This window comes from Flavobacterium anhuiense (assembly GCF_050990855.1).
In the GTDB taxonomy this organism is placed as follows: domain Bacteria; phylum Bacteroidota; class Bacteroidia; order Flavobacteriales; family Flavobacteriaceae; genus Flavobacterium; species Flavobacterium anhuiense_C.
On sequence record NZ_CP158861.1, the window covers coordinates 2,327,986 to 2,385,656 of the forward strand.

Consider the following 57,671-nt stretch of genomic DNA (forward strand, 5'->3'; position numbering starts at 1 on the left):
TAGGAGTAGGAATAAGGCTTACCGTTTCGTATACTTTAATTTTTGCATTTAGTTTAAGCATTGTCTCTAATTATTAGTTCTACAGTTTCGTCTGAGGTGGCACTTGCCGTAAACTTTTGAATGTTTTTTGTTCCAGAAATGGAAGGGATTGAATACGAATCGATAACTAGCTCATAAATGCCAAAGCGGTTTAGAATGGCATGTGTAACTCTTAAAGAATACGGTGCATTTAAGAATTGTTTCAATAAAAAAAGTTTTTCTTTCGGATATTCATCTCCAGATTCATTAGCAATCAGTCCTTCTATGGAAATGCTAAAATCACCATTTGTAATATGTTCTTTGATGGTTGAATCTCTTCCTTCCACTCCTTCTTTTTTGATGACTTTTGAACGATTTAAATTAACAGTTACGGCGTCTATTCGTAAACTTGGCAAATTAAGATCGTTTTTTACCAGAGCTTCAAAAACTAAAGGAGCAAATACTCTTAGATTAAATTCGCCTCCAGTTTTGTCAATGATAAAATCTTTAGACTCCGATTCGTTGTAATTAAGACCACTATATTCAATGTCTTTGGTTTCTAGAATTTCGTTTACATTAAAATTGAATTTCATAAGTATTTATTTTTTGTTTTTAATTTGAAAATGTTTGTGCAAAAGCGGTCATAAGTGTGTTTTCCATTCTTTTCTCATTGTGTTTTTGCAACCAAAGAGCTTCTTCCAAAAGCTTGTAAAACTCCTCCATAGATAATTGGTACGGATCTACTTGAAAAGCATATCTGATAAGCGCGGCCGATTTTTTAAATTCGTCTTTCTGGGGTGTCGCGTCAATGGCAAATTCGCTATCTTTTTTAATCATAGAAACAATTGAGTTTCCTGCTGAAAGCATAAATTCGTCATCATAATTTCCTGTTTCAAGAACACATTCTTTAAATAAGAATAAAATCGCCTCATGGGGATTGTCTTTGTATATGCTCTGATAATTTAAAAATGTAGCAAATGATGGTTTTTTGCAATAAACAGCCGTTAACTGATCTGCTGAGGTAAGTTTTAATACTGTACCATGTTTTTCTTTTAGTTTATGTAATGATGTTTCTTTCGGCATTTTTTATGATTTTAAAGATTGTTTTTCGGATGGATTTTTATTTTAAAAACTCAAATTTTACAGCTGAAGTCATTTTGCTTTGTGAGAGATATTAGATAGAACTATCTCTACTTTCTTTTTTGATCACTTCATATAAATCTTCACTTTTTTCAGAAGTACTTAAAGATGTAATATTGAATTTGTCGATAAAAATGTTTCCTTCTGATCGCTGTGTTAGAGGATTTTTAAAATTGCTCATGTCAGGTGTTTTAGGTGTTTCTCCTAAATCTTTTGGTGTATAATCCATGATTAGTTATTGTTTTAATTATTAATATGAATGTTTGAGTTAAAGGAATAGTTGAGCCGTCTGCTTTCTAAAATATTTTGAAAGCAGAAACTTTTTTTTGGTGCTTTTTTAGCAAACTAATTGTGGGATTAGAGTATGTAAAAGTAAGGCATAGGGAACTGAAAAACGAAAAATAAACGTTTCGTTTTCAGTAGTTTCAGTAGAATTGTTTTGGCTTTATGCCTTGAATTATATTGGTTTAACTCAGGTTTTTAATATAAAAAATACATCAAAGTCTAATAGAGGATTTGAGGTCTTCAATAGACTTTGATGTATCGGTATATTTGAAATGTTTATTCTTTTTTCTGAAGAATGACCTTTAACCTTTTAAGCCAAAGGAGTTGCATAAGTAGTGATTGTTGCAACATCTGAAGCATTTCGCTCTTCATAGAATAATTTATGATTGTATTTATTCATCTGAATTTTAATTTCAGTTAAATCTGTTGAATTGACATAAACATCTCTTTTGGATGCAGATGATGGTGTATAAAAAACATTACTTACTACATCATTAAAGGCAACATTTCCAATTTTGGATCTGTTGAAGATTGACATGGAAAGCATTAAACAATTATTGAATGACAATTTAGTATTTTTGGTATACCATAATGAATCTTCATTACGTTGGTTATAGTAGAAAAATAAAGTAGAATTGCTAATTTCAGAATTGTTAAAATTATAATTTGGCGTAGATCCGCCTAAAAGAACTTTATCTAAAATTGAACTTTGTATACTCTCGATTCTTATCCATCTAACTGGAGGCACAGGATTGCCGCCGTAGTTGTTACTATTTATACCAATAACACAATTAGAAATTTCAGCTGAACTTGTATCGCCTATTATCAAAAATGGTAATGATTTTGTTTTAGAAATGGATAGGCCAGCTTTAGAATCTGGAGACATAAACAAACTGTCCATAAACAAACTGTCAGAAATTTTTACAAAAGCACCATTGCATACCGCAGAACAGACAAATGTTGTATTGCTTAATTCTTGCATATCTAAATTGGTATCAAAATTAAGGTCTCCTAAATTATTTTGAATGACACTATTTTCAAAGGATCCTGAAACTTTCATCATTTTAATATCGACTGGCTGGTGATTTTGATCCAATTTAAAAATAGTGAAATCTTTGGCATGCAGATATGAACTAACCTCTAAGGTAAAATCAATAATTTTTGTGTTAGCATCTATAGCTAAAGATTTGCAATCTAAATCATAAGCAATATAAAATCTTTCTGGTGTTAGTTTAGTGGAGTTAGTAGCTGTAAATTGATAGGTATTTGCAAATCCTGTTAAAGTCGTAACAGCCTGATCTTGATTGAGCACTTTTAAAATAGAATCAGCCGAGATTTTCCATCTGCGGTAACGTTGTACTCTCCAATCAATTCTTAAATCAATATTAAGGGCATTGTTATAGCGTCTTAGTATCGTTCCTTTTGTAGCGACATTTCCTTCAACCGGTAATCTGTATTCGATAATATCGTCAGGATAAGTTACGGATTTCCCTTCTAATTCAAATTCGTTTGTCGATTTTGCTTTTAAAATAATAGACTCTAAAGGAACTCCTAAATTTTCACTTCCTGACATGTTCATGTACGGAGTGTTATTGTGAACCTCAATATTTAGTACTCCTCCTGGACGAATAATAGGTTTTCCATTAACGTCATTAACCACGATATTATCGGCAATGCCATTAGAATATCTTGGCATTGTATACTGAAATTCTAATCCAAGAATACTTTCCATTCCATTAGCAAAACAGAAATAATATCCTTGATCGACTACAGATACAGTTGTGGTTGAGCCAACCGTTATTGGACCCGAATAACCCTCCGGAAGTTTTGTGATCACTACACTTTTTCCAAGAGTTAAATTCAAATCGTACCCACCATTTAAAGCTGCAGAATTTGAAATAAAAGAATCTATTCGTTTTGTAGTTATTGCAGGAGAAGAGTCTGAACCATTAATCGTGTAAATGGTTTGAAAATCATTAATTAAATAATAATTGCCAGGAATTAAAGAATTAGTTTGTACCAAATCTACTATTTCTCCAGTATTTAAATTGTTTTCACTCTTTACAAATTCATTTACAAAATCATAAACGGCTTTTGAAGAAGGATAATCGTCGTTTGTTGATGAGGAGGAAAGTGTTAAACTTTTATTATTCTTGTTTTCTTTATTGTCCAAAGAATTAATTAAATTGGCAATGCTGCTTTGTGGTATTTCTTCATTTTTGTGCCAAAAACTTTGCCAAGTATCCCAAAATTGAGCTTGTGTAGGTTTTAAACCAGTTCTAAACCAGTTTTTTATTGTGTCTAATGTTTGTATTGCCATAGCTTATGGGAATTTAGTTATAGATTTTCATCTATATTTGTTTAGTTATTTAGGATAGGATTAATATTTTATCATCAACAATCCAGTTGGTGTACGATATACATCACCCGTCGCAAGACCTCCTGCTGTAGCAGCAGCATTATCAGCATAAACAGGTGCATTCATTATATTTAGTTTATTTTGCAATACAGTTTTACCTGTCGAATCAATTACAATTCTTTTATTTTGCTGTCCATCAGCTATAATGACCGTATTGTTTATTACCCCCTGATTAGGATTAAAATTTCCAATAACTACATTGTAGCTACTAGTTGTTCGAAATGGACTTGCAGACGTACCCACAAAAATATTGCCTACTCCTGTTGTTAATCCTCTGCCAGAGTTAGCTCCTAAAATTAAATTGTCAGTGCCAGTTGTTAGCTCATTTCCAGCACTTGAACCAAATGCAGTATTATTTCCAGTTAAAGAAGAGGCTAATGCTCCATATCCAAAAACAGTATTGTCTCCAGTGCCATCCCATGAAGCCAAAGCATTTGCACCGTAGACAGTATTATAAAAAGCATTTTTAGCTGTAGAGAATGCTTTCCAGCCATATATTGTATTGTGTTTAGCAGAATCTTGGTCTGAACCAAGTTTAAAAGCATCCTTGCCAAAAATGGTATTTGTAAAAGCAAACGTACCTCCATGTGCAGTAACATAATTATCATTAATAATTAAATTAGATAAATATGGTCTTACACCATTGGCTTTTGTTATTTGTTTATAAGAAGAGCCATCCCATAAAAAGAATTTACTCCCGAAGGCGGAAGTAATATACATTACAGAAGGATCTCCTACAGCAGGTAAATCTTCGGGATAAGTTACAGTTATAATATCTTTAAAATAAGCTGGTTTGTTTAAAATTTGCCCAGCTCCGCTAGTCGCGTTCCAGTCAGCATTTGCTTGAACATTTTCGCTATCAATAACTAAATCACCTGATCCCAGTATTGATGAGCCGTTTATTGTTTTAATATTAATACCAGCATCAAGAATTTCCTGTTTATTGTCTATCTGGTTTTGCAAATCAGGAAATGGATTATTTATGTATTTGACTTCATTATCAAAATCATGAACTAAGATTTTATCTGTTGGTTCGCCTTCGTCAATGTTATTTATTTTTAATGATTTATTAATTATTTGATTTCCTATTGATGATGATTTTTTATCTGCTTTTAGTGGTGCATTACTTTTCATTTTTTGTGCTTTTTGAATTAATAATTTACTTTTGATAGTATTGCTTTAAAGAAAGCACTCAGATTATTAGAAATTTTGATCTTCAATAATTCTGAGTGCTTAATTAAGAGAATTGAAAGTTTTTTTAAATGCTTAAAGTTTTTTATGATTTTCTGCGATAGCGATTATTCTTCTTTCTAAGAAATTATAAATTCTTCTGAATCTTCAAAGTCGCCAAGAGTATCTGTTAATTTTAGAACTGTACCTGGAGTAAAATCAAGCCATGTTACATTTAATTCAGGATAATATCCCATTGGCCATGAAGTTGAAAATCCTAGTTCTCCTGGCCTTTTATACAGAATAGCAATTCCATTATAAGCGCCACAACTAGTGGATCTTAGCAATATTTCATCATTAAGTTCGTAAGTAATCGAATCATATAAATATTGGGTGTTGGTGGTAAAGGATAAAATTTTTCCAACTAAATTATTTGGTTTGGTAAAACTGCTCATCAAACTTGTATCGCCACCGTAATAGGTAGCTTCAGCAAGGAAATTTCCTTCGCAATAGCCAATTACACTATCACCGATTTCTAATTCATCTGCTGTATTGGGGGCAACTTTAAAAATTAAAAATTCTCCAGATGGAATAATTTTTTGTCCCGTTATTTGATCAATATTTTCAATATCTTCTAAGGGGATCTTATCATTTTTATGTCGAAAAGAATCCCATGTATCCCAAAATTGGATTTGTGTTGGTTTTAAACCAGTTCTAAACCAGTTTTTGATTGTCTTTAATGTTTGAATTGCCATATTTTTGATTTTAAAATTATTTGATAATGGATAGATTAAATTCTGCTTTTTTGAATTCGAGCAAGAATCTAAAAGTATGGATGTCTCTTTTTTTCTGTCTTTAGAAATTATTTATCATCCTTTGAAAACAAAGGAGTAATGCTTGGCAATACAGCCGATAAAAGCAAACCAATCAATTTGATTCGGTTAATGGTGATCAATGAAAGTCCCGCTTCCTGTAAAAGATCAAATTTTGTATCAATAATTCCAGTTAATACGATTAAAATGCTTACCAGCACGGCAATAGTTTTCTGATTCATATTTGTAAGTTTTAGTTTTTTATAGTGAAGAATATGTTTTCGTTTTCCTAATTGAAGATTAAATTTTGAGATAGTTTGGTTTAGAAAAGGAGAAATTTTTGTCTGGTATTTTAGGCATTTTACTTATGCCAATCGCGAATTCATAATCCATAATGGTTATCGTTTTAAATTGATTAATAAATAAAGGTGTACTTGTTTTTTGAAGAAATAAATATGGAGTACAGACAGATAAATACCATCCAGAAATGACAACTCCATTGGATAATTTGAGGGTGTAAAAGTAAGTCAGAAGATTAGAAAATGAGCAAAAAAAAGACGTGTGTTTTCAGTAGTTTCAGTAGAAAGAAAACTTGCTGAAACTACTGAATACAAGCGGTTTGAAATTTTATTTTTACAGATGTCGATGTTACTTTTACACCCAGAAAAAACACCAAAGCGATGAGTAAAAATACAATTCACAATTTCAATCTTACCATAAAAAACAGTGCTGAAATTCAAAGCTCAGAACACTTAACTGAAACTATTATTAAAGAGTTGGCCAAAGTTTCGACCGAAATGGGCCAGCATAAAGATATAACCCAATTATGGCACGAACAGCAAGCTAAAAATGCCAGTGTAAACGATTCTAATTTCTCAGCCGAAGGCGGCGCTACTGATACATTGGCTAAAAATAAAGAAATAGCACAATCAGTTAGCAATACTCCTTCGGTTTTTGAGAAAATTATAGAAAACACAACTCATAATGAATCAACATTATCGGGGAATGCTTCTTTAGCAACAGCATCAACTTTTATCGCTCCAATCGGAGAAGGCGTTACTGATACTACAGGAGGAACAAATTTCGGTTTTTCTGCGTCAGCTAGCACTACTTCTCCGATCTTGGGAGTTGAAAATGATTTGAATAGTGAATTATCGTCTCAAGTTTATTCCAACATGGCATCACAAGAGATGCTAACAGTTCCGCAAGCATTTCATGCAAATAGTAATGAACCAACAATAGAAGCGGTAAAAGCCGAAATCAAAAAGAAATTGGAAGAGGCGATGAAGGTAAATGATACAGAGATGATTGCATATTGGACTCGTATCGATAAAGCTTTTGATAAAGAAGTAAATATAGCTGATTTTGAAAAAGAATTGCCGTTTGCAGAAATGTACAAAGCGTTGAAACATTCAGAATTATCATCAGTTGAAATCAAAAACTTCAATTGGGAAAGCGTTCGTGAAAAAATGATTATAGCAATTGATGCTAATATATTAAACGGAGCAATTTCTAAAGAGAATAAAACTCGTTGGGGAATAATCAAAAATAAATTGGCAGATGAAAAAACGAATGTTGCCAATCTTTTTGAGAAATACGACGAATTGTTTTTATTGCTAAAAGAAGTTGAAGGACTTGATACTTTACCTAATACAATTACAATATCGACCAAAACCAAAATATATCCTAATTTAAGTAATCCTTATGCAAACATTGGAAAAGAAGATGTTTATGTATTTCTACAAAGAAGTAATAACGTCGATGTTCCTGGAAGTTCGGTAAAATCGGGTGCAGTAAAAATTAAAAATAGTGATGAAACTTCATTTATTGTAGGAGAAAGTTTGGAATTTTTCCTTGATGAAACCTTATTAAAAGAAGGAAATGATAAAAAAGAAAATATCAATTGGATTATTTACAAAGATTCAAAAAAATTAGGAACAGAATTTATAGATAAGGGGACATCGTTTACTTACAACTTTGATACCCCAGGAGCTTATATTATAGAAGCATATGGATCAAGACCTGGTGCAAATAAAAAGACAACAGCAAGCAAATCAGCATTTATAAAACTTAGTATAATTGCTCAAGAGATTGTAATTACACCACCTGTAAGCATCAAAAACAAATTGGGAAGAACTTCTGTAGAAGAGAAATTGTTCCGAGTCTCTTTAAAAAATCCTGAAATAAAAACTCTAAATCCAGTAAAACTTTATTATCAAGTAGGATACACAAATGAAGATAAAACAACTTTAGTTTCGAAGGAACAAGAACTCGATTCGACTGGAATTGTTAAGATAATGATGCAAAATTTTGGAGAATATGCTATTAAAATTGCCAGTAAAGATCAATATGGCCTAATTCAAAATCAAACATTTAGAACAATTAAAAACTTTGTAGAGAGTATCGATATTCTCACGCAAGCCGATATCAGCAATGATGTTTATTTTTGGAATGAGACAAACCGCGATGCCATATTTGCTGCCAAAAGCTTTAAAATTGAAGCTACTCCGCAAGAAAGAGAAAATGTAAAATGGTTGGTTTATGAGGAAAATGGCAAAACATATATACCAGATGGATTTAAACTGCAAATAGAAAATAATGAAGCGGGAAAACAATATCTCGCTAAAGGAGAAACGTTTGTTTTTCCAATTCCTAAAAAGGAAGGTGTATTTATTGTTGAGGCATACAGTAATATTATGGAAGGTTTAAAATCAAAATCAATCAAAAAAATATATGTCAAATATCCAAAAGTAACTGAAGCTTCTTGGACTTACACCGATGGAAGTAAAAAGAAAACCTCTGGTTTTATGGGAGAAAGTAATACTATAAAAGCTAGTATTCCAGGCTATGGAAATCAGTCGGTAAGAATTAAATTCTTTTTAAATGATAGTAGAGAAGTTAATTATTACAATGACACCAAAACAGACGGAAATGGAGAAATAAATAAAAAATTAAAATTTGATAACGTTTTACAAAAGCATTTTGGAATTCAAAAAGGCAAAACAGCTAAAATTAGATTTGAGCTGGAAGGAATAAAAAATGGAAAATCCTATCCTTTTAAGAAAAACAGCAATGTGTATGATGATGCAATATTAAATGTCGTTACTGTTGCTAAAATAACAGATGCTTATTTTGTTTATGAAGGAAACCGAGTGTCTCCTTTTACACAAGTGCCATATGGTTCAAAAATAACAGGAGTGGTTAAGACCTTAAATATGGTAGGGAAAGAAGCAGTATTGAAAGTTTATAAAGATTATCGTTATCCAAAACATAGTGTAAAAGTTATTGTAGATAACGAAGGAACTGCGACTATTGATTTTACTTTGAATGAAAAATGGAAAGAAATGAATTTTATTTCAGGATTTATGGATACGTTTTATATCGCTATGGTCGGAGTAGAATCTAAACTTTATTCTGAGAATGGATTGAATGCTGTCGTTAGCAATAATGTAAGTGCGAGAAAAAATGATACAGTAATAACTGATACTGATTTAGGGATGATATGGGGAGCAAAAGTTAGTCCAGAGTTTCGTAAAAAGGTTGTTCAAATATGTAAAGAGCTTTGGGGGGAAGAAAATAAATTGAGAATGGCAAACCACTTAATGATTTGTATGAATGTGGAAACCAAAGGTAAATTTACATCAAGTGTAGGTTATCCAGAAGCGACAGGCTTGATACAATTTACTGGAACTGCTATAAGTGAAATGAACAGAGTGCAAAATGGAATAAAGTATACTGGCTCTGATTACAAAGATAAACTGTTAACTAGATCTGATTTAAGAGATATGACAGAGATTAGACAGTTAGATTTTGTTAAACTATATTTTAAGATGCATATAGAGCGTTATAAAAAAGTTATTGATAATGCTGAAGATATGTACATGGCAATTTTTGCACCAACTGGCGTAGGAAAAGATGGAAATGAAGTTCTTTATGACAAGGCATTAAGTCCTAAAAATTATCATGATAACAGGAGTGCGGACGGAGAATATTGGGATGAAAAACAATATCAGATAATAAAAGGGAAAAAAGATGAAAAAATAACAAAAAATGAATTGACGCCTAGAATTAAGCAATCTATTCACCTTGGAAAAATGTATGCAATAGAAATTGATGAAACTAGAAACTTAGATGTGGTTTTAGCAGACAAAATAATAAAAGAAAAGAAAATTACATTTAGTTCAATTCATCCATATTTATCTACAAATGACAGAGCTAATGCAGATGATAATATCAAAGATGCTTCTGAAGGTAATAAAGTATATACAAGTGAATATGGGCATGCAAGGGGTAGACAAGTTAAACTTTCCGTTGGAGTGTTATATGTTCTTCATGAATTAAGCAAAAAATATAAATTTAATGTTCAAGAGCTTGCGGGTGCGTCGCACTCTTCAGGTAGCCAACATTATAAAGGAACAGCTATAGATATTAACATAATTGACGGGAAGCATGTAGACTCTAAAAATTATGATGAAGAATTTTATGTGCAATTAACAAAAGCTATTAAAGAGATGGGAGCTATAAATGTTTATCATCCATATTATTCAGCCACTCGTGCAGATAGAGCAACTACAGAAGAAAGAAGAAAAAGACTCAGAAAAGGAGAAAAATTAATCCCCCAATCGGATCACTACAATCATATTCATATTCAATTTTAGTATATTCGTTAAAAAAATGTAATTAATGAAAAAAATAATTTTACTAATAATCGTACTGTTTCTTTCTTGTAAAAAGAAAGAAACAATAACTGAAAACAAAATAAGTAATAAATTAGAAAAAGGTGAATATCTTAGTTCTTACAATAAAAAAGAAAGTTCAGTTCTGCAACAAAGGACAGATACTTTAAATTTATTTTATTTTGATAATCAATTAAACAGAGTTGAGGTTAAAGTTTTTAATGAAAGTTTTGGAGGTGATACTCCTTCAGGTTATTTAAGATATGGATATCATATTGATAAAAATAATTTTTTGGATGCCACAGTTATGATTAATGACACTTTAGAAGTTAACAATGCTTCAGACTATCCAAGAAAATATGAGGAATATTATAATTTTTATAGAAACACGTACATCTTTAGTTATTTATCTCCAGATGGGAAAAAAATTGAAAATTACTTCACGAGCACTGAAGATCCATCCAAAGGATATTTTTCTAGTCTTTTATCACTTGATATAGTATTAAGTAAAATAAATTTCTCTTTAGAAAAAATGCCTAAATCTTTATATCAAATTAAAAGTAATAAGGAAGATTTGTATGCAGGTCAAGATTCTCTAAAAGTATATGAAATAAATAGTACAGATAATTTTAAAGTAATTTCTTCAAGTATTCCTTTTAATTATTTACGAGATATTATGGTTAAAAAAGAAGGGAATTCTTTTAAATATTTTGCAAAAGTTACGTTTAAGAAAGAAGGTTTGAAATATATAGACTTAAAAGAAATTGAAAGAATACAGGTTATAGATCCTCATTTGGACGAAGAAAGATTTGTCACAGCATCAAATGGATTAGAGTTGTATGATAACTCACAAGAAAGTGATTCTTTTGGAAAGAAAGAATTTCTTATTGTAAAAATACCTAAGGGAGATCGAGTTGAAATGAAAGGTGAGTCCGAAGACTATTTTTATATAGACGGTAAAAAAGGTAGTTTAGTTAATATAATATATTATGATAAGGATGGGGAAACTAAGGAGGGCATTGCCTTTAGTGGATATCTTTCAATTAATAAACCTTCGGAAAAGTAATTTCTTTAATAGCTGAGAGGACTAACATTTAATTTTTTCAAACGAAATATACATCATAATACAAATAATTGAATTTAAAAGCGCAAAAGTCTCTTTGACTTTTGCGCTTTTAAATTTTTATGATGTTATTTAATTAACCTTAAATCATATCGCTCCTCAAAAAAGGTCTTCCCCCATTCCTCAACTTCTTCAGATTTAGTCAATTCAAATCCCATCATTTTATACATTTGAAGCGCTTTGTCTTGCAAGTTTGTAGTAAGCAGAAAAATATTTTTAAACTTTTTCTCTTTACAGAAATCTACCGCTTCAGTTAAGAGTTTTTTGCCAATTCCTAATCCTCTAAATGCAGGATCGAGGAGAAACCATCTTAGTTGTGCTTCTTCGTTGGGTTGATGTATAATCGCAACACAGCCCACAATTTTATTGTTGTATTCTGCCATCCAGATTCGGTCGTTTTCTGGAGAATATTTTTCTAAAAAATCGTAAAAAGTCTTGATTACATATTTCTCAAAATCGGTTGAGAAATTGTATTCTTTTCCGTAAATCGCACCGTGTAAATGAATAATGTATCCAATATCTCCAGGCGTAATTTCGTGTCGATACGTAATATCTTCTCGCGCTATTTTATTTTCTGTAAGCAGATTTCTAACCGTGTTCATCGAATCGACTAAAATCTCTTTTTCAGTAGAATTCAGTTTTTCAATTTTACCTTCAATCTTGTTTTCAGATTTATCATTTAAAACGCTTAATAATTCATTTCCAGAATTTGTCAGTTTAATGTTGAAGGCGCGTTTGTCTTCAGAAGAAGTAACTTTTTCGATTAGATTTTCTTTTAAAAAACGCTTTAAAATTCGGCTTAAATATCCTTTATCCAGATTTAAAATTTCGGTGATTTTCTGAGCTGTTATTATTTTGTTTTCGCTAATCTCATATAAAATTCGTATTTCAGTTAAAGAATATTCACTATCCAAATAATGCTGACTTAAAATATCTAAATGCGCGGTATAAAATCTGTTGAAACTTCTAATTTTTGAAGTTGTGGTATTCATAATTTGAAAGATTGTAGTGTTGAGGTACAAATATATAAAATTAGTTGCTTTTGTCAACTATTTTAATTTTTTTATTTCTTTAGAAAAGAATTTTGAAGAGATTAAATCCCATTTTAAAGAATTCTCATTAAGTATTTGTTAAGCGATTTTTCGGCTTAATTCTGTTTTTTATAAGATAAAGATGGTTATATGAAATTGCGTTTTTCATTTCTTACTCCAAATACTACAAAGTCTTATTTCACAGCTTTTTTTCGACTTCAAATGTTAATAATATGTTTCGTTTTAGAGGTGGTTTATTAATATAAACGTAACCTAATCGACCTACCCTCAGTTTTAATTTTGGAGACATATTAGAAGAACCCAATACTTTGTATATGCCAATTTTTAAACAGCAAGATCATTATCAAGACACAATCAGAAAAAGTGTTTCGGCTCGCACTTTCCATTTGATTAATCATAAAATAATGAATCATGTATAAGAAGTTTACAGACGAAGAACTTGTCGAATTATTAAAATCGGGCAAGGATAAAGCTTTTGATGAACTTTATTTTAGATATCGTGATCTGCTAGTTCGATTCGTATATCTGCGAATGAAATCGATCGCTATTTCAGAAGAAATTGTGCAGGAAGTTTTTACCTCTATTTGGGAAAGACGAAAGACAATTGTAATCCAGAAAAGTTTTGCAGCGTACATCTATACTTCTGTTCGTTATATGACTTTAGATTATATCAAATCGCACGAAGTTACCGATCAATACATTCAAGAAGTTTTAGAAAAAAATACGGTTTCGCAAACCAGCTATAATGCAATTGAAGATTCTATTTATTACGATGAATTGCAAAAAGCGGTTGATGAAGCTGCAGATTTACTTCCAAAAAAATCGAAAGAGGTTTTTATTCTCAGCCGCGTAAAACATTACACCAATAAAGAAATCGCCGAAGAATTGAATGTTTCAATCGAAACGGTAAAATACCATATTACGTATGCGTTGAAATTCATGCGCACGTATTTGGGCGAATTCAACTAAAAGTAAACTTCAGATTAAGAATTCAGCTTTTTTCTTAACAGAAGCGTAACCTTTTGCGCCTACCTAAAATTACAATTCCCAAGACATACTAGTATAGACATAAAGAAATTATAATGCCTGAAAATTCAAATAACGAAATCAAAAATTTTTTAGAAGGAAAGTATTCTCCGAAAGGACAAGAAATGTGGAATAAATGGTACGATCGTACAGATGATTTTTTTGATAATATGGAAACGGTTCAATCAGACCGATCAAAACTAAAAAATGAATTAAGACAAATAAAGAATACCAATAACGTTATTCCTCTTCAATATAAAAACTGGGCTGTTGCAGCTTCTTTGGTTTTCTTGATTGGATTATCAGTGTTTTTTTATCAAACATCAAATACGGTTGAAAGCAAACAATTTACAGTAAAATTTGGAGAACATGCTCAAATAAAATTAAGTGATGGAACACAAATCTGGTTAAATGCAGGAAGTGTTCTTAAATATCCAAAAGAGTTTAAAGGAGATACGAGAGAAGTGTATTTAAGCGGAGAAGCTTTTTTTGATGTAGCCAAAGACAAAAAGCATCCATTTATTATTCATACCAATAAAATGGACACCAAAGTTCTCGGAACGAGTTTTAATGTTCAAGCTTATCCAGATCAAAAAACACAAGAAGTTTCGGTTGCAACAGGAAGGGTAAACGTGAAATCGACTGTTACAGAGGAGAATGTGTATGTAACTCCAGGACAGAAAGCGGTTTTTAAATCGCAAGACAACAAGCTTCAAGCTTTTAAGGATGTTCCAGTCAATACCATTTCGCTTTGGCGAAAAAATATTATGGTTTTTGAAGAAACGCCTCTTTCGGAAGTTGTAGCCACAATCAACCGTAATTACAATGTTGCGATTGAAGTCAAAAACAAGAATTTAAACGATTTAAAGATTAGCGCTTATTTTAAAGAACTGCCTGCCGATCAGGTAATTGGATTGGTGTGCAATATCATCAATGCCCAATACAAAATGGATTCTGGGGTTTACAAAATCGAGTAATTCTTTAAACAATAAAAATAAAACTACGTAGCAAACTAATAAACAAAACAATTACACTAAATCTAAAAACTATGAATGAAAAACAAATGCGGTATGCCGCAAAATGTCAGAGCATAAGGACAATGGGAACCAAATTATTCCTGTTTATGGCTTTGTTTTTTGCTGCACTAACAGTACAAGCCGGTAATGTTGACATTAGCAAAAGAGTGACTTTAAAAGTTGACAATGAAAGTATAAAAAATATATTTCAAAAAATTGAAAATCAGGTTGATGTGCATTTTATGTACGAAAGCAGCCAAGTAAACGCTAATCAGAAATTAAGTTTAAAACTGAATAATGTAACGCTAGAACAAGCGTTGGATAAAATTTGCGGAAACATTCTTAGATACGAGATTGTGAGCAACAATATCGTAATCAAGAAAAATCAAAAATTGGCTTCAGCAGACCAAAACAAAATTACTATTTCGGGAACTGTTTTTGGTGGAGACGATAATATGCCTTTGCCAGGTGTCGGAATTAAAGACAAAGGTTCTGATGCAGCAACAGCAACAGATTTTGATGGAACTTTTAAATTGGAAGTAAATGCTTCAGAAGCAACACTTATTTTTTCTTATGTGGGTTATATAACGCAAGAAGTAAAAGTAACAAGTTCGCAAAACATCACTGTAAAATTAGCAGCCGATGTAAAACAGCTTCAAGAAGTTGTAGTAATGGGTTACGGTAGCGTAAAAAAGAATGAAGTTTTAGGAGCTGTTGGTTCTGTTTCTATGAAAGAAACTTCAAGCAGAACGTACAACAATGCTGCCGAATTATTACAAGGAACGGTTGCCGGAGTTACGGTAATTAATGATGGTGGAGATCCAACTGCATCGCCAACAATCAATATTCGTGGTATTGGATCTTTGAATGCAGAAACGCCTTTGATCGTTCTGGACGGAATTATTTACAGCGGTTCTTTAAATACAATTAACCCAAATGATATTGCATCAATAAACGTTTTAAAAGATGCGGCTTCTGCAGCAATTTATGGTGCTAGAGCTTCTGGAGGGGTAATTTTAATTACTTCTAAAAAAGGAGTTTCAGAGAAAATTAATGTAAATGTAAACTATCAAGGTGGTTTCCAAAATGTAGCCAAAAAATTAGAGGTTTTAAACGCTGCAGAATATGCTGATGCGATGAATATTGCAAGAGATAATGCTGGTTTGCCAAGAATTCCTGCTTTCGATCCTGCATTTGAGCCAACTGCAAGAACAACAAAAACAAACTGGATGGATGAAATTTTCCGTACAGGAGAAATTCAAGATTTATCACTTTCGGTAAACGGAAAAACAGAAAAATCTAATTTCTTTCTTTCTGGAAGTTATAGAAAAAACGAAGGTATTTTATTGAATACTTACGGAGAACGTTACACAGTAAGAGCAAATTCTTCTTTCAAATTGGCTGATAATTTTACCATTGGAGAAAATATTTCATACTCGTTAACTGATGGTCAGACGGCTAATACTTCTAGTTCTTATACAGGAGCAATTCAAGCAGCAATTTTGTATCCGCCAAACGCGACGATTTATAGAGAAGATGGTTCAGGTCAATTTGGTGGTGTTCCAGAAAAATACATTGGTTCTTACGGAGACGTTATCAATCCGGTGGCGTATTTGAAAAGATTAGACAATAAAAATCCTATTTCTACTATTTTGATCAATCCATATGCAGAATGGGAAATTATTCCGGGATTAAAAGTAAAATCGAACTGGGGTTACACGAGAATTCAAGATAATGCGACAGATTTTACGGTAAAAGTTACAGAGCCAGGAAAGATTTTCGACTTCAACAGATTGACGCTGAAAAACATCACCACTACAGATTTATTAAGCGAGCAGACAATTTCTTATGAGAAATCATTCGGAAAACACAATTTAAAAGCTTTAGCTGGATATACGTACCAAGAAACCAAAAGAGATTTCTACACCATTGAAGGAACTGGTTTTGACAACGAAGACCCATCGCAACGTTATTTATTGAATGCAAAATTGATTCAGCAAACAGCAGCAGGAAGATCAGATGAAATTATTTCTTCTTATGTGGGAAGAATCAATTACGATTTCAATCAGAAATATTTATTCTCAGGAATTGTTCGTCGTGACGGAACTTCAAAATTATTAGAAAATAACCGTTGGAAAGTGTATCCTTCAGTTTCTGCAGGTTGGTTAATTTCTGAAGAAAATTTCATGAAAGGTATTGAGCCAATCATCAGCAATTTAAAACTTCGCGCAAGCTGGGGACAAATTGGAAACTTAGGAAATCTTGGTCCATACCAATTTAGTGTGCCTTTAGTGCAAACTCAAGCTTTAATTGGGGCAGTTCCGTCAATCAATTATGGATATGCTGAAAGCGAATTATCAAACCCAAATTTGAAATGGGAAAGTTCTGAGCAGACCAATATTGGTTTAGATTTTACGATGCTAAATAATACTTTGGTAGTATCTGTTGATGCTTATGTAAAGAAAAACAAAGACATGTTGGTTCGTGACCAATTGCCTGGAGTTTCTGGAACGCCACAAGGAAGAATCGTGAACTCTGGAGATGTTGAAAACAAAGGAATTGAGGTGAGTTTAACCTACCAAAAAACTCGTGGAGAATTTAAATTTGATGTTACGGCAAACGCTGGATTCTTAAGTAATAGAATTGTTTCTATTAAAGACGATTTGAATTCATTAGAACCTCTTGGTTTAAGCCGAGTTCGTAGTTTGCCATTAGCCAATATTTACCAAGTTGGAAGTCCAGTTGGCGCTTTCTACGGATACCAGACAAACGGATTATTCCAAAGCAATGATGAGGTAAAAGCGTATGTAAACAAAGATGGGGTAATGTATCAGCCAAATGCGGTTGCGGGAGATATTAAATTTAAAGATGAAAATGGAGATGGTGTGATTAATAACAGCGATAGAGTAGTTTTAGGAAGTCCGTTCCCGAAAACAACTTATAGTTTGAATGCCAATTTCAGATACAAAGGATTTGACATGAATATTTTCTTTACAGGTGCTGCAGGAAATAGCGTTTTCAATGCGGTGAAACATACCGGTTTAAATGCTTCTTTCCCAGGTTACAACTTGTTGGCAGAATCTAAAGAGGCTTGGACACCAACCAATACAGATACCAATGTTCCAGTTCTTTCTTCTACAGATAACAACAACAACTTCGGACGCATCTCTAATCTTTTTATTGAAGACGCTTCTTTCTTAAGATTGAAAAACGTTTCGATTGGTTATACCGTTAAAGAAAGCTGGTTGAACGGAAAAGCGAAATTGAGATTCTTTATTTCTGGACAAAACTTATTTACAATCACGAAATATTCTGGAATGGATCCTGAAGTTGGACTTAAAAACTTCGGAATGGATTTAGCACGTTATCCGCTTTCTCGTATTTACATGACAGGTGTTAACGCAACTTTTTAAAAAAAAAAAAAAAACAGTTAAAATGAAAAAAATAAGTCTTTTATTATTGAGTTTTGTGCTTTTGGTAAGCACTTCAGCTTGTGAAAGCGAACTTGATGTTGTGCCGCAAGGAGCTCCTTCAAGCGGAAATTTCTGGAAAACGCCAGCAGATGCAAAAGCGGGAGTAAATGCAATTTATGCGTTGTATTCTGATGATAATATGTACGGTCGTGGTTTCTTTTGGTTAAATAATGCCAGCGATGATATCGGAACAAAACCAAGACAAAACGCAGAAAGAATCAAAAATTTTATTGTTGACGGATCAGAATCGGATACGAAAGATATCTGGAGAATTCACTACGAAATTATGAAACGTTGTAATGACGTAATTCGTAATCTTCCAAATATCGCATTAGACGAAAGTACAAAAAACGGAATGTTGGGAGAAGCTTATTTTAATCATGCAGTAATGCATTTAGAATTGGCATACCATTATGGAGATGATCGTGCTGGAATCCCGATTCAAGACAGAGAAAATCCAACCAATGTTTACGTGCCTCGCGCTAAAAATGTAGCAGAAAATTACGCTTACATTGCAGCAGATTTAATCAAAGCAGCCGATTTATTGCCGTATTTCGATCAGCTTACGCCAGACAATTACGGGCGTGCTCACAAAACAGCTGCTTGGGCTTATTTGGTTCGTACGTATTTATATGCAAAAGATTATGACAATGCCATTAAGTATGCCAATATGATTGTGGCTAGCGGAAAACATAAATTGTTAGACAATTTTGAAGATGTATTTAAAATCAGCAACAATTGGTCTTCAGAATATATTTGGGCTGTAACTTCAAGTGCAGAAAACACTTCTTTAGGTTCTATTTTTCCTGGAGTTTGTTTAGAAGATAAAGGCTGGGGAGTTTACAACGGTTGGGGAAATTTTTATCCGACAAAAGAATTATTCGATACTTATGCTGCAAACGATAAAAGAAGAAGCGCTACGATTTTACAAAAGGGAGACAAGTTTGTTTATTTCGGAGAAACCGTAACTTTTAACGAAGGAAATCATATCGTCAGTTCAAGTAATAGAACGGGTTATCAGTTTAAAAAATATATGGAGCCGTTCAGTTATCCAAAAACTGGTTCTGGCGGAGTGGATATTCGTTATGTAAATGCGAATGGAGACAAACCTTCAACTGCTTTAAATGTGCCTCTTTTACGATATGCAGATGTCATTTTGATGTTAGCGGAAGCGAAATTAATGAAAGGTCAAAATGCAGATACAGAAATTAATATGATTCGTCACCGTGCAGGTCTTGCCGATATTTCTGGAGCAACAATGGTCGATTTAAAAAGAGAAAGAAGATGCGAGTTGGCTGGAGAATGGACAGATCGCCATTTTGATCTAGTTCGTTGGGGAGATGCAAAAGAAACATACGCAAAACCATTGCACCATTATGATGGAAGTGTAATTTATCCTGCTCGTAATTTTAATCCTGCGATTCACCACGTTTGGCCAATTCCGCCAGATGAAATCGCAGTGAGCAAAGGTGCTTTGACTCAAAACCAAGGCTGGTAAAAAATAATTTTGTTGTGTTTTTATAGTTTTTTACACTGCAGTCTTAGTCAGGAGACTGCAGTTGTAAAAAAAAGTTTTGTCATTCCGAGGAACGAGGAATCACACTCGGGATTCGACAAAGATTGGAGAAATTCTATACGGAATTTCTAGTGTGATTCCTCGTTCCTCGGAATGACAAATAGAACTTAATAAATTATAAAACCCCATTTCTAATAAAGTTACCTACAGCTTTAAAAGAATAAAAATCATTTTCGATGAAAAAAATAATCACCCTTTTTTGCCTTCAATTTTGCTTGTTCGCGCAAGCGCAAGAATACAGTTCGTCTAACATTCATTCGCATAACGATTACGAAAGCAAACTGCCCTTTTACGGAGCTTATTCTAACGAAACAGGCGTTATAGAAGCCGATGTTTTTTTAGTGAATAACGAATTGTTTGTGGCGCATACTTCTAAAGAAATTGCTGCTCATAATACACTTAAAAGCATGTATTTGGAACCGCTTTCCAACAAATTAAAAACGTTGGAAGGAAAGGCGTATCCAAGCAATAAGCCATTGATTTTAATGATTGATATTAAGTCGGATGCCGATTCGACTTTGAAAGCAATTGCACAGCAGTTAAAGACTTTTCCAGATATTGTTACGAATAAAAACATAAAAGTGGTTATTTCTGGAAACAGGCCTTTGCCATCGCTTTGGAAAACCTATCCAGATTTTATTTATTTTGACGGAAGACCGAATGAAAACTATACTCCAGATCAATTAGCGAAAGTTGAAATGATCAGCGAAGATTTGCATGAAATCACAGTTTGGAATGGAAAAGGTGTTTTGACACAACAAGATGCTGAAAAAATTCAGGCCATTATAAAAAAAGTCCACGATCAAAATAAAAAAGTAAGATTCTGGGCTACGCAAGACAACGTGAATACGTATATGACTTTGATGAATCTAAAAGTTGATTTTATCGGAACGGATAAAGTGGCTGAATTAACTCAATTTATCAATAATATTAAAACGACATTTTATCAGAATACAGAATTTCACCAAGCGTATATTCCTAAAAATAGTTTCAAGAATAAACGCCCCAAAAATGTTATTCTTTTAATTGGAGACGGAATGGGATTAACGCAAATCTACTCAGGTTACACCGCAAACAAAGGACAATTGAGTTTGTTTAATATTCCAACTCAAGGATTTTCGATCACAAAAGCGTCTGATAGTTATATCACAGATTCAGCGGCAGGAGCAACGGCAATGGCAACGGGACATAAAACCAATAACCGTTTTATAAGTGTTGACGAAAAAGGAAAACTGCTTCAGACCATTGCAGAACAATTGGCAAAGAAAAACTACAAAACGGCCATTATTTCTGCAGGAAATAGTACAGATGCAACTCCGGCTGCATTTTATGCGCATCAGCCAGAAAGAAGTTTAAGCGAACCAATTGCGAATGATTTCCTTTCAAGTCCGTCTGATATTTTAATTGGAGGAGGGCAGAAAGAATTTATTGCTAGAAAAGATGGAAAAGATTTGTCTAAAACGCTAATCGAAAAAGGATATACTTTCTCAGATAAATTCTCAAGTTTAGACACAATTAAAAACAGCAAATTTGTGGTTTTAGAAGATGCTGCAGTGGTTTCTATAAAAAATGGAAGAGGAGATTTTCTAACAAAATCTTTAGCGAAAGCGACAGCTGCTTTTTCAAAAACAAAGAATCCGTTTTTTATTATGGCTGAAGGAGCTCAAATTGATTACGGGGGACACCAGAATAATGTAGAATATGTGGTGAGAGAAATGTTGGATTTTGACAAATTGGTTGGTCAAGCAATGGAATTTGTAGATAAAAATCCAGAAACGTTATTAATCGTAACCGCCGATCACGAAACAGGCGGATTGTCTTTAATTGATGGAAGCATCGAAAAAGGTTATGTTCACGGAAGTTTCAGCACAAATGATCATACGGCAGTTCCAGTTCCTGTTTTTGCCTACGGTCCAGGTTCTGAGAAATTTATGGGAGTTTACCAAAATACAGCGATTTATGATAAAATTATGCAGTTGATTGGAGGGAAATAATTTCCTTTTGATATAAAATTCACATTAAAGGAGCATCTGAAAAAATCGCTCCTTTTTTATTAGGATATGTCGTTCCGCTGGAGCTTTTTGATTTGTGTTTTGCATTTTTAGCTATAAATATTTCGCTCTTCCAGAGCTTTTTGAAAAGTCCCAGCGGGACGAAATATATCGATCCACTGGAGTTTTTTGATTGTTATTTTGAATTTTTATCTATAAATATTTCGCTCCTCCAGAGCTATTTGAAAAGTCCCAGCGGGACGAAATATGTGTAGAAAATATTTTTAGGGTATAAAGAAATAGCCCCGTAGGGGCTAAATATATTTTCAATACATTAATTTTTTAGACAATCTTATTCAAACATAGCCCATGGTTTCAACCTTGGGAACACAAAGAGAGGTTAAACAAATCTATTTCCCTTTCAATAAATTAATGCTAACCGTTGCCGTATCAGCATCGGGAAATCTCTTGAAAATTGCTTTATCCGGAAATAATCCTGCTTCTGCGGCAATGGCATTAAAAACATCAATTTCAACAATGTACTGGTCCGAAAAACCATGTGTGGCATCGTAAGCAGTTGCGGGAGTTCTGCCTAAATTATTGGCTGTAAGTTTCGGATTTATGGTATGAAGTTCAATCAGAAGAAGACCAAATTTGCGCACATATGGCGACCATTTTTGCAAATGTTCGAGAAGATTATCTTCAACCAGATTATTGCTGATTCTTTTTCCTCTATAAGCAAACGCACCTGTTGAGGTACTGACTCTATTTTTGTTAATCTGTTTTGGATCTTGCCAAATCCTGTTGTGATCTAGAAAAGTTCTCACATTCAGAAGATCTTTCAAATCGATATTATAATTATCTTTTAAATCATCTGCCAATAAATCAGGACGTCCGATATCGCCCCAGATTACTTTTGCCCAAATATCGGCATTGATAAGATTGGCTCTTGTTACCTTCAAAGCCGTTTGATTGTAATCTGCACCAACCAAAAACAACGGATATTCGTCAAGCATTTTTCCGCGTAAAGTCTGCCTGTCGATTACTTCAAAAATATGTTGTAGAAATGCGCCATTTCCGCATCCCATATCTAAAATTCCTTTTGGCTGTTCTTCGATAGGAAGATTAAAAAGTTTGATTAGGATTTCGTCAACTACTTTAAAATAAGTGTCGTGAGCGCCGCCGCTTCCCCAAACATTCATTTCGCGATCCACATGAATTTCATTTTTGCCTTCGGCAGTTCGTAGAGCGTCGGGATTGCCAAAAATTAATTCTTCAATTTTGGCAAATGTTGGTAAATACGAAACGGTAACGCCATAAGCGCTAGCTCTTTTAGCAAAAAACAAACCAGCTTCAGTAAATTGATAATTTCCTTTTTTTTCAAGAAACCAGCCCAAATGCACAAAAAAGTCTAATATCTTTTTGAAATTTTCGGGTGATTTATGAAACTCTTCTGGTCGGAAAGAAGTTTCCATAAAATACTTATGAAACATTCCATTCATTGCCAAACGCACAATAGTTGGCCCGATCAGGTAACCTTCAATATGTTTTAAAATTTGCTCTTGAATGCTATTTTTCAGAGGATCGCTGGAAGGCTCAATTCCGTATCTGTTTTTATATTTTTCAAAAATTATATTAAGCTTTTCAAACGGCGTTTCTTCAAACAAACGCGGATGAAAATGTATGGATAATTGAAGCAGTTCGACAACATCTTCATAGAGATAAAACAGCGAAAAAGCCGTTTCAGTTTTCTCATTTACAGTAATTGCAATAACCTGTGTTTTATTATCGATTTCATATTCTAAAAACCCCTGTGAAGCCAGAACTCGCAGCCCTACGTTGAGATAACCTTCGTTAGCATTAAAAGCCGCAGTAAGCTCAGACAAGGTTGTCTGTTTTTTATTTAAGATAAATTCTAATACAGGTTTATTTTTAAGCGCTACTGCTACAGGTGCAGTAACCAAGCCGTCAAGATGCCTAAAAATGAAACTTAAAAGTTGTGATTTATCGGTCATAATGCAAAAAATGAAGGTTAGTTAAAAATAATGATTTTTTTCTTACTAATACACACTGTTTTTTTTTGCGCTAATGTTTTGTTTTTCATTTTCTGAAAAGATGTTTTTAAGGAATTTTGACTTTTTTTGGTATTTTTTTTCAGAAACGCCACAAGAAAATGATGGGTATATCGTTTAAATTTCAATTAAATCTCTATTAAAAGCGTGAAATAGGTATTAAAAGTCAAAATGACAATAACTGACTAAAATGCTTTATTTACTGAATTTTTCGTTTTATTTTAATGATAAAAAAGAGATTTATTGAAAAAAAATTTTACTAAAACGTTTTTGTAAGTTTCACTTACATATATTTGTGATGTACTAAAATATTCAACAATAAATTTTTTACCAGATGAAAAAGATTACAATAAGGGATATTGCTAAACAGGCAGAAGTTTCTATTTCTACTGTATCTTTTGTTATCAATGGAAAGGGTGAAAAAATGGCTATTAGTCCAACCGTAATTAAAAAAGTTCAAGACGTTGCGCAAAAACTGCAATATAAACCAAGCATGATTGCGAGCAGCTTGCGAACAGGCAAAACAAGATCAATCGGACTTATTGTAGAAGATATATCCAATCAGTTTTTTGCAGACTTGGCTAGAGTAATCGAAGATGAAGCCAAAAATATAAATTATAGGGTTTTCTATTGCAGTACAGGAGATGATAACAACCGTTCAGAAGAATTGGTTCAGAGTCTTTTACAGGCAAATGTTGAAGGTTTTATTATTACGCCAACGCGAAATCTGGAGAAAACAATCAGCCAGCTTTTAAAAATGCAAAAACCAGTGGTGTTAATCGATCGCTATTTTGCCAATCAAAAAGTAAGTCATGTTGTAATGGACAATTACGAAGGGTCTTATTCCGCTACCAAATTTTTGATTGACAAAGGAAGAAAGAATATTGCAGTGGTAAATAATGAGTCTGGGATGATTCAGATGAAATTGAGAGAAAAAGGATATGTTGAGGCCTTAAAAGAAGAAGGACTTTATAACGAAAAATATACGCTGCATTTAGATTATCACGCTAATGAACAAAGCCGAGTCGAGGCAATTATAAATTTCTTTACAGAAAATAAAGAAATAGATGCAGTTCTTTTTTTAGCAAACTATCTCGGACTTGCAGGACTACAAGCTTTTAGATATTTAAAATACAAAATTCCAGAAGATATTTCAGTCATCAGCTTTGATGATCATGACAGTTTCAAACTGCACACACCCACAATATCAGTAATCGCTCAACCAATAGAAGATATAGCAGTCAAGTCCATACAACTGTTAATGCGTCAGATGACCAACTTTGAAGAGTATAAAATCGAAAAAATTCTCAAAAAAGGGACTTTAATAGTAAGAGAATCAGTTTAAAAATTTTTTAACCATTTCACTAAATCGTTTTAGTGAAAACCTAGAAAACAGCTTTACTTGTACAAGCTGCTGGCTGTTATATTGAAATGAGAGTAAATTTTTTTATTAATTATTTAAAAACAAACACGTAACAACAAAACACAAAACGAAATCAAAACCAATAACCAAAAAAGCTTATGAGACAAATATTAGCAGTATTAGGAGTGATATTGCTTAGCAGTTTAAGTGCTGCCGCGCAAAATCGATTAATAACCGGCATAGTTACAGATGCAGAAAACAAAGGAATTGTTGCTGCATCAATTGAGGTTCAAGGAAAGCCCATTAGCGCTGTTACAGATGCTGAAGGCCGATTTAGAATGAATGTTCCTGAAGGTAAAGTTACCCTTAATGTTTCTTCAATAGGGTTTCAGTCGCAAACCGTTGTGCTTCAGGAAAAAGAGACTAGAGTTACTGTTGCCCTAGTTGAATCTACACAAGAATTAAAAGACGTTGTTGTAACTTCATTTGGAGTTAAAAAACAAAAGAAAAGTTTAGGTTACGCCGTAGGAGAGCTAAAAGGCGAAGACTTGACAAAAAATAAAGAAATCAATTTAGGAAATGCTTTGCAGGGTAAAATTGCCGGTGTAAACGTTTCTGCTCCCGTTACAGGACCATCTGGTTCGAGCCGAGTGGTGATTCGTGGAGCTACTTCGGCATCAGGATTGAACCAGCCATTGTATGTGGTAGACGGAATTCCGATTGACAATACGCAACAAGGAAATGCCGGAATGTGGGGAGGGGCAGATAAAGGAGATGGAATGTCTTCTTTTAACCCCGACGATATTGCTTCTATGTCTGTGCTTAAAGGTAGTGCTGCTTCTGCTCTTTATGGGTATAGAGGGTCAAATGGTGTTATCTTAATTACAACTAAAAAAGGTAAAAACGGATCGGGAATAGGAGTAGATTTCAGTACTAATTCTGCTTTTAATACGCCTGCAAGTCTTTTAAAATGGCAAGACCAATACGGTGCAGGAGCTCCAGATGCTAACGGTGTGCCTACTAGATTTACTAATTTACAAGAACTTAGAGATTCGTACTATTTTGCTTGGGGCGATAAATATGACGGAACACCTTCTTTGTCTCTTGATGGTAAGACAAGACCATATCAAGCATATGGAAAAGATAATGTGGAGAATTTCTACAGAACGGGATATTCATTCAGCAATACTTTAGCCATTTCTGGAGGAAATGAATCGACAAACTTTAGATTGTCTTTTGGAAATACAAAAGACGAATCCATTTTGCCAGAAACTACTTTTGGTAGAAATAACGTGGCTTTGAGCTTAAACTCTGCGCCTAATAAAAGAATCAGTATAGAAAGTAATGCGCAGTATATTTCTGAGAAAAGCCATAACCGTCCGTACTTAAACGATTCGCCAAGAAACCCGTCTTTCCCAACTACTTTTATGACTCCGGGAACAGACATTAGATGGATCAGTAATCCGTATGATGCAAATGGAGGCGAAGAAGATTATTTAGGAGCAAACGTATACCATACCAATCCTTATTTTGCTACAAAATCTCCTTTAAACGATGATCTTAGAAAGCGTTTTATCGGATCGGCAAAAGTAAATTACAACATTACAGATAAAATTTATGCTAAAGCTGTTATTGGTATTGATGATATTAATTATGAATATACTGAAATTGAACCTACTGGAATAAATTATAGCCCAGGCGGATCTATCGAAAACAGAATTGAAACGCGTTCTGAGGTAAATGCTTCTGGTTTCTTAGGTTACAAAGGTGATATTGCTACAGATTTTTCATTGGATGCTTTTATTGGTGCCAATCGTCAGCACAACAGATATAGTGGCATTAAAATGAAAGGAAACAATTTTATTGTTCCATTCAAATATTTCTACGGGAATACACAGCCAGACAAAACAGAAAAATTATTCTCAGAAAGTGAAGTAAACTCTCTTTTCTATTCTGCAGATCTTGGATACAAAGATTATTTGTTTTTGAGTTTAACAGGTCGTGAGGATTGGTTTTCAACTTTAGATCCGTCAAACAATAGCACTTTCTATCCTTCTGTAAGTTCAAGTTTTATTTACTCTGAAGTTATCGGCCTTCCAGAATGGATTTCTTATGGTAAAATTAGAGCAGGTTGGGGTAACGTAGGAGGTGCATTGCCAGATGCTTACGCTTTAGCTTTGACTTATACAACACCAGACGGACAGACAGATTCTTTAGGACAGCCAATTTTGGGGGTAAATGGAGAAACAATTCCAAACAGAACTTTAAAACCATACAACGTAAGTACAATCGAGTTTGGTTTTGAAAACACATTCTTCAATAATAGAGTAAGTACAGATTTAACTTTCTACAGCAAGAAAACGACAAACGATATTACTGATGCCGATGTTTCTCAAGCTTCAGGATATAGAACGACAAAAATCAACGTTGGAGAAATCTTAAACAAAGGGGTGGAGTTTGCGATTAATTTAAAAGCAGTAAAAACACCAAGTTTTTCTTGGAGTGTAGGTTATAATTTTGCTTATAACCATAGTGAAGTTTTAAATCTTTCTGATAAAATTACAACAAAAACATTAGAAGGAAACAGAGACGGTAGAGCTAACGTAGTATTAGAAAAAGGACAGCCTTTTGGAGTTATTAAAGCATACGATTATTTAAGAGATGCGAACGGAAATATCGTATTGGATACAAACGGAAGATTCTTAAGAGGAAATTTAATCATTGCTGGACAAGGTGTTGCACCAACATCGATGGGACTTTCAAATGATTTCTCATATAAAAATTTCACACTTTCTGTTTTTGTTGATGCTAAATTTGGAGGAGAAATCTATTCTGCTACCAATCAGTTAGGAACACGTTACGGATTATCTGAAATTACACTTCCAGGTCGTGAAACAGGAGTTGCAGTAAGCGGAACAGATGTTAACGGAAATCCTGTAAACACAACAGTTTCTGCCTACGATTACTGGAGAAGTTATAGTGATGTAACGTCAAACTTTGTTTACGATGCCGATTTCGTGAAGCTTAGAGCAATTTCATTCGCTTATAATTTCCCAAAAGAATATTTAAAAAGAACACCATTTCAAGCCATTAGTTTAGCATTTTCAGCACATAATTTATGGACTATTTATGACAAAGTGCCAAACATTGATCCTGAGTCAAATTACTCAAACAGTAATGCGCAAGGAATGGAAAGAGCTTCTATGCCTTTGACAAGAAACTATGGTTTTGCACTTAATGTCAAATTCTAATACTAAAAAAGATGAAAAATAGATATATCAAAATATTTTGTGTCGCAATTGTTGGTGCTTTGACATTGGCTTCATGCGATAAAGGATTCGAGGAAATGAATACGAATCCAAATGCTTTAACAGATCCAGCAGTAAAATCGATGTTTACGCTTGCTGAAATTTATGTAGACGGTCAGGATTTCTCTAATACAAGAGGAAACAATATATACGCCGCTCAGATTGTACAGCAATTTTCTTCACCTACAGGTGCGGGTTCGAAATACACCTATTCGTCTGAGTATTCAGCAGCACTTTTTGGAGAAACTTACGGAAAAGGACTAAATCAGATTTTCCAATTACTATCTGTAGTGGAAGATACACCTGAGAATACAAATATGATTCAAGCTTGTAGAATCATGAAAGTATTTTTGTTTCAAAAACTGACAGATACTTATGGGGAAGTTCCTTATTTTGAAGCAGGAAAAGGATACAATGGAAACGTTTTTTCTCCTAAATACGATACGCAAGAAGCAATTTACAACGATCTTTTAAAAGAATTGGACGAAGCTGGAACGGCGTTAGATGCAGCAAAACCTTTCGTAGGAAATGCCGATTTGTATTACCAAAGTGATGTTGCAAGATGGAAGAAACTAGCTAACTCTTTAATGCTTAGAGTTGCTATGCGTTTGTCTAAAGTAAATCCTGCGAAAGCAAAAGAATTTGTAGAAAAAGCATATGCTAAGGGAGTATTTACTTCAAATGATGACAGTTTGGTTTTGCGTCATGATGCAGGACCTCCGGGAGTTAAAACCAATCCGATTACTTCTGCATGGGTTAGAAATGATTTGAACGGTGGAGAATCGAATATTAAATTCAGTAAAACATTCATCGATTTGTTGAAAAATACAAACGATCCTCGTTTAAGAATTTACGCAAAATTAGAAGCAACAGGAGATAATAATCCAGCAAGTCAGCAAGGTTTGGCAAATGATGCAAAAGATTTTCCCGGAGGAGATAAAAAACTTTTCTCTGATCCAAATACTTCAACAGTATTGCGTTATGATGCACCAACATTAATTATGTCATATGCTGAGGTTCAGTATTTATTGGCAGAAGCAGCTGTAAAAGGATGGAACGTTGGCGGATCTGCTCAGACTTACTATGAAAATGGAGTAAGAGCGGCGATGAATATTTTGGCCATTTTTGGAGACAAAGTGCCTTTGGTTTCGCCAGCAGAATATACCACGTATATTACTACTTATCCGTTTAAATCTGGAGGAACAGAAGCACAAAAAATCGAACAGATTATTACTCAAAAATGGATTTTATTATTGTTTAATGGTTTTGAAGCCTTCTCAGAATACAGAAGAACAGGTTATCCAGTTTTAGTTCCTGTAAACGATCCGACAGGAGAAACAAAAGGAACAATTCCGAGAAGATTAATTTATGATCAGTCAGAACTGATTACAAACGAGGCTAATTATAAAGAAGCAATTCAACGTCAAGGTTTAGATTTAATGACCACAAGAATTTGGTGGGATAAATAATTTTAAAAATTTGGTTGGTTAGTTAAGAAGATAAGTCGGGTAATGAGCATACCCGGCTTATTTTTAAATCTTGTAATAATTGATCTAAAAAAGTAAGCAATTTGAAAAGTTATTTTGCAGATTCAAATGCCTCTTTTTCGCAGTAAACTAAGAGAGATTCTGCTGAAAAAGATGGATTTTATTTTCTGCATTTTTAAAAATTTCAAAAGACTTTTCAATTATTTGAATTTAAAAAACAGTCCATATCAAAACCAAAATAAAACATAGGCAGTGGTGAGAAAATATTTCTAGTTGTATTTTAGAGTTACTAACAAAGAATAAATTCTAAAGAGAAGGAATAAACTTGGTCATTTCTTTCCTTCTCTAAACTGCCAAATTAGGTACCTTTTTACTAATTTTAGAAGGTATTAAAATAGTATTTCATAAAATGAATTATCCAAAAAAACTTTTCGGTTTCATGTGCCTATTTTGGGCAAGTTTTACATCAATTGCTTTTGCGCAAAGTATTGATTTAAAAGACGATTGGACATACCGTGAAGAAAAAACACAAAAATGGTATCCAGCGACAGTTCCAGGAGAAATTCATACCGATTTGTTAAACAGTAAAGTAATAGCAGATCCGTTTTACAGAGATAATGAAGAAAAACTGCAGTGGATTGATCGCAAAAATTGGGAGTACAAAACCACTTTTCAGATTACAGCAAGTATGCTGAAAAAGAAAAACACGGAATTAGTTTTTGACGGACTAGACACTTATGCATCAGTATATGTAAACAATCAGTTGGTTTTAAAAGCCGATAATATGTTTCGTCAATGGCGTGTTGAGGTTAAAAAAGTTTTGAAATCAGGAAATAACGATTTGCGAATCGTATTTCAATCTGCACAAAATGTTGTCGATTCACTGGCGAAAAAAGATTATCCGTTTGTAATTCCAGACAATCCGCGTGCTTATGTACGTAAAGCGCAATATCATTTCGGTTGGGATTGGGGACCAAAATTCACAACCTGCGGAATATGGAAAACGCCAAGATTGGAAGCGTATGACGAAAAAACTCCTGAGAAACCTTATGTTTTAAATCGAAAAATTGAATTGATACAAGAGCCTGATAGTTTAGGAAGGTCTTTTTATTTTAAAATTGATGGAAAACCGGTTTACATGAAAGGAGCCAATTATATTCCGTCGGATGCTTTTTTGTCAAGAGTAACCAAAAAAGAATATGAAAAAATAGTTTTATCTGCCAAAGAAGCCAATATGAATATGCTTCGCGTTTGGGGCGGCGGAATTTATGAAGACGATTATTTCTACGATTTATGCGATAAATATGGAATAAACGTTTGGCAGGATTTTATGTTTGCGGGCACAATGGTTCCTGGAGATGATGCTTTTTTTGATAATGTAAAAAAAGAAGTTCAGTATCAAGTAAAGAGATTACGCCATCATCCAAGTATCGTTTTGTGGTGCGGAAACAATGAAGCTGACGAAGCCTTTAAAAATTGGGGTTGGATGAAAAGTTTCAAAATTTCGAAACAAGATTCAACTCGATTATGGAAAGATTACACGCGTTTGTTTCATGACAGTATTCCGAAATGGGTAAAAGAAGTCGATGGTAAACGTCCGTATTTAAGTTCGTCACCTTTACACCATTGGTCAAAAGCCAAAAGTATAACCGAAGGAGATAGCCATTACTGGGGAATCTGGTGGGGATTAGAAGATATCGAAAACGCTAAAACCAAAACAGGACGTTTTGTAAGCGAGTACGGAATGCTGTCTTTACCAAATTATTCGTCAGTTGAAAGTTTTACTTCAGAAGAAGATCGTCATTTATATTCTGATGTACTAAAAGTACATTTAAAAGCGGGCAAAGGTTTTGAAAAATTAGATTCTTATCTCGGCAAATATTTTATCGATGCCTCTAAAATAAAAAAGATGAATTTGGAAGATTATGCATACTTGAGTCAGTGTATGCATTATTATTCAATAAAAAATATTGTTGGCATTCACCGTTCGAAAGCGACTTATAACATGGGAACCTTAGTTTGGCAATTAAACGATTGTTGGCCTGTGGCTAGCTGGAGCATTACCGATTACGAAAATCGACAGCCGAAGGCAGCTTGGTACGCTATAAAAGAAGCTTATCGAGATGATATAAAACCAGAAATTGATCTGACACGCCCAATAAATTTAAAACTGGAAGATCCAAAAATAACTTGGCAGATAAAAGGAAATTCAATTATTATAAAAGCAGAAAAAGCGGCCAAATATATTTGTATTTCAGCCAAAGGATATAAAGGAAAATGGAGCGATAATTATTTTGATTTAGCTGCTGGCGAAGAAAAAACAATTTCTTTTGAAGGAAAAATAACGAAGTCTGAAATTAAGATTTATTCTTTATTTGAGGTTTTGGAAAAGTATGAATAAAGATGCTAAGACACTAAGATTCTAAGTTGCTAAGTTTTTTTAACTTGAATGTAAACTTAGAATCTTAGTATCTCAGAATCTTAGAATCTAAAAACAATGAACAAAAAACTAATTTTCACCGGAGTTTTAATCTTTAATCTGTTTTGTGGCAATGTTGTATTTTCTCAAAAAAAGAAAATAGAAAATACTGTAAATTATACCCAATACGTCGATCCAATTATCGGGTCTGCTGGCCATGGTCATGTTTTTGTGGGGGCTAATGTTCCTTTTGGAGCGGTTCAATTAGGTCCGGTAAATATTTTCGAAGGTTGGGATTGGTGCAGTGGTTATAACTATGCCAGTAACACGATTTTAGGTTTTACGCACACGCATTTAAGCGGAACTGGAATTGGAGATTTAAATGATATTCTGGTGCTTCCTGTAAGTGGAAAAGTCGGTTTGACTAAAGGAACAAAAGAAGATATGGTAAACGGTTACGGCTCGTATTTCTCTCATAAAAACGAAGTAACTAAACCTGGATATTACAGCGTTTTATTAGACAAATACAAAGTTAAAGCCGAATTAACGGCCAGCGAAAGAGTTGGTTTTCATAAATATACTTTTGAAAATACAAACGATTCTCACATCTTAATTGATCTTGCTGACGGAATTGGATGGGACAGACCAGTAAAAACTTTCATTAAAAAAATAAGCGAAACTAAAATAGAAGGATATCGTTATTCTACGGGCTGGGCTTCAGATCAACGCATTTATTTTGCAATGGAATTTTCTGAGCCAATTGCCAATATGGCGGTTTACGATAGTACAGCTGTATTAAAAGGAACGGAAAGAGAAGGTTTAAAAATAAAAGCAGTTTTAGATTTTAAAACTTTAAAAAACAAACAGATTTTAGTAAAAGTTGGAATTTCGCCAGTAAGCGTCGAAAATGCGTCTGCAAACATAAAAGCAGAAATTCCAGATTGGAATTTTGAAGCCGTTGTCAAATTAGCAGATTCAAAATGGAACAAAGAACTGAATAAAGTTCAAATAAAAGCAGATGAAAAAACTATGAAAGTCTTTTATACTTCATTGTATCACACCATGTTTGCGCCTTCTATTTTTAATGATGCTAATGGAGATTACAGAGGTACAAACAAAAAAGTATATGAAAAAGCCAATTTTACCAATTACACCACTTTTTCACTTTGGGATACTTACCGCGGATTGCATCCATTATACACCATTATACAGCCAGAAAAAATCAATGATATTGTAAAATCGTTTTTAGCGATTTATGAGCAGCAGGGCAGATTGCCAGTTTGGCATTTAATGGGTAACGAAACCAATACCATGAATGGAAACCATTCTATTGCCGTTATTGTTGATGCTTATTTAAAAGGATATCGTGATTATGATACCATTTTAGCCTACGAAGCAATCAAAAAAACAGCAATGCAAACGCGTGACGGAATGGATTATGTTCAAAAATTAGAATACATCCCAGCCGATAAAGTATTAGAATCAGTTGGAAATGCTTTAGAATATGCAATCGATGATTATTGTATTGCTTTGATGGCGAAATCTTTAAACAAAACAGACGATTATAATTACTTCACGAAAAGAGCCAATTTATACAAAGAGTATTTCGATAAAGAAACCACTTTTATGCGGGGAAAATTGACAGACGGAAATTGGAGAACACCATTTAATCCGCTTTCTTCGGTGCACCGTAAAGACGATTATGTAGAAGGCAATGCGTGGCAATACACTTGGTTGGTGCCTCAAGATCCGTACGGTTTAATTGATTTATTTGGCAGTGAAGAAAAATTTATCGCTAAACTGGATTCACTTTTCTTGCTAACCGATAAAGTAGAAGGCGAGGACGTTTCGCCAGATATTAGCGGTTTAATCGGTCAATATGCTCACGGAAACGAACCCAATCACCACATTCCGTATTTATATGCGTATGTCGGTCAGCCTTGGAAAACAGCAAAGTTAATTCGCGAAATAGACGATAAGTTCTATTCTACAAAACCAGACGGATTATGTGGTAACGAAGATTTAGGGCAAATGTCGGCTTGGTATATTTTATCTTCAATGGGATTCTATTCCGTTAATCCAGCAAACGGGGTTTATGTTTTAGGAAGTCCGTTAGTAAACACTGCCATTATTCATCATACAAAAGACGTTTCGTTTACAATAAATGCCGTTAATAACAGTGCTTCAAATATCTATATCCAAAAAGCAGAATACAACGGAAAACCATACACAAAATCATATATCACACAAGATATGATCGTAAAAGGCGGAGAACTAAAATTATACATGGGGAATAAGCCATCTGCAACTTGGGGAGTTAAGAAGGAAGATAGACCTCAATAATTTTAGATTTAAGATTTCTGATTTTAGATTTTTCAGCAATGTTCCTGCAAGGTTTTCAAAACCTTGTAGGTATTAAGACAAAGATTAAAAGCTTAAAGCATAAAGCAAAAAAACATGAAAATAAAGAGTTTAATTTTTTTAGGAATAATGCAGTCCTGCTTTTTTCTAAATGCACAGAATTTAGATCCTGTAGAATATGTAAATCCTTTAATGGGAACACAATCACTGCATAATCTTTCAAACGGAAATACGTATCCCGCAATCTGCAGACCTTGGGGAATGAATTTCTGGACGCCTCAAACGGGAAAAATGGGAGATGGTTGGGCCTATACTTACACAGCCGAAAAAATTAAAGGATTCAAACAAACGCATCAGCCTTCGCCGTGGATGAACGATTACGGTCAGTTTTCGATTATGCCTGTTACAGGTAAATTGGCTTTCGCCGAAGACGATCGCGCGAGTTGGTTCAGTCATAAAGCTGAGGTTTCAAAGCCCTATTATTACAGCGTTTATCTTGCCGATCATGACGTTACAACCGAAATTACAACAACGGAAAGAGCGGCGCATTTTCAGATTACATTTCCAGAAAACGAAAAATCTTCTGTTGTAATCGATGCATTCGATAAAGGTTCTTATATCAAAATAATTCCATCAGAAAATAAAATAATTGGTTACACAACACGAAACAGTGGTGGAGTTCCTAAAAACTTTAAGAACTATTTTGTTTTGGTTTTTGATAAAAAGTTCGAAACTAATTCAACTTGGCTGGATAAAGTTTTAAGCGCTGATAAATTAGAATCAGAAGGAAATCATGTTGGTGCTGTAGTTGGATTTAAAACTAAAAAAGGAGAGAAGGTAAATGTTAGAGTAGCATCCTCTTTTATAAGTCTAGAACAAGCTGAATTGAATTTGAAAAACGAATTAAGTAAATCGAATTTCGAAGAAACTGTTGCACAATCTAAAGCAGAATGGAATAAAGTTTTAGGAAAAATCACTGTAGAAGATACAAATGTAGATCAGCTAAAAACTTTTTATTCTTGCTTATACCGTACAGTTTGTTTTCCTCAGAAACAGTATGAAATTGATAAAGACGGAAAAATGGTGCACTACAGTCCGTACAACGGAAAAGTGCTTCCTGGTTATATGTACGCAGGAACTGGATTTTGGGATACTTTCCGCGCTTTATATCCTTTGTTAAATTTGGTTTATCCTTCGATAAATAAAGAAATGCAGGAAGGATTAATAAACGATTACAAAGAAGGTGGGTTTCTGCCAGAATGGTCAAGCCCAGGTTTTAGAAATGTAATGGTCGGAAATAATTCTGCTTCTGTAGTTTCTGATGCTTACATGAAAGGATTACGCGGTTATGATATCAATACTTTATACGAAGCTTTATTGCATGGAGCTAATAACGAAGGTCCGTTGGAAGCTGTTGGCAGAAAAGGAGTTCAGTATTACAACACTTTAGGATATGTTCCTTACGATGTAAACATCAACGAAAATGCAGCGCGAACTTTAGAATATGCTTATGATGATTTTACGATTTGGAAGTTAGCAAAAGCATTAAATCGTCCGAAAAAGGAAATCAGTTTGTATGAAAAACGAATGATGAATTATAAAAATCTCTATAATACTTCTGTCGGTTTAATGAGCGGACGAAATAAAGACGGAAGTTTTCCAGCCAATTTTAATCCGTTTAAATGGGGAGATGCTTTTACCGAAGGAAATAGTTGGCACTACAGTTGGAGTGTTTTTCATGACATTCAAGGTTTAATTGATTTAATGGGAGGCGAGAAAAATTTCACAGCAAAATTAGATGCTGTATTTACAACGCCACCAATTTTTGACGACAGTTATTACGGAGCGGTTATTCACGAAATCCGCGAAATGCAGATCATGAATATGGGGCAATATGCTCACGGAAACCAACCAATTCAACACATGATTTATTTGTACGATTATGCTGGAGAACCTTGGAAAACGCAATATTGGTCAAGAGAAGTTATGAATCGTTTGTACAAGCCAACTCCAGACGGTTATTGCGGAGACGAAGATAACGGACAGACTTCTGCATGGTATATTTTCTCAGCAATGGGATTCTACCCAGTTTGCCCAGGAACAGAAGAATATGTTTTAGGAGCGCCATTATTTAAGAAAACAACCTTGCAGTTAGAAAACGGAAAACAGCTCGTTATCAAGGCGCCAAATAATTCGGAAAGCAACAAATATGTAAACGAATTAAAATGGAATAATGCGCTTCATACCAAAAATTATATCAATCATTTTGATGTATTAAAAGGCGGAGAATTAAATTTTGATATGACCAATTCTCCAAATTTTAAAAGAGGAACATCAAAAGAAGCATTTCCATATTCTTATTCAACTTCAAAATAAAAAGATATGCAGTCACGTAGAAAATTTATAAAAAACGCAGGCATTTTTTCAGCTGGATTATTCGCAATTCAAACAGAAGCTTTTGGATTTAATTCGGATACTTTTCAGTTGCCGCTAAAAGATTTTGTTTCGAAAAGACCTCCTGTTGCCGAAAGAAAATTTACAAGTAAAGCAATCGAAGCTGCAATCGTACGCGTTAAAAAACAAATTGCCAATCCAGAATTGGCTTGGATTTTTGAAAACTGTTTTCCAAATACATTAGACACGACAGTTGATTTTGAAATTATCGACGGAAAACCAGATACGTATGTAATTACAGGAGATATTGATGCCATGTGGCTGAGAGACAGTACAGCGCAAATCTGGCCGTATATTCCCTTTGTAAAAGAAGATCCAAAATTGGCAGAACTGGTAAAAGGGGTTATTAATCGTCAAGCGAAATGTATTCTGTTGGATCCGTACGCAAATGCTTTTTATAAAGATTTTACGAAAGAAAGCGAATGGAAAAATGACCTTACTAAAATGCAGCCCGGAATTCATGAAAGAAAATGGGAAATCGACAGTTTGTGTTATCCGGTTCGACTAGCACACGGTTATTGGAAAGAAACAGGCGACATCAGTTTATTTGATGCAAAATGGAAAGAAGCCATGCTTTTAGTTTTGCAGACTTTTAAAGAACAGCAAAGATTAGACGGAAAAGGCGGGCCATATAGTTTTCAGCGTCAAACGGCTTGGGCGACAGACGGAGTTCCGTTAGGCGGTTACGGTTATCCTGTAAAACCTTGCGGATTAATTGTTTCGACTTTCAGGCCAAGCGATGATTCTACCTTATTCGGTTATTTGATTCCGAGTAATATGTTCGCTATTGAAATCTTAGGTTATTTGATTGAAATATTCTCTCTTCCAGCGTTAAAAGACAATGATTTGGTTGCAAAAGCGACAGAATTAAGAGATCAGGTTCAAAAAGGTTTAAACGAACACGGAATTATCAATCATCCTAAATTCGGAAAAATTATAGCTTTTGAGGTAAACGGATATGGCAGTTTCCACATGATGGACGATGCCAATGTTCCATCTTTATTGTCATTGCCTTATTTAGGCGCAATCGCTCCAAATGATCCTTTGTACTTGAATACGAGAAAAGTAGTATTATCAGAAAACAATCCGTTTTTCTACAAAGGAAAAGCAGGAGAAGGAATCGGAGGGCCACATACGGGAGTCGATACGATCTGGCCTATGAGTATTGTTTTGAGAGCCATTACAAGTGTAGACGAAAGAGAAATTAAAGCATGTATTACCAATTTGATTAAAACCAATGCCGATACTGGATTTATGCACGAATCCTTTCATAAAGACGATGTAAACAAGTTTACACGTAAATGGTTTGCATGGGCGAATACCTTATTTGGCGAAATGATTGTACACACGAGCCTCCATTATCCTCAAATTCTAAAAGACAAAAATATCTAGTACTAAGCTAAAAAAGTAAAAATGAATACATCACACGCCATTGGGCTGGATATAGGAGGAACGCATATTACCGCTGCGGTTATCAATAAAACAGAGATGAAAGTTCTGGATTTTTCGGTCTGCAAAGAATCTTTTGATTCAAATTTACCTGCAGCTGAGGTTATGAATATCTGGAAAAAAGTAATCTGTACTTCAATCGAAAATTCTAAAGTAAAAGATATTAAAGGAATTGCCATTTGCATGCCAGGACCATTTGATTATAAAAACGGCATCTGCTGGATTAAAGACCAATCAAAATACGAACACTTTTACGGATTGAACATAAGAGAGCTGCTTTTGGAAACGCTTGGTTTTCCGTCAGATTTTCCAGTTCTTTTTGAAAATGATGCAGTTTGTTTTGGAAAAGGCGAAGTTTTTAAGCAACAGGAAAATCTTTCTAAGAAAGTAATGGCTATGACATTAGGTACAGGATTAGGAGCTTGTTTTATTGATAAAGGAGTATCAATCAGTTCAGGGAATTCTGTTCCATCTGATGGAGAAATTTACAATTTGCCTTATGAAGATGGCATTGCAGAAGATTATGTTTCTGCAAGAGGGCTTTTATCGCATTACAAATCTTTAAATGGCATTCAACTTAATAATGGATTGGAGTTGTACAATCTAGCGAAAAAAGGAGATCAATTGGCAATTCAAGTATTTGAAAGAATGGGGGAGGATTTAGCAACCGTTGTTATTCCCTGGATTAAAAATTTCACAGCAGATTACATCATTATTGGCGGAAAAATTGCCAATGCAAGTGATTTGTTTTTAGCTTCATTCAATAAAACAATTCAAGAGTCTGATTTAAAAGTTGAGGTTTCTATTTCGAATGACAACGAAATTGCAGCCTTATTAGGAGCGGTAAGTTTTCTTTGTGATTAAAATATCCTCTTAAGTTGTTTTCAGATTAACATCAATAAAAAAGCCTTTAAACATTGTTTAAAGGCTTTTGACTTTTAGAGTTTCTTTTGAAACTTCATATGGCGGAGAAAGAGGCTCCGCCACCTGTATCGTAAGCCCCAGCAAACACTGGGTGTCATGTTATGTCAAAAAAAGAAGGGCACTAATAGGGCACTCTTGAAATTCTTGGGTTTATTAACCTCTGTAAATGTAGGAAAAAAAATCTAGAAATTGGAGGAAATTTGTTAATAAAGATCTTGTAGAATTGAACTTTCTGGAAATTATTCTCTGGGTGTTCAAATTATTATCTAGTAATCCCTTCAGCGCCACATTTTTTGTAGCGTAAGTTTTTTGCTTAATTACTGAAAAACAAGTATTTGTACTGTGTTAAGGTTTGGTGATAAATACTAAATTCACATCTCCAAATTCTATGGAACATAATTTTATGTTATCCATTTTGGATTAAGTGAGCTATTATTAACCACCAAAAATATTTAATGATGAACCTAAAACTTTTTAAGCCAATTGTTTTAATTTTCATTGGCATAACTGCATTTTCTTGCGATCGTAAGGATATTGAAGATCAAATTTTTGTAAGAAAGGGAAAATCTTTGATCAAGGAAAAATCTGCAATAGTCCCGAAATCTAAAACAAATCCTAATGAGGTCGATGTGAAAGATTATTATCTGACTTATAATGCAAAATCTAATGGGTACATAAAGCTAATCCTTACTGACTTGTCTGTATTTGAAGCAAAGTCAGTGGAAGGAGGAAGCTTCTCCTCGATGAATTTGCTTTTAACCCAGTCAAACGCTGTGTTTGATACTCTTAGGAGAGAGTTAGTTGTCCGTAAAATAAATCAATAATTAACATTTTATGAAAAACGTGAAAATTATAATAGTCCTTTTGCCTTTGCTTGCTATGGTTTCTTGTTGTGAAGAAAAGATTATTTTAAAAGGCAATAAAATATATCGATACATGAACAATCAAGGCACATCTAAAAGAGATCAAGTTATAGAATATACTGTGCAGAACGATTTTAAAGGAAAAATTAATGATAAAAATGAAAATTATAAAATATCAGATGTTGACGAACTGAATTTAAAACCAACCGATACTGCAGATATTGATGGAAATAATACGGGAAGTTTTTTAAACATGGAAAATATTTACTATACATCTGAGAGCAAAGCATTTAAAGGGGGTAAAAAATTTGAGTCGGATAATTTCAGATTTAGATACGGTAAATTTGCCTTGACAGGAATGACGATACCCTTAAAGTTTCGTGGAGGCGTTGGAAATGACACAATTAATCCTCCGACAGTTGAAACAGGATTCAATGTTAATTTTGCGCCAGCGTATCGATTGAACTGGAGTAGTTATAATCCTTCTAAAAAATTTTTAGGCAATACCTTAACGAATTATTCCCTCACTTTTGGCGGATTATTAGGTGTTGGCAGCACAGATTTGAAAGTTAAGTCAAATGCACCTGGTCTTTTATCTGATCGCAAGTCCAGTACACTAACATATGGAGGAATGGTGCTGTTCGGACTAAATTCAATAGGAATTGGTTATGCCTTTGGATTTGATAATGTCATGGGTGAAGGAGGTAAGTATTGGGTTTATCAGAATAAAATATGGCATGGAATAACGGTATCCGTAGATTTGATAAAGTAGAGATCTGGACAGGAATGATTATATCTGCAAATTGGAAGTTATTTTCAAATGATTTGTATAGAATCTTGTGGTAATTTTGTTAATGTGCTTAAGTAAATTAATTTGGGTTTTATAAAAATATGATTTATGCGGGTTAACAGTATGCAATATGCTTCGGATCTGCATCTGGAGTTTGCTAAAAATAAAGAATTTATCAGAGAGCACGCATTGGAGCCAAGGGGTGATATTCTAATACTTGCAGGAGATATTGTGCCTTTTGCTGTTATGGAAAAACATCAAGACTTTTTTAATTTTATATCGGATAATTTTCAGATGACTTATTGGGTGCCTGGAAATCATGAGTATTACTATTTTGATGCATTTTCTAGAACAGGAACTTTTTATGAAGAGATCAGAAGTAATGTCGTTCTGCTGAACAATTATGTTGTGGAACATGAAAATTTAAAATTGTTATTCTCAACTTTGTGGTCGCATATAGGCCTGGGTTCCCAATGGAATATTGAAAGAGGACTTAGTGATTTTCATGTTATTAAATATAATGGTGAAAAATTTAGCGCAACTGATTACAATAAGCTCCATTTTGAGAGTTTGAAATTTATTAAAAAATCCTTGGAAATTGAAGATTCTAAAAAACTTTTGTAGCGACTCATCATGTGCCCACCTTTAAGAAGTATCCTAAGATTTATAAAAATAGCCTGCTAAATGAGGCTTTCGCAGTTGAACTTTTTGAGCTGGATAAAGTTTTAATTTTATGAAAATTGAAGTTAATATAGTTTTATTTGCATGGTAAAGTGGTGAACTATATTAATTATTTTTTATGCTAGATTAAAAAAAGAGCAGTTTATCTGCTCTTTTTCTGTTTATTAACGAACGGACATAATCTTATGGATTTTAGCTCTCTATTCTTTTAAATTTCCTCATTATCGTCTCCACTATAATACTTATCAATAATCTTCTCTATCTCTTTTTCTTTATCAAGCCATTTTTCATTTTCTGCATCCAGATACTTATGCAGTTCGCCTATTGAACTGATTCTAAAGCTCCTCTTTAGAAGCGCTTCAAATATCTTACTATGAACGTCTGTAGTGTCAGAGTTTAGGTAAGGGATTCTATAGCTCTGCTTTTCTGAGAATTTTACAAAATCTTTATCCTTTTTCAATTTGGCATAAATTTTATCTAAAAAGGCAGTATTTACATACAATATAATCTCCACTAGATCAGGAGGACTGAATTTAATAGTGTATTTTACAATGCTAGTGCTTGAATCATGAAAACCTAAATATTTAGGTTGTTCTTCAATGATTTCAAAATCAAAGTTATGCATTTTTAAATATGCTTGTGCTTCAGCAAGGAACTTACTAATTTGGCTTTTTCTAATTTGGTCTGATAAGTAAATTTCCAGTTCTCTCCAGCAGTTATCAATAGTTTTTTTTAATATACTGTTAAGCATCGTCTCGTCAATTTGTAATTCCCTTCTGCTTATTAAAAACCATTGGTTTGTAACTATTCTGGAAGGAATCTTAGCTTCAAATTTCTGTAGTAAAGTCCGCATTTGGCTAGAATGACAGTCAATTCCGTGTTCTTTCAATACCTGATCATTCAGCCATACCTCCAATATAATAGGATTGTCGGTTTCTAAATGAGATTTATAATCTAATTTGTATCTTATCGCATTGTAAGATAAACCCCTGCCTCTAAAATAATCTACTCCCTGTACGTTTCTGTCAGCTATCTTTATATAATGATCAAAATATTTGTTTGTAAATTTGCAAATATTTTCGTGCAGTTCTATTAGCTGTTCTAGTTTAGTCCTGTTTTCAAAGAGCATTTTTTTGTCATTATCATCAATTTTTGAAAAATCTTCTTTGAGCAACCTTTTAGCTTCACATACGGTTTTATTTATAATTTCCCTGTTATTTGAATAATATTCGAAACACTTTTTGTTTTCATGGGAGGAAAAGTCTAGATAAAGATCATCAATGTGTTTAATGTATTCGCCTAAAAGCAGACCTGCAGGACTCTCGTAAAAAAGATTTAAATCTGTGCCTATACCTTCTAGTACAGCCTTTTTTAATTCGCTGTGCAGAGGATTTGCACTCTTCATAAATGAGGGTGTTTTCGATTGATAAGTTTTTAAACTTAAAATAATAACTGCAATATTCTTAGGTTCAATATTAAAATCATTGGACACAGAGTAAAAATAATCATCAAAATCATTATTCACTTCGTGATAAAGTTTGTTTTCGATAATAATTGCACTTCGCTGTGAACTTCTTCTGCTATTATTGATGATTAAAATATCAATTCTTCCTGATCTGGTTTGGTATTCTTTAAGAATTTCAGTGTTTTCGAAACTGCTATCCTGCATTTCTCTCAAAAACAGATCATCATCATCATAATTTTCAAAAGAAATACAGTCTATGAGGGCATCAAGAAAAATATTTTTTAAATAATTGCTGTACTCTCCTTCAAAAAAATATGCCAATAGATTGGACAAATTAAGTTCGCTATTGGCTCTTAAAACTGAAATTAGGCTTGGATGTACTTGTTTGAATTTTGGTATTTGATTTTTTAATAATGACAAGGCGTTGTTTTTAAATATTTCATTCACAGTTGTTGGCTTTTTTTAAATATAATTATAATTAAGAGCTACCTTTCTTTCTAATTTTCTAGTGCAAGATATAGAAACAAGAAGAAAGAATTGTTCAGAAAACTTCACTTTTTTTGAACTACAGATTCTTTTTTGCAAAAATCACTCTATTGCCTAATGACATGCTATCCCATTCTTCGAAGAGTGTCTTATCAAAAGCAGTGCAAAAGTCTTCGACTTCGTATTCGCAATCTGAATCAAGCTAATAAATCCAAACAAAAACAAAAAAAGCTTCAGGGAAATCTGAAGCTTTTAATTGTAGCTTGTGAAGCATTCGACTATCTAGCTATTTTATTGAGGACCATGATATGATTATTACATCCTAAAGTTTAATATTGTAAATTATATAAAAAACATCTTTTTAAAATCGATTATTTATTTAATCTAATAGTTATCAACTTATTTAAATTTCTATATCATAATCCTTTATTTTTTTCTCCAGAGTATTGATTACACAGCCTAACAATTTTGCCGCTTGCTGTTTGTTCTTTGCTATTTTAAGAACTTTTATGATGTGTAATTTTTCAACTGTTTTTAAATCTAATTTAAATTCATCAGTTGGATTTGTAAGTCTAAGAGGCATTGTTTCCATAGAAACATTCTCTTGATTAAAGACATAAAGGTTTTCAATTAAGTTTTCCATTTCCCGCACATTTCCTGGAAATGGATAGTTTAGTATTAGTTGTTCTATAACTTTTCCTAGTATTATTTTTTTTTGTCTTTTGAATAACTTTTTTTTAGATTCAACAAAAAAATTGATTAATTCTTTTTTTTCAATTATTGTTCTTTCTCTCAAAGGAGGTAAAGATAGCTCAGTAACAGTTAGACGATAAAATAAGTCCCAGCGAAATGTTCCTTCTACGCAAAGATTGGACAAGTTTTTGTTTGTGGCAGCAATAATTCTTACGTCAATCTTTTTCTCTTTTGTGTTTCCTATCTGAAGGATTTTCTTTTCTTGTATTACACGTAATAGTACTTGTTGCATGTAAGGTGAAATATCTCCAATCTCATCTAAAAAAATTGTTCCTCCTTCCGCTTCTTCAAATAATCCGGTACGGTCTTCAACAGCACCAGTAAAAGATCCTTTTTTATAGCCAAATAGTCTAGATTCTAAAAGTTCGTCTGTAAATGAAGAACAATTTAAAGTTATAAATGGTTTCTTGCTTCTCGCGGAATTTTTGTGAATGTAACTTGCTAAGTGCTCTTTTCCTGAACCGCTTTCACCATATATTAAAGTAGTTACTTGATCTGCCATTGCAATCATTTCGGCTCTACTGTAAATGGGGTTTAAAGAATCTGTTATTATGTAATCTTCTTTGTGATATACAACACTTTCTTCTTTAATTATACTGCCTCCTGGAATTGTAGACTTTAAAACATGCATATCCAACAACTCTGCTTTGCCACTCCTTGAATGGTTTTTAGGTCGAACCTGAAAAAGTCTTGTATTTAACATGCTGGATTCATGAATTAAATACCATGCAATTTGCATAGCAGATGTGCCAGGAGAAAAGAAAATGCTGATTTCATCATTTCTGTATTCTCTTAATAATAAGCCTTCTACTTTGCTTTTTATTTGTGATATGTCAATTACATCAGTGATGTCCAAATATTGTGTTTCTATAGTGCGATCATGGTATTTTTTAGTAAGAGACGTTCTAAGATTTTCAGTATAAATATCTGGTGTGTCACCTTTCTTTGAGGATAGAATAACATGTCTATCATGTTTATAGAAGTCATTGTGAAAATTATAAGTTGGACCATCTTCATTGATTCCGTTAATCTGATTTTGCGGATTTCTTGTAAAATCATGTACGGCTGCGACCCATGAAATTAATGTTTTCATATCATTTTTTGATAATTAAAAATCAAATATTGATATAATTATTGATAAAAACAAACAAAAACCAATGAAATATCGTCTGGCATACTATTCGCCATATATGAGGCAGTTTAAAATCAGAAAGAAGAAAGGAGGTATATAAAAATGACAAAGAAAAAATCAGTGCATAGAGATGTAGGAACCGGAAAGTTTGTAACGAAACGTTATGCGGACAAACATCCCAAAACAACTGTTAAGGAAACAGTAAAAAAAACAAATAAACTCTCAGAGTTTTTTTTGGTTAACTCTATTTATAAACAATAAAATTTTAGAATATGGAAATAATAATAACCTACGACATTCCTTCAAAACATCGGGAATTTAAAGATAAGATGAAATCATTGGGATATAAAGATAGTATCCCAGGAACTAAAAATTGTAAAATAATTTATTTTCCAAATACTACACTTTATCATCCGAATAAGACAGCGGAAAATGCAAGAGATGAAGCTAAAACATTAGCCAAAGAGCTGGGAGTTTCGCTGGAAAGATGTATTTCAACAATTTGGAATGATTGGGCTGCAGTATGTGGTGAACCTTTTAAATAATATGCGATGGATAAAGAAGTGAGAAAAAAATTCAAAATACTCTCTATTGATGGAGGCGGGATAAGGGGACTTATCCCGGCCAAAGTTTTATCTGAGTTAGAAGCAGAATTACAAAAAGAAGAACCAGACAAACTATTACACGAACATTTCGATCTTATCTGTGGCACTTCAACAGGAGCTATCTTGGCAATAGGTCTTGCTTTAGGTATACCAGCAAAAGAGCTTGCAAAATTCTATGAAGATCATGCAAAAATCATCTTTCCAAGATTTGTCTTTCGTTTTCTACCTCGTAAAAGCAGAGCCTTCTTTAATGCCATCTATAGCAACAAGCAATTGCTAAAAAAACTAAGAGAAGTCTATGCAGAAGCAAATGGAGGTCAGGATCCCCTCATGAACGATCTTAAAAGCAAAGTTTGCATACCAGCATTTAATGGAAATGACGGTGCTATAAATGTGCTTAAAACCAAACATCATCCGGAATACAGGAGAGATTATAAACTCCCGGCATACCATGTTGCAATGTCTAGTGCCTCTGCACCAGTATATTTTCCGCCCCATACCTTTTCATTTAAGAATGAATTTGGAGAAGGAACCAATATCAACATGATCGATGGTGGAATATTTGCCAACAATCCCGCTTTGATAGGCGTGTTTGAAGCAACTGACAAACTAGATATACCGATCGGGGATATAGCACTTTTATCGCTGGGTACAGGCCAGGGAAAACAAATAATAAAACGCTCATGGCGTCCAAAGAATGTATTCGACTGGCTCTTTCCCAATCCTAAGCTGGTAGACTTAGTATTGGATACACAAGCACAGATTACGGAGCAATATTTACTCTTTCTACAGCGAGCGTTAGGTAAAATAGGCAATACATTTAATCATTTACGTATTCAGCACGATATGAAAGGCGACAGCATCGAACTCAATTCCTCTAAACCAAAACACATAGACCGTATGAAGTCTATCGGTGAAGAATTAGCAAAAAACAGATTAACAGAAATTTTAAATTTTTTAAAACAATAACAAAATGGCAAACTGTCACAATTTATTTCAGGAATATCACAATGATATATCAATAGGTTCGAAAAAGAACGAGAAAATGAAAAACTCGAAAGAAGGGCTTCGTAAAAGAATTAGGGAATGGTTTAAAGCAAATCATCCCGAGTATGTACCATATTTCTATATACAAGGATCTTATAAAATGAAAAATGGCATCCGCACAGCAGAAGACATTTGTGACTTAGATGATGGTGTATATTTCTTTCGAGCACCTGATGTATCCGCCTCTACCCTTAAAGATTGGGTTAAACAAGCGGTAGATGGTTACACTAATGTTGCTCCGGAGAATCGTAAAAAATGCGTCCGTACAATTTTTTCAAATGATTATGAAATAGACCATCCAGTCTATTGTAAAGAGGATGGGAAAGAATACCAGATAGCAGTTAATGGGATAGGTTTTGAGGATAGCGATCCTAAGGCAGTAGTAACTTGGTTTGTTTCCAAAAAGGATAAAGATGGGCGATTATTAAGAAACATCAAATATCTTAAAGGATGGGCTGATAATCAAAATTTTAAAATGCCTAGTGGTTTAGCTCTGACGATCTTAGCTACTAATGCTAAAGAATTAATTGTTTTAAATGAGCGTGATGATATCACAACACGTGATATTCTTAAGGAAATAAAAAAAGAACTTGATAAAGATTTCAAATGTATAGTTCCAGCCGTACCAAATGATAATTTGCTAGAAAATTATGCAAACAAAGAAAAGTTTTTAGAAGCACTGGACAAATTTATAGCGGATGCGGACTCTGCAATTCGTAATACTAATCAAAAAGAGGCCAGTAAATTATGGCGTAAGAATTTAGGTGATAGATTCCCTGTTGGTGAGGATAAAGAAGATGTCTCTCGTAATACAGCAGCGGCTACTGGTGCAATGACTTCATATCCATTTTGTTATGAATAAGTTGTATGATAGATTCGCTGAAGAAGCTCGTGAAGCGATGAGTAGTTTTCCCGATTTGCAATTATGTATTCGGGAAGATTCTCTTCCATACCTTACTGGCGATCTCTTTCTTTTCGATGAAAACGATGTCATGTATGATAAATATTCTATAAGAATAGAATGTCCGAATGACTACCCAAATAGTTTTCCTTTAGTTTATGAAACAAACCAAAGGTTACCGCACAATATTGACTGGCATATTTATGGAGATGGTCATTTTTGTATCTGCACGCCAATTGAAGAATACATTTACTGTGCAAAAGGAATTATGCTTACAAGTTTCATCAAAAATCAAGTTGTTCCTTATTTGCACAATCAAAACTTTAGAGAGAAAGAAGGTTATTTCCTAAATGAAAGGTCTCATGGCTCAATGGGAATCTTAGAATCTCTATACGATATTTTACAAATTAATGATCCAATCAAAGTTTATTCTATACTTGTATATATTTATGAAAATAATAAGCCACAACGTACCTCAAAATGTTTTTGCGGAAGTGATCGAAAGTATAGGTATTGTCATAAAGAAGGATATGAAGTGCTAAAAAGCATAGGTCAAGAGAGATTATTTAATGTAATCTCATACTTAAAAAGAATTTATAGTATCAACACATAATTGTGGGTTTAATTGGTAATAATTTCATAACTAAAATGTTCACTTGTTGCATACCAATCTTGGTGTTCACTTTTATATGACACTGTTTCATCTTTAGCCACTAGAATTTTATTAAGTTTTGGAGCTTTATCTAATAATTTTCTTAAATTTTGGTCGCGATTTATAGGATTCTGATAAACTAACATGTAGTTATTTAATGGATATTCATCTATAAGATAATTTAGAAAATTTGCTATTTCATTTACATCCTCAAGATTCAAATTAGATAATGAATTAGCACAAGTTATTATAACCGTATGTGATAATGTAAACTCATCTTTGTAGTAAACCGAATTATTATTTTTCAACTCTTCGCATAAATCAAAAGTATCAATAGTTTTAAACGCGCCTGATTTGGTAAATTCTTTAGCTTGTTCAAGCATTGTTTTTGAAACATCAATTCCTAAATAATGTATTTTTCTACTAATCTCAGTTTTAAAGACATTGTTAAATGCTAGAGAAGCGGTCATTGGTCCGCATCCGAAGTCAATAAACATTATCCTTTCTTCTGTATTCTGAAACCTAGACAAAAAGAACTCTTTATGATTAAGAAAAATTTGCTGTACCGAAACAAAGTGCTTTCTCATGTTCCAATAACAATATAGCAAAACGTTTTCTTTCGGCGTATAATAAGTCAGGAAACTTTGGCTATCGATGAGTCCTCCTAAATTTTGTTGATAATTCAAATCAATCTGTTTGTCAAAATCAGCCATTCCATAGCATATAAGATTATTACGTGTAAAATCCGTATTTAATCCTAATATTTCATTTGGCCATTTTGTACGTTTATCATTTTTTACTACTGCTTCTATCTTATTTGCAAATACAGTTTTAAAGGGATCACTAATTTCAATAGTTTTTAGTAGTGGAGTAGAAGTAGTCTGGTCAGGAAAGTAAATAGGCTGATTTTTCAATATCTCAGATAGAGGCTTGTCAATGTAGCCCCCCTTTGATTTACAATATTCTATCAATCTTAAATATATAAGATTATTCGATAATATACTATCGTTGCCGATTAGAACCATCTGTTCACGGGCACGTGTAAGTGCGACATTTAACTTTCGATCTACATCCCCTTCATCATTTAAATTAATCATTCCTTTTAATTGAAAAGGATTATTTACAGAAAAGGAATAAATGATAATATCACGTTGACTACCTTGGAATCTCTCAACAGAATCGACGGTGATTTTTTCGTAGTCAGGAATGCAAGCCTCTTCCATCCTCTGTTTAATCAGAGCTATTTGATTTCGGAAAGGGGCAATAATTCCTATCGTTGTTAGGGGATCGAAATTTCTATTATTGTTTTCATATAAGGCTATGATATCTTTAATAATATAGATTACAAAATCTGCCTCGTAAGTATTGAATTTTTTATAGAGATCATCAGATTTTTTATTATTAAAAAAGACTAATCTCTTTTGACTTAGTAATTTCTTAACGCTATGAGTACTAGATTCTGAAAACTCTAAATTTGCGACCTGTCTATGTAAAGATGTTTTAGAAATATCATCTATGCCTGGCGCATCATAGGCTTCACGTAAAAGGCCCTTGTAAAATGCAAAATTAGGAAATAGTGAAATGTCTTTGTGCATGCGCCCTTGATAGGTTAGTGTATCATAACAATCAACAAGCAAATTATCTTCACAGAATTTGTAAAGACGTTCAAACAGAGAATTCTTTCTATTAAACAATCCAATAGATTCAAGCCTTTTATTATTTGTCTTTGATCTTTCAACAGATTGCAAAGAAATTGCAGGCAATTGCTTGTGATCACCGATCAATATAAACTTTGTAGCTTTTCCTAATATACCTACTAATTGAGGTTCCAAAATCTGAGAAGCCTCATCAACTATTATATAGTCGAAATCTTTTACTTTAAAAATATGCTCTTTGCTACCTATTGAAGCCACAGTAGAGATATAAACATTATTTTCCTTAATGATAGTTGTCACTTCTGCACGTCCAAATCTTTTTCCTAAATCCTTTAATTGTCTTTCTTTAGCTTCAAGAACTACATCTAGTAGATTATCATGGTATTCCGAACTGCTAGACAATTTAGATCCAAAACGTATAAAATTCTGGTCACAATTTTTTTCACTAGCATTGTTAATTGCTTGACAAAGTTCATCAACAGCACGGTTAGTATATGCTAATACAAGAATGCTTTTTTTATTTGCTATTAGTTCTTTAACTAGGTTTTTGATAATGATGGAAGTTTTCCCTGTGCCTGGTGGACCATTTAATAAAAAATAATGATCCGCTGATAAAGCTTTATTAATAACCATTTGTTGCTCACCAGAAATAGAAGGATTTTTATAACCGTAGTCTTTAGATTTACTTGGCCTTGCTTGGTTTAAAATTAAATTTTTAAAAGATTGATTTTCTCCTAGAAAACTATAAAGATTTCGATACATAGAATTAAAGGAAGTTTCCATAAAGTCACTTTCTAATGCCCATTTTGCTTTTGATCCAAAAGAACTAAAAAATGCTTTATTGCGTTGCTTGTATCTGAAATAAAGGATAACAGAATCTGTGGTGATTTCTTTTATTGTACATTTAAAAATCTGGCTGTGAGAAACTATTTCCGATTCACTATTACGAGGATATAGAACACAAATGTCACCTTTCCTAAAATTCACATGCTTATTTTGTTGATCATCTGTTCTTTTAAACTCAATAGTTTGTTCTTCCTGATCAATTTTATTGCTTATAATTTCTAAATCATACAGAATTTCAAATTTACTTTTCTTTTCTTCAAGACTATCCAACCAAAGTCTAGCCAAGCCATTTGAGCCATTTTCTCTATCTTGTTCTGCACTACCTACCTTACTTAGAAAGTGCTCGTAAGAGATATAATTTACAAACGAAATGAAATAATTTTTCTCTAAATCTGAAGCAGATGCAATAGGTTTGAGAAAATCTTCCAATTGAGGTTCTATCTTAGCTCTAAAGTTAGGATGAATATCTTTATTAATGATATTTTGAGCATTAATCATCGCTAGAAGAGTTTCAGTAGATTCTTCATTATCTGCTATTAAAAGGTGTTCTATTGCAACAATCTTATTTCTAAGATTAATTATTGTTTGAAAACCATTCAAATAAGCTCCAATATTTCTCAAATTGCCTTGATTAGGCTTTGAGTACAAGATAAATCCTTGCACTTTATTATTTATTTGCCCAACATTCAGCTTTTCTATCTGAGAATAGAGTAGATAATACATAAATAGCTGAGCTTGATGATTATTTTTTATACTAACACCATCATCTGGAAATGGAGCACTACCTGATTTTAGCTCTATGATTTTAGATAGGCCACCTGCTCTTCTCCAATCAAGCATATCCATTCTCCCTTGCAATCCAAATTTTTCAGATAAAAATGAGGGTTCTAAGGACATATTTTCTAAATCAATATCAAGTTGTGAAAAATCATTTTCGATCGTTTGTTTAATTTTAAGAAACTGTCTCTGACTTTCTTGATGATATTCAATAAAACTTTGTTGTTCTGAGATATCCTTACAAGTAGTGTACTCAAAAGGACTTGTTTTAAAATGTTTTAGAAAAGTATTATTGAAATCAACAGGGGCTAAAGGATTCGAAAAAACTTCATCTACAACTAAATTTGCAAAATTTCCTAAAAGTATATATTTAGAGTTAGCTACAATTTCAAACTTTGATTTGAAAAACAGTAATTCAGTTTCTCCATAATCTTGTATACATTCTGCAATAGAGGAAACATCCAGAAGATAATCGGGTTCCAATACAATGATTTTAGGATGAAATATTTCATTGGCATCAATTTCTATGTCAACAAGATATAAAATTGCGCCTACCCAAAAATCTTTACATGATGTAATAATTTGGTTGACTCCTTTTTCCATGATTTGAACTGTTACTAGCTTCTCAGGAGCAAACTCATGATCTTTTATACTTAAAGCATCAATACTACAAATCAAATGATTCTCTCTTTTTTCAACGATACAAACTTTAGCTTCACTTAATCTGATGTTTTTAATTATAGGAAACTCTTTAAAATTCTTTTCAGATGATAATAAACTTTGCGGGACATTTATAGAATAAACTACTTTAAGAAAATCAGCAAAAAGAGAAACGTGGTGTTTATAATCGTCTTCCAAAGGAATAAGACTTTCATGTAACACTTTGTTTGCTGTAATCCTTAGTCCGTGAATAGATTTATTTGTATTATATGCTTGACAAACAAAACTTAATCTAGAAAAGAAATCAGAAAATTGAAGAGAGATTGTTGATGTAAGATCTTTACAAACTTTTTCTAATAAACTTCTTAGCTGGGGATACTTTATTGACAAAGACAAAGATTCATTCTTATGAATACTTTCTAATTCTTCGAGAAACTCTAAGGCTATAATTTTTGTTGTCATTAGTAAAAAGAATAATATTAAATTCTATGTAACCAACAATATATTCAGTACGTTAGTATCTAACAAAGATATTTAAAAGAGAATTTGACTAATTATGGAAAACCATAACATCTATTATTAAATAAATAGATTAAGCAAAATTCCATCTTTACTAAATTTTGTTTTGTAACAAACATCGAATATTAAATGGAAAATATACTAAGTAAAAATACCTGAATTGGTAGTACCTTAACAAAAATATTTTGAGGATGTTTATGCAAACATTGCATTTTCGTTTACATCATTAATAACCTGAATAATTTCCATAATTTTTTCTTCTTCCGGGAAAATACCAAAAATCCCTTGATCATGCTGTTCATTAAAAGGGGATTGAGTTAGAAGTTTTTTTTCAATCACCCCATTTTGATTTAGGTACTGAATAATTTTTTGGATAAAAGTTATTTGGTTGGCATTCAAACTACCTTTAGAAATGAATTCAACAAACAATTCATTAGCAATTTCAATATCAAGACCAATTATGTTACGTACAAATTTCCCTAGAGGCTGTTCTCCATACTCCTTAACAAATCGATCCTTACTTTCTAAAGCTTCTTTTAATAAAAAATCTTCTAATAGGTTTAATTCATCAATTGTTATTGGAAGATTTTTATATAATTTATCAATAACGAGATGAGATTTGTTTTTTCTGATAAATGCTTCTACACGATCTTTATAGCTTTGTAATGAAGTATAAGTTGCCAAAACATTAACTTCTTCTACTTTGTCTAAATCAAGTTCGTCGGTAAATGAAGTATATATAGGCTCAAGTTTCTTTTCATCTTTAAGAAACTGCATTAAATTTCTAAGTTCAGTTCTGAAATTTTCAACCTCAATTACGTTCACAGTATTCCAAAATTGCTCTTTTTGCAGTTTTTTAATAGTTTCTATTTTTGAAAGTACCGCAGGAATATTCCTTTTTGTAAATAGTAAATTTGCAATTTCATAGACATTATGAATATAAGTAGATTTTGTTTTATCGTCCCTTATTAAAGCTAATTGAAGTTTATAAATTAATAAATCAAAGCGTTTTGCAAGTTCATCTTTATCTTGATTGAAATCTACCAGATGTGATAAATTGTTTTCAATATTAAGAATGTCACTTTGTAAAAGATTGTTCCAGCTTTCACGTTTTTTATATTTTAAAACGTATCTCCAATGTTTACGAACTTCAAAACGACTATCATTAAGTCCCTTAACTAATTGATGTAGATTATCTGTAAACTCTATTTGAATCTTTTCCTGTTCTTCTGTTGAATTATGTAATTGTCGAATTGACATTACAATTTCAAGTTTTATATTGAAAATTTTCTGAGATAATGATAAAGCTGTTTTTTGAGTTTCTCCATCCGGATTTTCTCCAAAATATTCAAAATTGCCGCAAAAGTCAAATATTAAGAAATACTCTTTGTCCTTTCCCGGAGCAAAGATATCTGGACATAATCGTGTACCGCGACCAATCATTTGCCAGTATTTCGAAAACGACTTTACTTCTTTAAAAAAGACAAGATTTAGAACTCGGGGGGCATCAACTCCAGTATCCATCATATCTACTGAAACAGCTATTTGAGGATCTTTTTCATCTCCTTTATCAAAGCAAAATCGTTCCAATAAATCTTGTGCTTTATCTTCGTAATTATCAATGACTCTTAGGAAACTACCGGTGTATTGAGGATAATTTTTATTGAATCGCTTTTCTATAAAAGCAGCATGTTCGTGTTTTTTCGCAAAAATGATGGTTTTACCCAATTTATCTCCACCAGCAATTTTCTGACCGTTGGTCATTAGGTAATCTAATACTTTGTCAATAGTGTCATCATTGTAAAGCCAACTATTAATTTTGCTTTTATCAACATTGAGTATTTCATTTTTATCACCAAACTGAGCCCCAAAAACTTCTATGAAACGAGTTTTATCTGTTTCTGAAAGATCATTGTAAACAATTCCTTGTCTTGGAAATTTCAAAGGAATTTTAAAAGCTTTTGGAGGTTTTAGATAATTGTCTTCAACAGCTTTATTTAATTCATATGCATAAGTTGGATTATCATCCTCAATTTCAAATAAATTGTAAGTGTTTTTATCAATTTCCTTTTTTGGTGTAGCGGTTAATCCAACTAGTATAGAATCGAAATAACCAAAAATAGCTTGGTATTTTTGATATACAGATCGATGCGCTTCATCTATAATTATTAAATCAAAATGACCAACACCATAAAAACGCCCATCTTCGCTTTTTAAGCTGTCAATTTTATTTAAAATGGTAGGATAGGTTGAAAAAACAACTCTGGTTCCGTTGTCTTCTTTTTCTTTTGTTAAATCAATAGCTGATAGATGAGGTAAATGTTCTTTAAAGGCATTTTTAGCTTGAGTTACCAATGCATTTCTATCAGCTAGGAACAAAATTCTCTTAGCCCAGTTACATTTAGTAAACAAATCAACCATAGCAGCTGAAGTTCTTGTCTTACCGCTTCCTGTTGCCATTACTAATAATGCTTTTCTGCTTTTGCCTTTTAGTTTGTTTTCGTTTGTTGTTACCAAATGCTCAGCAACACGTTTTATAGCTTCAAGTTGATAATATCTTCCTGCAATATCTGTATTAACTTTAAATTCTCGTAAATCTTTACGTGATAATCGCCTTTCAATATGAATTTGTAATTCTTCTTTGGTATAAAATCCCTGTATGAGTCTTGAGGGATAGAAAACATCATCCCATATATAAGTTTCAAAACCATTACTGTAAAAAATTATTGGACGCTGTCCGGTACTTTTCTCTAAGCAATCAGCATAAAGGCAAGCTTGATGTTTTCCTTTTGTGGCGCTATGAATGGTACTTTTTGCTTCAACTATTGCTAATGGTAATCCGTTATCTCCCCATAAGACATAATCTACAAAACCTTTTCCAGAAGGATTAGTAGTTAAGGGCATGCCTTTAACTTCATATTCTGTATCTCTGCCTTGTTTAAGATTGTCCCAGCCTGCTTCTCTTAATAAAAGATTAATTAATAATAATCGGGTTTCCTTTTCAGATGTAAGTTCTGGAATTTCTTTTTCTTCAATTACTTCTCGGTAACGTTCCTCTTTACGTTCGCTAATAAGTTGTAATTGTGCTTGCAGTTGTTTGCGAAGTAAATCGTTTTCTTCCGCTAGTTTTTCTTGTTCTTTTAATGCTTTTTGAGCTTCTAGACGTTGTTTTTCAAGCTGGTCAGCAAGTATTTGGAGTTGTTTTTTGTTTTTGTCGTTTGTATCTCCATAAGGAATCACTCTTTCATCAAATTCCTGAATATCCGGATTTGCCTCGCTGTAGTATTTGCTTAAAAAAGATAGAAATCTAAAACTATTCTTTAGAGATTGCAATGCCTCAAGCGCTTTTACCAATTTTCCATGCGCTGCATTATTCCCGTTTAAGCGGATAATGTCTAGCTCCATAAACATACTTGGTTTGAGTATGTTTTTGAAATCTTCATTGTGAAGTAAAGCGCCTAACTTTGTATCATAAGGTAACTCTAAATCTTCATCATTTTTGTATAACCAAAACATTGCTTTTTCTAGAGCACTTCTGCATAATAAGGCAGCATAACGAGGTGCTATAAAAGTGTTTTTTTCAGCTTCGGCTATCTCACGAAAAATCTCTGGAAATTCTTGCTTAAGAAAAGTAAAGTTGCTTGGCATAGTTTTGAATTAGTTGGACTAAAATACTATTTTTTTTGTAAAACTTCATTTATAAAAGTTACAGTTTCAGTTATAGATTTTAGTTCAATAACAGGCTCATCAATTTCTGGAATAGTTACGATCATTTCTTTATTTGTATCTAATTTAATTAAAGTTTTTTCGTTGATTGAAATAAAAGGACTGCTTTCCCATCCTTTAACAGCAAAGTATTTTACGTTTACTTCGTCGTTAAAAAAATATTTTTTTATGAAAAATGTAATTACTTCGTTAAAATATCCTGCGGTTATCAAGGCGTTTAGTTGATAAGCATATTTGTTTTTGTGTATTTGAACAAGTTTAGAATTGCCGTAGTGGAACATTGCAGGGCAAAAAATATAGAACTTATAATATTCTAAAGTTGCAATAGGTAAATTTTCTAAATTTTCTGATTCAGTGTAATTTTCTATTATTTTATTTAAGGAAGCTTCAATATTATTATGATCGTAGTCACTATGGAATAAAAGCTTACTTAAATTTTCTTTTCTGGATTCATCTGTAAAAAATTGGCGCCAATTCTCATTTCTTTCCCTTACAGTTC

General features: G+C 33.1%; 37 protein-coding genes (2 of these 37 only partly in view). 22 read left to right on the plus strand and 15 right to left on the minus strand.

All coding sequences use genetic code 11. The features are described 5' to 3' along the window. From ABTV69_RS10380 to ABTV69_RS10415, 8 genes are all read right to left on the minus strand, one after another. Window positions 1-61: the start of a hypothetical protein gene (locus ABTV69_RS10380; protein WP_433836063.1), read on the minus strand. It extends 1,241 nt beyond the left edge of the window; only the first 61 of its 1,302 coding nucleotides appear in the window; the start codon lies at window positions 59-61; its stop codon lies off the left edge, out of view. Beyond that, window positions 54-611, minus strand: a complete 558-nt coding sequence (locus ABTV69_RS10385; protein ID WP_433836065.1) for a DUF6046 domain-containing protein — start codon at window positions 609-611, stop codon at window positions 54-56. The genes ABTV69_RS10380 and ABTV69_RS10385 overlap by 8 nt, the downstream gene beginning before the upstream one ends. A gap of 19 nt (window positions 612-630) precedes the next feature. Beyond that, on the minus strand, window positions 631-1,101 hold the full coding sequence (locus tag ABTV69_RS10390) for a hypothetical protein (protein ID WP_433836067.1): 471 nt from the start codon (window positions 1,099-1,101) through the stop codon (window positions 631-633). Window positions 1,102-1,192: 91 nt separating this feature from the next. Next, window positions 1,193-1,387 (minus strand): hypothetical protein, encoded by a 195-nt coding sequence (locus ABTV69_RS10395; RefSeq protein ID WP_433836069.1) that lies wholly within the window; start codon window positions 1,385-1,387, stop codon window positions 1,193-1,195. Between the two features lie 366 nt (window positions 1,388-1,753). Next, window positions 1,754-3,763, minus strand: coding sequence for a hypothetical protein (locus ABTV69_RS10400; protein WP_433836071.1), 2,010 nt, complete (start codon window positions 3,761-3,763; stop codon window positions 1,754-1,756). 60 nt (window positions 3,764-3,823) lie between these two features. Further along, on the minus strand, window positions 3,824-4,996 hold the full coding sequence (locus ABTV69_RS10405) for a hypothetical protein (protein WP_433836073.1): 1,173 nt from the start codon (window positions 4,994-4,996) through the stop codon (window positions 3,824-3,826). Window positions 4,997-5,172: 176 nt separating this feature from the next. Continuing rightward, complete coding sequence (locus ABTV69_RS10410; protein WP_433836075.1) at window positions 5,173-5,787, minus strand: hypothetical protein; 615 nt, start codon at window positions 5,785-5,787, stop codon at window positions 5,173-5,175. Window positions 5,788-5,894: 107 nt separating this feature from the next. After that, complete coding sequence (locus ABTV69_RS10415) at window positions 5,895-6,086, minus strand: hypothetical protein (protein WP_433836077.1); 192 nt, start codon at window positions 6,084-6,086, stop codon at window positions 5,895-5,897. A 660-nt stretch (window positions 6,087-6,746) separates the two neighbouring features. Here ABTV69_RS10415 and ABTV69_RS10420 point away from each other — a divergent pair. Continuing rightward, entirely contained in the window at window positions 6,747-10,502 is a 3,756-nt protein-coding gene (locus tag ABTV69_RS10420) for a hypothetical protein (RefSeq protein ID WP_433836079.1), read from the plus strand. Between the two features lie 25 nt (window positions 10,503-10,527). Continuing rightward, window positions 10,528-11,586, plus strand: coding sequence for a hypothetical protein (locus tag ABTV69_RS10425; protein ID WP_433836081.1), 1,059 nt, complete (start codon window positions 10,528-10,530; stop codon window positions 11,584-11,586). A 125-nt stretch (window positions 11,587-11,711) separates the two neighbouring features. On the opposite strand, the gene ABTV69_RS10430 is transcribed toward ABTV69_RS10425, so the two are convergent. Then, window positions 11,712-12,635, minus strand: coding sequence for a bifunctional helix-turn-helix transcriptional regulator/GNAT family N-acetyltransferase (locus ABTV69_RS10430; RefSeq protein WP_433836083.1), 924 nt, complete (start codon window positions 12,633-12,635; stop codon window positions 11,712-11,714). A gap of 471 nt (window positions 12,636-13,106) precedes the next feature. Between ABTV69_RS10430 and ABTV69_RS10435 the strand changes: the two genes are divergently transcribed. The 5 genes from ABTV69_RS10435 (at window position 13,107) to ABTV69_RS10455 (ending at window position 21,780) form a co-directional block, all read left to right on the plus strand. Further along, window positions 13,107-13,664 carry an RNA polymerase sigma-70 factor gene (locus ABTV69_RS10435; protein ID WP_433836085.1) on the plus strand — a complete coding sequence of 186 codons (558 nt, stop codon included), beginning with the start codon at window positions 13,107-13,109 and terminating at the stop codon, window positions 13,662-13,664. Window positions 13,665-13,777: 113 nt separating this feature from the next. Beyond that, a complete protein-coding gene (locus tag ABTV69_RS10440; RefSeq protein ID WP_433836087.1) occupies window positions 13,778-14,698 on the plus strand; it encodes a FecR family protein in 921 nt (306 codons plus the stop codon). A 71-nt stretch (window positions 14,699-14,769) separates the two neighbouring features. Next, window positions 14,770-18,150: a TonB-dependent receptor gene (locus tag ABTV69_RS10445; protein WP_433836089.1), complete on the plus strand. Its 3,381-nt coding sequence runs from the start codon at window positions 14,770-14,772 to the stop codon at window positions 18,148-18,150. 22 nt (window positions 18,151-18,172) lie between these two features. Beyond that, window positions 18,173-19,708 (plus strand): RagB/SusD family nutrient uptake outer membrane protein, encoded by a 1,536-nt coding sequence (locus ABTV69_RS10450; RefSeq protein ID WP_433836091.1) that lies wholly within the window; start codon window positions 18,173-18,175, stop codon window positions 19,706-19,708. Between the two features lie 254 nt (window positions 19,709-19,962). Further along, complete coding sequence (locus tag ABTV69_RS10455; protein ID WP_433836093.1) at window positions 19,963-21,780, plus strand: alkaline phosphatase; 1,818 nt, start codon at window positions 19,963-19,965, stop codon at window positions 21,778-21,780. A gap of 407 nt (window positions 21,781-22,187) precedes the next feature. On the opposite strand, the gene ABTV69_RS10460 is transcribed toward ABTV69_RS10455, so the two are convergent. Next, complete coding sequence (locus tag ABTV69_RS10460; protein WP_433836095.1) at window positions 22,188-23,792, minus strand: class I SAM-dependent methyltransferase; 1,605 nt, start codon at window positions 23,790-23,792, stop codon at window positions 22,188-22,190. 391 nt (window positions 23,793-24,183) lie between these two features. On the opposite strand from ABTV69_RS10460, the gene ABTV69_RS10465 reads away from it, so the two are divergent. From ABTV69_RS10465 to ABTV69_RS10515, 11 genes are all read left to right on the plus strand, one after another. Further along, the gene (locus tag ABTV69_RS10465; protein WP_433836097.1) at window positions 24,184-25,194 is read left to right on the plus strand and encodes a LacI family DNA-binding transcriptional regulator; all 1,011 of its coding nucleotides are present in this window, start codon (window positions 24,184-24,186) and stop codon (window positions 25,192-25,194) included. 176 nt (window positions 25,195-25,370) lie between these two features. Further along, a complete protein-coding gene (locus ABTV69_RS10470) occupies window positions 25,371-28,463 on the plus strand; it encodes a SusC/RagA family TonB-linked outer membrane protein (RefSeq protein ID WP_433836099.1) in 3,093 nt (1,030 codons plus the stop codon). Between the two features lie 11 nt (window positions 28,464-28,474). Beyond that, window positions 28,475-29,989, plus strand: coding sequence for a SusD/RagB family nutrient-binding outer membrane lipoprotein (locus ABTV69_RS10475; protein ID WP_433836101.1), 1,515 nt, complete (start codon window positions 28,475-28,477; stop codon window positions 29,987-29,989). Window positions 29,990-30,416: 427 nt separating this feature from the next. Further along, window positions 30,417-32,408, plus strand: coding sequence for a beta-mannosidase (locus ABTV69_RS10480; protein ID WP_433836103.1), 1,992 nt, complete (start codon window positions 30,417-30,419; stop codon window positions 32,406-32,408). A gap of 96 nt (window positions 32,409-32,504) precedes the next feature. Then, window positions 32,505-34,769, plus strand: coding sequence for a GH92 family glycosyl hydrolase (locus ABTV69_RS10485; RefSeq protein WP_433836105.1), 2,265 nt, complete (start codon window positions 32,505-32,507; stop codon window positions 34,767-34,769). A 114-nt stretch (window positions 34,770-34,883) separates the two neighbouring features. Beyond that, entirely contained in the window at window positions 34,884-37,163 is a 2,280-nt protein-coding gene (locus ABTV69_RS10490; protein ID WP_433836107.1) for a GH92 family glycosyl hydrolase, read from the plus strand. A 6-nt stretch (window positions 37,164-37,169) separates the two neighbouring features. Further along, complete coding sequence (locus tag ABTV69_RS10495) at window positions 37,170-38,633, plus strand: glycoside hydrolase family 125 protein (RefSeq protein ID WP_433836109.1); 1,464 nt, start codon at window positions 37,170-37,172, stop codon at window positions 38,631-38,633. Window positions 38,634-38,654: 21 nt separating this feature from the next. Beyond that, complete coding sequence (locus tag ABTV69_RS10500) at window positions 38,655-39,554, plus strand: ROK family protein (protein ID WP_433836111.1); 900 nt, start codon at window positions 38,655-38,657, stop codon at window positions 39,552-39,554. 515 nt (window positions 39,555-40,069) lie between these two features. Beyond that, on the plus strand, window positions 40,070-40,438 hold the full coding sequence (locus ABTV69_RS10505; RefSeq protein ID WP_433836113.1) for a hypothetical protein: 369 nt from the start codon (window positions 40,070-40,072) through the stop codon (window positions 40,436-40,438). 10 nt (window positions 40,439-40,448) lie between these two features. Then, window positions 40,449-41,249 (plus strand): hypothetical protein, encoded by an 801-nt coding sequence (locus ABTV69_RS10510; RefSeq protein WP_433836115.1) that lies wholly within the window; start codon window positions 40,449-40,451, stop codon window positions 41,247-41,249. A 126-nt stretch (window positions 41,250-41,375) separates the two neighbouring features. Further along, entirely contained in the window at window positions 41,376-41,891 is a 516-nt protein-coding gene (locus tag ABTV69_RS10515; RefSeq protein ID WP_433836117.1) for a metallophosphoesterase, read from the plus strand. A gap of 265 nt (window positions 41,892-42,156) precedes the next feature. On the opposite strand, the gene ABTV69_RS10520 is transcribed toward ABTV69_RS10515, so the two are convergent. Together ABTV69_RS10520 and ABTV69_RS10525 are read right to left on the minus strand one after the other, a co-directional pair. Next, window positions 42,157-43,833: a hypothetical protein gene (locus tag ABTV69_RS10520; RefSeq protein WP_433836119.1), complete on the minus strand. Its 1,677-nt coding sequence runs from the start codon at window positions 43,831-43,833 to the stop codon at window positions 42,157-42,159. A gap of 469 nt (window positions 43,834-44,302) precedes the next feature. Then, on the minus strand, window positions 44,303-45,745 hold the full coding sequence (locus ABTV69_RS10525) for an RNA repair transcriptional activator RtcR family protein (protein WP_433836121.1): 1,443 nt from the start codon (window positions 45,743-45,745) through the stop codon (window positions 44,303-44,305). A 311-nt stretch (window positions 45,746-46,056) separates the two neighbouring features. On the opposite strand from ABTV69_RS10525, the gene ABTV69_RS10530 reads away from it, so the two are divergent. The 4 genes from ABTV69_RS10530 to ABTV69_RS10545 are packed head-to-tail and all read left to right on the plus strand — an operon-like array spanning window position 46,057 to window position 48,950. Continuing rightward, window positions 46,057-46,329, plus strand: coding sequence for a hypothetical protein (locus ABTV69_RS10530; protein WP_433836123.1), 273 nt, complete (start codon window positions 46,057-46,059; stop codon window positions 46,327-46,329). A gap of 6 nt (window positions 46,330-46,335) precedes the next feature. Next, entirely contained in the window at window positions 46,336-47,358 is a 1,023-nt protein-coding gene (locus ABTV69_RS10535) for a CBASS cGAMP-activated phospholipase (RefSeq protein WP_433836125.1), read from the plus strand. A 4-nt stretch (window positions 47,359-47,362) separates the two neighbouring features. Next, entirely contained in the window at window positions 47,363-48,298 is a 936-nt protein-coding gene (locus ABTV69_RS10540) for a CBASS cGAMP synthase (protein ID WP_433836127.1), read from the plus strand. Then, complete coding sequence (locus tag ABTV69_RS10545) at window positions 48,291-48,950, plus strand: hypothetical protein (RefSeq protein ID WP_433836129.1); 660 nt, start codon at window positions 48,291-48,293, stop codon at window positions 48,948-48,950. The genes ABTV69_RS10540 and ABTV69_RS10545 overlap by 8 nt, the downstream gene beginning before the upstream one ends. An 8-nt stretch (window positions 48,951-48,958) precedes the next feature. Here ABTV69_RS10545 and ABTV69_RS10550 read toward each other — a convergent pair whose 3' ends face one another. The 3 genes from ABTV69_RS10550 to ABTV69_RS10560 form a co-directional block, all read right to left on the minus strand. Beyond that, window positions 48,959-53,389 (minus strand): AAA domain-containing protein, encoded by a 4,431-nt coding sequence (locus ABTV69_RS10550; protein WP_433836131.1) that lies wholly within the window; start codon window positions 53,387-53,389, stop codon window positions 48,959-48,961. Window positions 53,390-53,641: 252 nt separating this feature from the next. Next, window positions 53,642-57,094, minus strand: a complete 3,453-nt coding sequence (locus ABTV69_RS10555; protein ID WP_433836133.1) for a DEAD/DEAH box helicase family protein — start codon at window positions 57,092-57,094, stop codon at window positions 53,642-53,644. A gap of 26 nt (window positions 57,095-57,120) precedes the next feature. Then, window positions 57,121-57,671: the 3' portion of a DUF262 domain-containing protein gene (locus ABTV69_RS10560; RefSeq protein ID WP_433836135.1), read on the minus strand. The gene runs 1,864 nt beyond the window's last position; only the last 551 of its 2,415 coding nucleotides appear in the window; the start codon falls outside the window, past its right edge; it ends in the stop codon at window positions 57,121-57,123.

Coding starts and splice junctions, on each gene's coding strand:
- ABTV69_RS10545 (WP_433836129.1), top strand. CDS start 48,291: ATGAATAAGTTGTATGATAGATTCGCTGAAGAAGCTCGTGAAGCGATG.
- ABTV69_RS10390 (WP_433836067.1), bottom strand. CDS start 1,101: ATGCCGAAAGAAACATCATTACATAAACTAAAAGAAAAACATGGTACA.
- ABTV69_RS10460 (WP_433836095.1), bottom strand. CDS start 23,792: ATGACCGATAAATCACAACTTTTAAGTTTCATTTTTAGGCATCTTGAC.
- ABTV69_RS10445 (WP_433836089.1), top strand. CDS start 14,770: ATGAATGAAAAACAAATGCGGTATGCCGCAAAATGTCAGAGCATAAGG.
- ABTV69_RS10450 (WP_433836091.1), top strand. CDS start 18,173: ATGAAAAAAATAAGTCTTTTATTATTGAGTTTTGTGCTTTTGGTAAGC.
- ABTV69_RS10455 (WP_433836093.1), top strand. CDS start 19,963: ATGAAAAAAATAATCACCCTTTTTTGCCTTCAATTTTGCTTGTTCGCG.
- ABTV69_RS10405 (WP_433836073.1), bottom strand. CDS start 4,996: ATGAAAAGTAATGCACCACTAAAAGCAGATAAAAAATCATCATCAATA.
- ABTV69_RS10430 (WP_433836083.1), bottom strand. CDS start 12,635: ATGAATACCACAACTTCAAAAATTAGAAGTTTCAACAGATTTTATACC.
- ABTV69_RS10485 (WP_433836105.1), top strand. CDS start 32,505: ATGAACAAAAAACTAATTTTCACCGGAGTTTTAATCTTTAATCTGTTT.
- ABTV69_RS10495 (WP_433836109.1), top strand. CDS start 37,170: ATGCAGTCACGTAGAAAATTTATAAAAAACGCAGGCATTTTTTCAGCT.
- ABTV69_RS10505 (WP_433836113.1), top strand. CDS start 40,070: ATGATGAACCTAAAACTTTTTAAGCCAATTGTTTTAATTTTCATTGGC.
- ABTV69_RS10490 (WP_433836107.1), top strand. CDS start 34,884: ATGAAAATAAAGAGTTTAATTTTTTTAGGAATAATGCAGTCCTGCTTT.
- ABTV69_RS10465 (WP_433836097.1), top strand. CDS start 24,184: ATGAAAAAGATTACAATAAGGGATATTGCTAAACAGGCAGAAGTTTCT.
- ABTV69_RS10475 (WP_433836101.1), top strand. CDS start 28,475: ATGAAAAATAGATATATCAAAATATTTTGTGTCGCAATTGTTGGTGCT.
- ABTV69_RS10500 (WP_433836111.1), top strand. CDS start 38,655: ATGAATACATCACACGCCATTGGGCTGGATATAGGAGGAACGCATATT.
- ABTV69_RS10525 (WP_433836121.1), bottom strand. CDS start 45,745: ATGAAAACATTAATTTCATGGGTCGCAGCCGTACATGATTTTACAAGA.
- ABTV69_RS10385 (WP_433836065.1), bottom strand. CDS start 611: ATGAAATTCAATTTTAATGTAAACGAAATTCTAGAAACCAAAGACATT.
- ABTV69_RS10530 (WP_433836123.1), top strand. CDS start 46,057: ATGGAAATAATAATAACCTACGACATTCCTTCAAAACATCGGGAATTT.
- ABTV69_RS10555 (WP_433836133.1), bottom strand. CDS start 57,094: ATGCCAAGCAACTTTACTTTTCTTAAGCAAGAATTTCCAGAGATTTTT.
- ABTV69_RS10550 (WP_433836131.1), bottom strand. CDS start 53,389: ATGACAACAAAAATTATAGCCTTAGAGTTTCTCGAAGAATTAGAAAGT.
- ABTV69_RS10510 (WP_433836115.1), top strand. CDS start 40,449: ATGAAAAACGTGAAAATTATAATAGTCCTTTTGCCTTTGCTTGCTATG.
- ABTV69_RS10415 (WP_433836077.1), bottom strand. CDS start 6,086: ATGAATCAGAAAACTATTGCCGTGCTGGTAAGCATTTTAATCGTATTA.
- ABTV69_RS10440 (WP_433836087.1), top strand. CDS start 13,778: ATGCCTGAAAATTCAAATAACGAAATCAAAAATTTTTTAGAAGGAAAG.
- ABTV69_RS10410 (WP_433836075.1), bottom strand. CDS start 5,787: ATGGCAATTCAAACATTAAAGACAATCAAAAACTGGTTTAGAACTGGT.
- ABTV69_RS10435 (WP_433836085.1), top strand. CDS start 13,107: ATGTATAAGAAGTTTACAGACGAAGAACTTGTCGAATTATTAAAATCG.
- ABTV69_RS10470 (WP_433836099.1), top strand. CDS start 25,371: ATGAGACAAATATTAGCAGTATTAGGAGTGATATTGCTTAGCAGTTTA.
- ABTV69_RS10535 (WP_433836125.1), top strand. CDS start 46,336: ATGGATAAAGAAGTGAGAAAAAAATTCAAAATACTCTCTATTGATGGA.
- ABTV69_RS10515 (WP_433836117.1), top strand. CDS start 41,376: ATGCGGGTTAACAGTATGCAATATGCTTCGGATCTGCATCTGGAGTTT.
- ABTV69_RS10540 (WP_433836127.1), top strand. CDS start 47,363: ATGGCAAACTGTCACAATTTATTTCAGGAATATCACAATGATATATCA.
- ABTV69_RS10395 (WP_433836069.1), bottom strand. CDS start 1,387: ATGGATTATACACCAAAAGATTTAGGAGAAACACCTAAAACACCTGAC.
- ABTV69_RS10400 (WP_433836071.1), bottom strand. CDS start 3,763: ATGGCAATACAAACATTAGACACAATAAAAAACTGGTTTAGAACTGGT.
- ABTV69_RS10480 (WP_433836103.1), top strand. CDS start 30,417: ATGAATTATCCAAAAAAACTTTTCGGTTTCATGTGCCTATTTTGGGCA.
- ABTV69_RS10425 (WP_433836081.1), top strand. CDS start 10,528: ATGAAAAAAATAATTTTACTAATAATCGTACTGTTTCTTTCTTGTAAA.